The organism is Gordonia heveisoli, from assembly GCF_030315745.1.
GTDB lineage: Bacteria > Actinomycetota > Actinomycetes > Mycobacteriales > Mycobacteriaceae > Gordonia.
The window spans coordinates 1-57,455 of the sequence record NZ_JASXSH010000021.1; the positions used below are offsets into that span (position 1 = coordinate 1).

At 67.4% G+C, this 57,455-nt stretch carries 50 protein-coding genes, 2 tRNA genes and 1 riboswitch; of the genes, 23 read left to right on the top strand and 29 right to left on the bottom strand.

The genetic code is table 11. The annotated features are described in order from the left end of the window. Positions 1-295: hypothetical protein (locus QSJ18_RS16555; protein ID WP_286327702.1), on the top strand; the 295-nt coding region annotated here is incomplete at its 5' end. A 37-nt stretch (positions 296-332) separates the two neighbouring features. Here the strand turns inward: QSJ18_RS16555 and QSJ18_RS16560 are convergent. From QSJ18_RS16560 to QSJ18_RS16570, 3 genes are all read right to left on the bottom strand, one after another. Beyond that, positions 333-905: a hypothetical protein gene (locus tag QSJ18_RS16560; RefSeq protein WP_286327703.1), complete on the bottom strand. Its 573-nt coding sequence runs from the start codon at positions 903-905 to the stop codon at positions 333-335. Positions 906-1,309: 404 nt separating this feature from the next. Further along, complete coding sequence (locus QSJ18_RS16565) at positions 1,310-2,092, bottom strand: SDR family NAD(P)-dependent oxidoreductase (protein WP_286327704.1); 783 nt, start codon at positions 2,090-2,092, stop codon at positions 1,310-1,312. Between the two features lie 5 nt (positions 2,093-2,097). Beyond that, the gene (locus QSJ18_RS16570; RefSeq protein ID WP_286327706.1) at positions 2,098-2,733 is read right to left on the bottom strand and encodes a TetR/AcrR family transcriptional regulator; all 636 of its coding nucleotides are present in this window, start codon (positions 2,731-2,733) and stop codon (positions 2,098-2,100) included. A 237-nt stretch (positions 2,734-2,970) separates the two neighbouring features. Between QSJ18_RS16570 and QSJ18_RS16575 the strand changes: the two genes are divergently transcribed. The 3 genes from QSJ18_RS16575 (at position 2,971) to QSJ18_RS16585 (ending at position 6,009) form a co-directional block, all read left to right on the top strand. Next, positions 2,971-4,185, top strand: a complete 1,215-nt coding sequence (locus tag QSJ18_RS16575) for an alpha/beta hydrolase family protein (RefSeq protein WP_286327708.1) — start codon at positions 2,971-2,973, stop codon at positions 4,183-4,185. 71 nt (positions 4,186-4,256) lie between these two features. Further along, positions 4,257-4,925 carry a nitroreductase family protein gene (locus QSJ18_RS16580; protein ID WP_286327709.1) on the top strand — a complete coding sequence of 223 codons (669 nt, stop codon included), beginning with the start codon at positions 4,257-4,259 and terminating at the stop codon, positions 4,923-4,925. A 481-nt stretch (positions 4,926-5,406) separates the two neighbouring features. Beyond that, positions 5,407-6,009 carry a VOC family protein gene (locus QSJ18_RS16585; RefSeq protein WP_286327710.1) on the top strand — a complete coding sequence of 201 codons (603 nt, stop codon included), beginning with the start codon at positions 5,407-5,409 and terminating at the stop codon, positions 6,007-6,009. Positions 6,010-6,022: 13 nt separating this feature from the next. On the opposite strand, the gene QSJ18_RS16590 is transcribed toward QSJ18_RS16585, so the two are convergent. From QSJ18_RS16590 to QSJ18_RS16600, 3 genes are all read right to left on the bottom strand, one after another. Further along, positions 6,023-6,991 carry an acyl-CoA thioesterase gene (locus tag QSJ18_RS16590; protein WP_286327711.1) on the bottom strand — a complete coding sequence of 323 codons (969 nt, stop codon included), beginning with the start codon at positions 6,989-6,991 and terminating at the stop codon, positions 6,023-6,025. A 111-nt stretch (positions 6,992-7,102) separates the two neighbouring features. Next, positions 7,103-7,339, bottom strand: a complete 237-nt coding sequence (locus QSJ18_RS16595; protein WP_353507220.1) for a protein kinase domain-containing protein — start codon at positions 7,337-7,339, stop codon at positions 7,103-7,105. A gap of 15 nt (positions 7,340-7,354) precedes the next feature. Beyond that, positions 7,355-8,263: a hypothetical protein gene (locus tag QSJ18_RS16600; protein WP_286327712.1), complete on the bottom strand. Its 909-nt coding sequence runs from the start codon at positions 8,261-8,263 to the stop codon at positions 7,355-7,357. A 256-nt stretch (positions 8,264-8,519) separates the two neighbouring features. On the opposite strand from QSJ18_RS16600, the gene QSJ18_RS16605 reads away from it, so the two are divergent. The 5 genes from QSJ18_RS16605 to QSJ18_RS16625 all read left to right on the top strand — a co-directional run bounded on the left by QSJ18_RS16605 (position 8,520) and on the right by QSJ18_RS16625 (position 14,427). Further along, positions 8,520-9,776, top strand: a complete 1,257-nt coding sequence (locus QSJ18_RS16605; protein ID WP_286327713.1) for an ABC transporter substrate-binding protein — start codon at positions 8,520-8,522, stop codon at positions 9,774-9,776. Between the two features lie 164 nt (positions 9,777-9,940). Further along, the gene (locus QSJ18_RS16610; RefSeq protein ID WP_286327714.1) at positions 9,941-11,953 is read left to right on the top strand and encodes an ABC transporter permease; all 2,013 of its coding nucleotides are present in this window, start codon (positions 9,941-9,943) and stop codon (positions 11,951-11,953) included. Beyond that, on the top strand, positions 11,946-12,839 hold the full coding sequence (locus tag QSJ18_RS16615) for an ABC transporter ATP-binding protein (RefSeq protein ID WP_286327715.1): 894 nt from the start codon (positions 11,946-11,948) through the stop codon (positions 12,837-12,839). The genes QSJ18_RS16610 and QSJ18_RS16615 overlap by 8 nt, the downstream gene beginning before the upstream one ends. Then, positions 12,836-13,618, top strand: coding sequence for an ABC transporter ATP-binding protein (locus QSJ18_RS16620; protein ID WP_286327716.1), 783 nt, complete (start codon positions 12,836-12,838; stop codon positions 13,616-13,618). Before QSJ18_RS16615 ends, QSJ18_RS16620 begins: the two co-directional genes overlap by 4 nt. A 116-nt stretch (positions 13,619-13,734) precedes the next feature. Further along, the gene (locus QSJ18_RS16625; RefSeq protein ID WP_286327717.1) at positions 13,735-14,427 is read left to right on the top strand and encodes a TetR/AcrR family transcriptional regulator; all 693 of its coding nucleotides are present in this window, start codon (positions 13,735-13,737) and stop codon (positions 14,425-14,427) included. A gap of 16 nt (positions 14,428-14,443) precedes the next feature. Here QSJ18_RS16625 and QSJ18_RS16630 read toward each other — a convergent pair whose 3' ends face one another. Further along, positions 14,444-16,060: an MFS transporter gene (locus QSJ18_RS16630; protein ID WP_286327718.1), complete on the bottom strand. Its 1,617-nt coding sequence runs from the start codon at positions 16,058-16,060 to the stop codon at positions 14,444-14,446. 152 nt (positions 16,061-16,212) lie between these two features. On the opposite strand from QSJ18_RS16630, the gene QSJ18_RS16635 reads away from it, so the two are divergent. Beyond that, entirely contained in the window at positions 16,213-17,673 is a 1,461-nt protein-coding gene (locus QSJ18_RS16635) for an amidohydrolase family protein (RefSeq protein WP_286327769.1), read from the top strand. An 11-nt stretch (positions 17,674-17,684) separates the two neighbouring features. Here the strand turns inward: QSJ18_RS16635 and QSJ18_RS16640 are convergent, their stop codons facing one another. After that, positions 17,685-18,872 carry an ATP-grasp domain-containing protein gene (locus tag QSJ18_RS16640; RefSeq protein ID WP_286327719.1) on the bottom strand — a complete coding sequence of 396 codons (1,188 nt, stop codon included), beginning with the start codon at positions 18,870-18,872 and terminating at the stop codon, positions 17,685-17,687. 358 nt (positions 18,873-19,230) lie between these two features. Here QSJ18_RS16640 and QSJ18_RS16645 point away from each other — a divergent pair, with 358 nt between their 5' ends. From QSJ18_RS16645 to QSJ18_RS16660, 4 genes are all read left to right on the top strand, one after another. Then, positions 19,231-20,271, top strand: a complete 1,041-nt coding sequence (locus QSJ18_RS16645; RefSeq protein WP_286327720.1) for an EamA/RhaT family transporter — start codon at positions 19,231-19,233, stop codon at positions 20,269-20,271. A gap of 71 nt (positions 20,272-20,342) precedes the next feature. Beyond that, positions 20,343-21,215 (top strand): SCO6745 family protein, encoded by an 873-nt coding sequence (locus tag QSJ18_RS16650; RefSeq protein ID WP_286327721.1) that lies wholly within the window; start codon positions 20,343-20,345, stop codon positions 21,213-21,215. 1 nt (position 21,216) lies between these two features. Next, positions 21,217-21,681, top strand: coding sequence for a nuclear transport factor 2 family protein (locus QSJ18_RS16655; protein ID WP_286327722.1), 465 nt, complete (start codon positions 21,217-21,219; stop codon positions 21,679-21,681). 30 nt (positions 21,682-21,711) lie between these two features. Continuing rightward, complete coding sequence (locus tag QSJ18_RS16660; RefSeq protein ID WP_286327723.1) at positions 21,712-22,398, top strand: phosphoribosyltransferase; 687 nt, start codon at positions 21,712-21,714, stop codon at positions 22,396-22,398. A 26-nt stretch (positions 22,399-22,424) separates the two neighbouring features. Here QSJ18_RS16660 and QSJ18_RS16665 read toward each other — a convergent pair whose 3' ends face one another. The 6 genes from QSJ18_RS16665 to QSJ18_RS16690 all read right to left on the bottom strand — a co-directional run bounded on the left by QSJ18_RS16665 (position 22,425) and on the right by QSJ18_RS16690 (position 29,082). Next, positions 22,425-25,016 carry a LuxR C-terminal-related transcriptional regulator gene (locus QSJ18_RS16665; protein ID WP_286327724.1) on the bottom strand — a complete coding sequence of 864 codons (2,592 nt, stop codon included), beginning with the start codon at positions 25,014-25,016 and terminating at the stop codon, positions 22,425-22,427. Between the two features lie 106 nt (positions 25,017-25,122). Then, positions 25,123-25,851 carry an ABC transporter permease gene (locus QSJ18_RS16670; RefSeq protein WP_286327725.1) on the bottom strand — a complete coding sequence of 243 codons (729 nt, stop codon included), beginning with the start codon at positions 25,849-25,851 and terminating at the stop codon, positions 25,123-25,125. Further along, a complete protein-coding gene (locus tag QSJ18_RS16675) occupies positions 25,848-26,897 on the bottom strand; it encodes an ABC transporter ATP-binding protein (protein ID WP_286327726.1) in 1,050 nt (349 codons plus the stop codon). The genes QSJ18_RS16670 and QSJ18_RS16675 overlap by 4 nt, the downstream gene beginning before the upstream one ends. A gap of 52 nt (positions 26,898-26,949) precedes the next feature. Continuing rightward, the gene (thiG, locus tag QSJ18_RS16680) at positions 26,950-27,765 is read right to left on the bottom strand and encodes a thiazole synthase (protein ID WP_286327727.1); all 816 of its coding nucleotides are present in this window, start codon (positions 27,763-27,765) and stop codon (positions 26,950-26,952) included. Further along, complete coding sequence (gene thiS, locus QSJ18_RS16685) at positions 27,758-27,955, bottom strand: sulfur carrier protein ThiS (RefSeq protein WP_286327728.1); 198 nt, start codon at positions 27,953-27,955, stop codon at positions 27,758-27,760. Before thiS ends, thiG begins: the two co-directional genes overlap by 8 nt. After that, entirely contained in the window at positions 27,952-29,082 is a 1,131-nt protein-coding gene (locus tag QSJ18_RS16690) for an FAD-dependent oxidoreductase (RefSeq protein ID WP_286327729.1), read from the bottom strand. Before QSJ18_RS16690 ends, thiS begins: the two co-directional genes overlap by 4 nt. Next, positions 29,078-29,185: riboswitch (TPP riboswitch) on the bottom strand. It overlaps the preceding gene by 5 nt. 53 nt (positions 29,186-29,238) lie before the next feature. Here QSJ18_RS16690 and thiE point away from each other — a divergent pair. Continuing rightward, complete coding sequence (gene thiE, locus QSJ18_RS16695; protein WP_286327730.1) at positions 29,239-29,928, top strand: thiamine phosphate synthase; 690 nt, start codon at positions 29,239-29,241, stop codon at positions 29,926-29,928. Positions 29,929-30,231: 303 nt separating this feature from the next. Further along, positions 30,232-30,600 carry a 2-isopropylmalate synthase gene (locus QSJ18_RS16700; RefSeq protein WP_286327770.1) on the top strand — a complete coding sequence of 123 codons (369 nt, stop codon included), beginning with the start codon at positions 30,232-30,234 and terminating at the stop codon, positions 30,598-30,600. Positions 30,601-30,644: 44 nt separating this feature from the next. On the opposite strand, the gene QSJ18_RS16705 is transcribed toward QSJ18_RS16700, so the two are convergent. Further along, positions 30,645-31,127, bottom strand: a complete 483-nt coding sequence (locus tag QSJ18_RS16705; protein ID WP_286327732.1) for an NUDIX hydrolase — start codon at positions 31,125-31,127, stop codon at positions 30,645-30,647. A 254-nt stretch (positions 31,128-31,381) separates the two neighbouring features. Between QSJ18_RS16705 and QSJ18_RS16710 the strand changes: the two genes are divergently transcribed. The 3 genes from QSJ18_RS16710 to QSJ18_RS16720 are packed head-to-tail and all read left to right on the top strand — an operon-like array spanning position 31,382 to position 36,329. Further along, a complete protein-coding gene (locus QSJ18_RS16710) occupies positions 31,382-32,821 on the top strand; it encodes a hypothetical protein (RefSeq protein ID WP_286327733.1) in 1,440 nt (479 codons plus the stop codon). Next, a complete protein-coding gene (locus tag QSJ18_RS16715; RefSeq protein WP_286327734.1) occupies positions 32,818-33,828 on the top strand; it encodes a glutamate ABC transporter substrate-binding protein in 1,011 nt (336 codons plus the stop codon). Before QSJ18_RS16710 ends, QSJ18_RS16715 begins: the two co-directional genes overlap by 4 nt. A gap of 5 nt (positions 33,829-33,833) precedes the next feature. Continuing rightward, positions 33,834-36,329, top strand: a complete 2,496-nt coding sequence (locus QSJ18_RS16720) for a serine/threonine-protein kinase (RefSeq protein WP_286327735.1) — start codon at positions 33,834-33,836, stop codon at positions 36,327-36,329. Positions 36,330-36,355: 26 nt separating this feature from the next. On the opposite strand, the gene QSJ18_RS16725 is transcribed toward QSJ18_RS16720, so the two are convergent. From QSJ18_RS16725 to QSJ18_RS16750, 6 genes are all read right to left on the bottom strand, one after another. Beyond that, the gene (locus QSJ18_RS16725) at positions 36,356-37,582 is read right to left on the bottom strand and encodes an acetate kinase (RefSeq protein ID WP_286327736.1); all 1,227 of its coding nucleotides are present in this window, start codon (positions 37,580-37,582) and stop codon (positions 36,356-36,358) included. Next, a complete protein-coding gene (gene pta / locus QSJ18_RS16730) occupies positions 37,582-39,675 on the bottom strand; it encodes a phosphate acetyltransferase (protein ID WP_286327737.1) in 2,094 nt (697 codons plus the stop codon). The genes QSJ18_RS16725 and pta overlap by 1 nt, the downstream gene beginning before the upstream one ends. A 97-nt stretch (positions 39,676-39,772) precedes the next feature. Continuing rightward, the gene (locus tag QSJ18_RS16735) at positions 39,773-41,356 is read right to left on the bottom strand and encodes an FAD-binding oxidoreductase (protein WP_286327738.1); all 1,584 of its coding nucleotides are present in this window, start codon (positions 41,354-41,356) and stop codon (positions 39,773-39,775) included. Between the two features lie 5 nt (positions 41,357-41,361). Further along, positions 41,362-41,916, bottom strand: coding sequence for a TetR/AcrR family transcriptional regulator (locus tag QSJ18_RS16740; protein WP_286327739.1), 555 nt, complete (start codon positions 41,914-41,916; stop codon positions 41,362-41,364). 44 nt (positions 41,917-41,960) lie between these two features. Then, complete coding sequence (locus QSJ18_RS16745; protein WP_286327740.1) at positions 41,961-42,599, bottom strand: hypothetical protein; 639 nt, start codon at positions 42,597-42,599, stop codon at positions 41,961-41,963. A 48-nt stretch (positions 42,600-42,647) separates the two neighbouring features. Continuing rightward, on the bottom strand, positions 42,648-43,643 hold the full coding sequence (locus QSJ18_RS16750) for a DMT family transporter (RefSeq protein ID WP_286327741.1): 996 nt from the start codon (positions 43,641-43,643) through the stop codon (positions 42,648-42,650). An 81-nt stretch (positions 43,644-43,724) separates the two neighbouring features. Between QSJ18_RS16750 and QSJ18_RS16755 the strand changes: the two genes are divergently transcribed. Continuing rightward, a complete protein-coding gene (locus QSJ18_RS16755; RefSeq protein ID WP_286327742.1) occupies positions 43,725-44,633 on the top strand; it encodes a LysR family transcriptional regulator in 909 nt (302 codons plus the stop codon). A gap of 42 nt (positions 44,634-44,675) precedes the next feature. On the opposite strand, the gene fgd is transcribed toward QSJ18_RS16755, so the two are convergent. Next, positions 44,676-45,692 (bottom strand): glucose-6-phosphate dehydrogenase (coenzyme-F420), encoded by a 1,017-nt coding sequence (gene fgd / locus QSJ18_RS16760; protein WP_286327743.1) that lies wholly within the window; start codon positions 45,690-45,692, stop codon positions 44,676-44,678. 183 nt (positions 45,693-45,875) lie between these two features. Between fgd and QSJ18_RS16765 the strand changes: the two genes are divergently transcribed. Beyond that, entirely contained in the window at positions 45,876-47,804 is a 1,929-nt protein-coding gene (locus QSJ18_RS16765; RefSeq protein WP_286327744.1) for an ABC transporter ATP-binding protein, read from the top strand. Between the two features lie 70 nt (positions 47,805-47,874). Here QSJ18_RS16765 and QSJ18_RS16770 read toward each other — a convergent pair whose 3' ends face one another. The 3 genes from QSJ18_RS16770 to QSJ18_RS16780 are packed head-to-tail and all read right to left on the bottom strand — an operon-like array spanning position 47,875 to position 49,508. Next, positions 47,875-48,150 (bottom strand): hypothetical protein, encoded by a 276-nt coding sequence (locus QSJ18_RS16770; protein WP_286327745.1) that lies wholly within the window; start codon positions 48,148-48,150, stop codon positions 47,875-47,877. A gap of 19 nt (positions 48,151-48,169) precedes the next feature. Continuing rightward, entirely contained in the window at positions 48,170-48,589 is a 420-nt protein-coding gene (locus tag QSJ18_RS16775) for a YidH family protein (RefSeq protein ID WP_286327746.1), read from the bottom strand. Next, on the bottom strand, positions 48,534-49,508 hold the full coding sequence (locus QSJ18_RS16780; RefSeq protein ID WP_286327747.1) for an alpha/beta hydrolase: 975 nt from the start codon (positions 49,506-49,508) through the stop codon (positions 48,534-48,536). Before QSJ18_RS16780 ends, QSJ18_RS16775 begins: the two co-directional genes overlap by 56 nt. 253 nt (positions 49,509-49,761) lie before the next feature. Between QSJ18_RS16780 and QSJ18_RS16785 the strand changes: the two genes are divergently transcribed. Beyond that, entirely contained in the window at positions 49,762-53,628 is a 3,867-nt protein-coding gene (locus QSJ18_RS16785; RefSeq protein WP_286327748.1) for a Pls/PosA family non-ribosomal peptide synthetase, read from the top strand. A gap of 268 nt (positions 53,629-53,896) precedes the next feature. Here the strand turns inward: QSJ18_RS16785 and QSJ18_RS16790 are convergent, their stop codons facing one another. The 4 genes from QSJ18_RS16790 to QSJ18_RS16805 form a co-directional block, all read right to left on the bottom strand. Beyond that, entirely contained in the window at positions 53,897-54,571 is a 675-nt protein-coding gene (locus QSJ18_RS16790) for a L,D-transpeptidase (RefSeq protein ID WP_286327749.1), read from the bottom strand. A gap of 287 nt (positions 54,572-54,858) precedes the next feature. Then, the gene (locus QSJ18_RS16795) at positions 54,859-56,136 is read right to left on the bottom strand and encodes a lipase family protein (protein ID WP_286327750.1); all 1,278 of its coding nucleotides are present in this window, start codon (positions 56,134-56,136) and stop codon (positions 54,859-54,861) included. A gap of 222 nt (positions 56,137-56,358) precedes the next feature. Continuing rightward, complete coding sequence (locus QSJ18_RS16800; RefSeq protein ID WP_286327751.1) at positions 56,359-56,547, bottom strand: hypothetical protein; 189 nt, start codon at positions 56,545-56,547, stop codon at positions 56,359-56,361. A 466-nt stretch (positions 56,548-57,013) separates the two neighbouring features. Further along, a tRNA-Gly gene (locus QSJ18_RS16805) sits at positions 57,014-57,087 on the bottom strand. Positions 57,088-57,307: 220 nt separating this feature from the next. Here QSJ18_RS16805 and QSJ18_RS16810 point away from each other — a divergent pair. Beyond that, positions 57,308-57,381: transfer RNA gene (locus tag QSJ18_RS16810), tRNA-Pro, on the top strand. Positions 57,382-57,455 lie beyond the last annotated feature (74 nt).

The following is a 57,455-nucleotide window of genomic DNA, read 5'->3' on the forward strand; positions in this document are numbered from 1 at the left end:
GATGAACGTTGCCGAAGTCGCCGCCATGCTGGGCACCACACCCCGCGCTGTACGCCGCCGTCTTCGGCACGCCGGAATCAAACCCGACGACGGGGGCGGGTACGTCCTGGCTCAGTGCGACGTGGACGCCATAACCGGGTCCGTCGCGGTCGCTGACCCCTGCCGGTTGCCGGACGACCCAGGATTACCGCTGAGTGCCCTGGGCGACCCCGCCATGCGCGAAGCGTTCACCATGCTTCGGTTCCAGCGCGAACACCGACTGATGGACCTGGTTGCGTCAACAGTCAATGGTTAGGACGACTTCACCGGATTGATGTCTCGGCCAACGCCGTTCATGCCCATCGCCCCCACAGCGTCGCGTCAAATATGTCAGGGTATCGGTGCCTCCTTATCGCCGCATACGCCGATATCGCCCCTCCAGCAGATTCGGATATTCGTTTTGCGAGGATGTCGATATCGGAGATGGAAAATGTATGTGGACCATCATACTTTCGAAACCTACTGCGAAAGCAGTACCACTCTTCCGACTGATCCCAGACGCCCCAAGGCCGTGGCTTTATATTGCCTTCGTGAAGTCTGCGGAGATCTTCGGTGACCGGCTCCCATGTGCCGTGAATAACGGTATTCCTTCGATCACGCAGCGCCTTAAGTTCCCGCAAGGACGCAATCAATCTAGCGTTCAGCTCGTCTGGCCAAGCATTAAAATACGGGTTGATTTCTCGAACCATCATTTCAATGGTCGAGATAAGCCATTCCGTCGGCTGTCCTTCATAGAGAAGCCAGACACCGTCAGACAAGCTAGAAAGATCATTCAGGATGGTCCGCAGGCGATCGTCACACTCGGCACTTTCAATTGCAACCCGTCCAATTGCTGGTGCGAGCGATGTGCGATCCCCGTGCTTCATCTATTATCTCCGATTCTCGGACAGGCATACTCGCCCTGCTGATCGAGCCCCATCTAGCCTCTATCGTAGTTCGACGCATGTCGCCACCGATGCAGCGATGAGGACCCCGAGTCGCAGAACGTGCCAACGTGTCACAGGATGTCACAACTGGCCCCGCTCCGGGCGTATACGGCGGTAAACGATTCGACCCCAAATATGCCCACTGACCAGCGCATAACCGCTCCGGTTGGAGACGTGGGGAAACAGGTCTGGCCATGTTCCCAAGCTGAATACGCGGGTTCGATTCCCGTCATCGGCTCCACGGTTCACGCAGGCGTAGCAGCATTCCGGCCTCGGCGAACTTGCCACCACCACCATGCGCGTCGAACGATTCACCGGACCGCAATCGGGTTTCGGATCGCGGTTCAGCGCTTGGGTCGGACCATGCGTTCGGCGATCGAGACGACCATCCTGCGGGGCGCGAACCGCGACGACGCGGCGCTGATCTTGTTCTGCAGGCCGTCGACGACGCTCGGCTTGCCCGAATCGACGGCTCGCAACGCGGTTTCGACAACCTGTTTGGTGGAGCGGCGCGCTCCGACCGAGGCGTCGTCGGAGCCGACCACGTTGAAGAAGGCGGTATCGGTGGCGCCGGGGCACAGCGCGAGCACGGCCACGCCGTGCTGCTTGCCCTCCCACCACAGCGCCTCCGACAGTGACAAGACGTAGGCCTTGGTCGCGGCGTATACGGCCATATGCGGGACCGGCTGAAAGCCCGCGGTGCTGGCGACGTTGATGATGGCCCCACTGCGGCGGGCCGTCATCGACGGCAGGTAGGCGGTCGTGAGGTCGGTCAGCGCGCCCACGTTGAGGGCCACCTCCTCACGGATGCGGGTGGGGTCGGCGTCGGCCAGGTCTCCGTGCGTCCCGAAACCGGCGTTGTTGACCAGGATGTCCACCTCGACGCCGAGTTCGCCGACCCGCTCGGCGACGTCGTTGCTCGCGGCCGGGATCGACAAATCGGCGGCAATGACATCGGCGCGCACGCCATGAAGCCGGCCGAGTTCGTCGGCGAGTTTCACAAGCTTGTCCTCGCTGCGGGCCACCAGGATGAGGTTGGCGCCACGCGACGCGAGCACCCTGGCGAACTCTTCACCGATGCCGCCGCTCGCGCCGGTGATCAGGGCCGTCCGATTTCGATACTCCATGATTCTCAATCCCCTTCGTTTGTGACGACAAGTCCGTCGAAGGCCATGTCGCCGAGTGTGTGTGCGTAACGCCTGAGTAGAGCGGTCCGGTCCGCACGAGCGGTAGCCGTGGCATCGACGAAAGTCTTGATCCCGTCGAACGATCCGACCAGGACGGCGGCCAGTTCGTCGGCATCGAGATCCTCACGCAGCTGACCTGACTGCTGGCCATCGCGAATTATGTCCGCCAGCAAGGTGATCCATGCGGCCACCGGTTTGACGACGTCGACGTCGACGCTCGGGTCGTCACGCAGTTCACGGGCGAGGCGGACAACCGACCACGCCCCGGGGTCGTATTCGATGAGATCGAGCATCGCAGGCAGCACGTCCCCGAGTCGCAGCAACGGGTCGGCATGTTTGAGCACCCGGGCCTGGACATTCGAGATCCAGCGAGTCTCCTGGTCTGCGATCACCGCGATGGCGAGATCCGACTTCGATCGGAAATAGAAGTAGAACGCCCCCTTGGTGAGACCTGATGCGGTGATGAGCTCACTGAACCTGGTTGCCGCGTAGCCCTTGTCGGCGAAGAGGTCCGCGGCGACCTGCAGCAGGTGGGCTCGGGTGGCGGCACCCTTGGGCGTCGGCGGATCCGATGGTCGCATAACCAGAGAATAAACCACTCGGTATGTTTTAACAAACCAACTGGTATGTTTCTATCGCGCCGACATCCGCTACTCGACCTCTCAGCGCACCGATTCGGTCGATATGGCAATCTCCACTCTCATCGAGATACCCACATACACAACAGATTTCGCGAACCACGGCAAGCCCCCGGACCGAACCGGCCCAACCACGTCAAACCACAGCACTACGACCAAAATGTGGCCTACGCTGTCGAAATGAGGACCCGGACCTCGACCCTCGCCACCGCGCTTGCCACCGTCGCCGCAGGCGCGCTTGCCACCGTCGCCGTGGCGCTGGGTCCGGCCAGCGCCGCGCCCCTCCCTTTCAGCGAGCCGCCGCGCCTGTCCGGCATGGACGTCGCACACTACGCCGGCCCGATCGGCACGCCCGGAACCATGCTCTCGACCACGACCCTCGACCCGGCGGTCAGCCTCCCGGCTGCGAGTCGGGCCTATCGAATTCACTACTCCACCACCGATGTCCACGGTCGGCCGGCCACCAGTACCGGGCAGATCCTGCTACCCAGACGACCCGCACCCCGAGGCGGCTACCCGGTGATCGCCTGGGCACACGGCACGGTCGGATCCGCCGATCAGTGCGCACCGTCGACACATCCAGAACTCGACGACGCCGTGATCTATCTCAGCCACTGGCTGGACCAGGGGTATGCGATCGTCGCCACCGACTACGCCGGCCTGGGCACCCCCGGCAACCTCAGCTATCTGAGTACGCGTGCCGCCGCGCACTCGGTGATCGACTCGGTAGTCGCCGCCCACCGCACCGATCTGCCGCTGGCGGCACAGTGGGCGATCGTCGGGCATTCGCAGGGCGCCGCAGCCGCGATGTCCGCAGCGCGTCGGGCCACCGAGTACACCCGCGGAACCGGACTCGACTACCGCGGGGTGGTCGCGACCGGCACGCCGGCGAACGTCGAACACGTGGTCTGGCAGATCGGCCCCGGGGTGCCGCCGGTGGCCCTGCCGGCCGGACTCACCGCATACTCGGCGGCGATCCTCGCCGGATTCGCCGATGCCCGCAGGGATTTCGATCAGCGTCGCTATCTCACCGCGGCCGGTCGGCGGGCGATGAGGATCGCCCAAACCCAGTGCACCCCGCAAACCGGGATGGCGTTGCGGCACGACAACGTCGCCGACTGGTTCACCCGGCCGATCTCCTCCATACCCGGCGTCAAAGCGGCACTCATCGACTACATGGCGGTGCCCTACACCGGCTACGACCGGCCCATCCTGATGGTTTCGGGCCTCCCGGACCGGGCGGTACCCATCCCCTTCTCGATGAGCCTGGCCGCGCAACTCGTCGCCAACCGCCAGCCGGTGCACCTCGTCACCTACCCCGACACCGGCCACTCGGCCACCATGCTGCGGTCGATGAGCGTGTCGACGCCCTTCCTGGCCCGCATCCTGCGGTGACGCGAACCCGGTTGGTCCGTCGACGTCATGAGCCGGGAGCCACGCGAGCATTGACGGGGCATAGTTAAGTCATGGAACTCGACGAGGTCATGCGCACGACGTTCGCGGCGCGAGAGTTCACCGACGATCCGGTGCCCGACGATGTGCTGGCGCGGATCTTCGACGTCGCGCGGTTCGCGCCCAGCGGCGGAAACCGCCAAGGTGCACATGTCGTGGTGGTCCGGGACCCCGACACCAAGGAGCGGATCGCCGAACTCAGCAAGCCCGCGGCCCGTCGTTACCTCGCCCAACGTGGCGCCGGCGAGAGTCCGTGGAATCCGGTGCACCCGCCCGGGGTGAGCCGCAGGCAGATCGACGAGGTGGACGGCGTCGACGACTTCGTCGCACCAGTCGCGAAAGCTCCCGTGCTGCTCGTGATCACGGTGGACCTGTCGGTGGTGGCCGCGGTCGATCAGGACCTCGATCGTGTGGGAGTGGTCAGCGGGGCGTCGGTCTATCCGCTGATCTGGAACATCCTGTTGGCCGCGCGCGCCGAAGGCTATGGCGGCACCTTCACCACGATGGCCGTTCTGGAGGAGAACGGTATTCGAGAGTTGTTGGCAATTCCCGATACTCACGCACTCGCGGCCGTCGTTCCGCTGGGCAGGCCGGTGAAACAGCTGACCAGGTTGCGCCGACGACCGGTGTCGGAGTTCGTCACCATCGAACGCTTCGACGGCCCCTCGCTCGGCAACCTCTGACGGCGGCTCAGCGCGGGAACGCGGCAACCATGGATTCCACCGCGGCCTTGCCCGCTTCGTCGACGGTGAGACTCATGATCGACGACATGGCCAGCAGCACGGTGAACTGCCGGGGGGGTGCGCGGCTTACCGAACAGGGAGGTGTTCTCCTTGACCTGGAGCTCCCGAAACGTCGAGACCGGATTGCGTGCGGCCTCGTCCTTGCCGTGATGCCGGAACTTCGTCACCGTAGTCCCATCGAAGACGATCGACTCACCGTTCGCGCCATGCACCTCGGTCGCCGGTATCTCATTCGCGGTCACCGCCACCTCCTCCGGCGACATCGTAACCACCCGACGTCGGGGTCGCTGCGTGCTTCGCAGGGTAAACGACCTGACCACACCTGGGCCGCGTGGCAGATACGTGGCCGCGCCGACAGTAGAACAGCGATCGATCAGGAATCGAGAAGTGTTCTGCCACCATCGCTGCCTACGCTCAGATCATGACGAAAATCAACGCACTCACCCTCGAAGTTCCCGACGTAGCTGCCGCAGAGTCTTTCTACGACACAGCATTCGGCCTCGACGGCCGTCTCCGATTCCAGCAGGGCACCGCACCGACCACCGGTTTCCGTGGATTCACGGTCTCACTGGTCGTCGCCGATCCCACCGTCGTCGACTCGTTCATCGATCCGGCTGTCGCGGCCGGCGCCACCGTGCTCAAACCCGCCAAGAAGTCACTCTGGGGATACGGCGGCGCGATCGCCGCCCCCGACGGAACGGTCTGGACGGTGGCCACGTCGTCGAAGAAGCCGACCGGCGCCCCCGCCCGCACCGTCGATGACATCGTGCTGCTCCTCGGTGTCGACGACGTCGCCGCGACGAAGCAGTTCTACGTGGAGCACGGATTGACCGTCGCGAAGAGCTATGGCGGCAAATATGTCGAGTTCGACGGCGCATCGGGTGGTGTCACGCTCGCCGTGCAGGGTCGCAAGGCGGCAGCCAAGAACGCCGGTACCGATGCCCAGGGATCCGGATCACATCGCATCGTCATCGACAGCGATGCCGACGCGTTCACCGATCCGGACGGGTTCGTCTGGCGGTGAGCACGCCAGTCCGCTACCCCACCAACTGCGGTCGTCGCGGAAGTGCCGAACGAATCGAGATCAGTTCGCGCGCATGCTCATCCAAGGAGATGTCCTCGGCCGACACCGGCGCCCACCGCCGCACCGCGGTGGCGTCGCCCTGGTCATCGACGGCGGCGACGATCGTCAGGCTGTGCGCACAGTCGCGCATCACACCGGTATGCGGATCACCGGCCCGAACGTGCACGGAGACATGCATCGTCTGCTTCCCGGTGTGGATCAATCGGGCGTCGAGTTCGACCACATCGCCGATGTGGATCGGCGCGTAGAACCGGATGCCACCCACATAGGCCGACACGCATCGACCCCCGCACCAGCGGGCCGCGTTCAGATACGCCGATTCGTCCATCCACTCCATGACGCGGCCACCATGCGCGTTGCCTCCCCAGTTGACGTCCGTCGGCGCAGCGAGGAAACGGGTTTGCGAGCGTGGCGCGGTCCCGGCGTCGGAGTAGGTGACCGAGGCCATCGCCTCCTCGATCCGTTTGCGGACCGGGATTCGCGTGGTCGCGTACTCCTGCGCGGCGCGATCGGCGTCGGTGACCGGCACCCACTGCGGCACCGGTCGCGGGCGTCGACCCGCACCGGTGTCCTCGCCCATCGCCACGAAGATCACCAGACATTCGCTGGCCACGGTGAAGACACCGGTGTGCGGTGCGGCCGACCGCACGGTGCACTGAATGTGCATACTCGACGTGCCGGTGTGGATGAGGGTTGCGGTGACCTCGACGATGTCCCCCGGTTCGATACCCCGGGTGAAGGTGATGTTGCCGAAGTAGGCGGTCACCGAGTATCCGCCGGACCATGCGGCCGCGCAGGCGTAGGCCGCCTTGTCGATCCAGGACAGCAGTCGGCCGCCGCGGACGTCACCACCGAGGGTGGTGGCGTCGGTGGGCGCGGCGAGGAAGCGGAGAGTGATCTCGCGTGCGGGTGTCGGCGACATGAGCATTCCTAACGGGCTACGAACTTGATCGGCACATCATGCCCACACGAAAGTTCTGACAGCACGCCGGAGTGCGGTTGTGAGTAGGACGCCATACCGCGTTTACACGGTTTACGTCACCGACCCACGCCCCAACGCATACACGTCAACGGCCGGCCCCACCGGAGCGACGCCGAAGCGTTCCGGCGCCATGTACGCGAACGGTCCGACCGCCGATCCCGTTGAGGTGAGCCGGGTGCCGTCGGCGGTCTGGGCCAGCCCGAAGTCGACCAAGTACGCGAAATCCCCAGTGTCCACCAGAATGTTGTCGGGTTTGATGTACTGGGCGCCGGAAGCAGATCGGCGCACGCCGATCGACCTATCTCAATCGGCGTCGCGAATACTGTTGCGCAACTTGGCCAACTCACCGGTTCGCCAGGCGGTGAACGCCCATGTCACACCGACGAACGGCAGGATCGCGCCTGCCGCCCAGGCCCGCGCCGAACGCGGCAGGGCATCGGCGATGATCTCGGCGCGAGGCACGCCGTCGACATCGGCGGGCAACCAGTCGGTGAGCAGATTCCTCGTCAGCGCAATGGGTTCGAAGGGACCGGCGGTAGCGGCCAGATAGTAGGCGATCGTGGTGATCACCAATGCGCCCAACCAGGCGATGGCCTGCACTTGCGAACCCAGGATCTCCGCGGCCGTCCGGATGGCCTCGGCGGTGAAACCGAAGACCAGCGCAAGCAGGAGACACGCCACCTGCGCGGAGAGGAGTTCCTCGAGAACCGAGGTCTCCTGATCCGATGAACTGAGGCCCGGTAGTCCGATCGCGAGCGAGACGAGCCCGGAGATGAGGGCGACGAGCGTGATCGTCGAGGTCATGTCCGAGATGCGATGAAACGACGCGCGTACCGCCTGCTCGGTCGTCGCACTGGCCACCCGGGGGCTGACCCGGTACACGATCAGCACGATCATCCCGCAGATCACGATCGTGAGCAGCCAGGCGATGGCCGTCGTACACACCGCCGCCAGCGCGAAGGATCCGATCAGCGGACCGAAGATGGCGTCGTCGCCGTGATCGGTGATGCGGGTACCGATCAGCGGCAGCAGTCCGACGGTCAGCACGATGAGGCCGGCAGCCAACAGCGGCCCGGAGAACTCGGTGATATCCGATGCGTCCAGATCGGGGTCACGACCCCGGATGATGTGCCACTCTCGCACGATCAGCTGCCGCAGGCCCGCCCACCATCCAGCGCGCCGGGGTCGGGGATCGGGGCTTGCGTCTGCCACCGGTCAACCGTAGGCCCACCAGCGGCCTGACCGCGTCGGACCGCGCCGATCACGGCATCGGCCAATTCCGGCAAACAGCTTGACACCAGCGTAAGGCCGGGTTAATTTTCGAGTGGTCCAGATCACATCCGCTCTGGATGCGTCGCTCGCCACCTGGGCGGACGGCGTCACTCACCCTTCTTCCGACAGCCCTTTCCGGGGGCGTATCTGTCATGCCCGGAGAACGGCTCGGAACGTCAGTGGGAAGGCATCATTCATGCGTTGGAGAGCTGGCCGGATCGCCGCCGTGGCCGTAGCCGCGGCCTGCGTCATGTCGGTTGCGGCATGTAGCAGCAACGACGACAACTCATCGGGCGGGTCCGCCGCCGAGAACGGCACCCAAGCATCGGGTGAGCCGATCAAGCTCGGCCTGTTCAACCCGTCGCAGGGCCCGGGCCCGCAGCCGGGTGTGACCACCGGCAAGAACGCGGCCCTCGACTACGTCAACAACCAGCTCGGCGGCATCAACGGCCGTCCGATCGAAATCGTCGACTGCGGCATCGATCAGACCGTGCCCGAGTCGACCATCTCCTGCGCGCAGAAGTTCGTCCAGGAAGGCGTCATCGCCGCCATCGACGGATTCAACGCCGAATCGGCGTCGGCCGTCAAGATCCTCGGCGACGCGGGTATTCCACTCGTCGGCGAGATCCCCTACAACCTGCAAACCGGTGCCAGCCCGGCCAATCGCGTGTACTTCGCGCCGGCCCCCGCCGCCTTCCTGATCGGCTTCATGCAGCAGCTCAAGGCGAACGGCAAGACCTCACTGACCCTGGCGAACGCCGATCTGCCTGCCGCACATCAGGTCTTCGACATGCTGCTCAAGCCCCTCGGCGCGCAGCTGGGCATCAAGGTCAAAGAGGTCTACTACCCGCCGGCCGGCCCCAACTTCGCACAGCTCGCCTCCACACTCGCCGACGGCAATCCCGACGCGGCCGGTCTGATGACCTCCCCCAACGATGCCACCTGTACCAAACTCGCCCAGTCGATGCGGTCGGTCGGGTACAAGGGCACCATCTTCCTGGCCGCCTGCACCGAGTTCATCGACACACTGGGCCAGCAAGCCGTCGGCGCTCAGACGTATTCGCCGTTCTGGCAGCCCCCTGCCATCGATTCGGTTCCGGCCGAGACCAAGGCGAACGTCGAGACCGCACAACGCTTCATCGACAACCAGGACGGCACCGCGGGCTTCTACGCCTACGGCACCTTCTCGATCCTCGCCGACTTCACCCACATCCTGAACAACGCGAAGGTGACCGAGATCAACAGCAAGAATGTGCTCACCACACTCAAGGCGGTCAAGGACTACCAGAGCTTCCTCGGCCCCAAGCTCAACTGCGGCAGCGCGACCTCACCCAACTGCACCTCGCAGATGCTGCTGTTCGATGTCGTCGCAGACAAGAAGACACAACCGCAGACCGGCACCTTCATCACGCCGTCCCCGGCCGTGCTGAAGCTGATCCCCGGCGCTCTCTGATCCGGGGGCTATGCGGACCCGATAGTTGTTGATCCGCACAGCCTTCCGGACAAACACCTGGGCAACATCACGTGGCCGGGCGGGCCGTCACCGACGCCGCCCGGCCACGTTCATCTTTCACCCGCCGCCGTCTTGGTCACGGCGATATCGATTGAGTGGGATTCATGGGTCAATTCCTCCAGTTCGCGTTCCTCGGCCTATCCGGTGGCGCGGTCTACGCGGTCCTCGCCTCGTCACTGGTCGGCATCTACGCCGCGACGGGCATCATCAACTTCGCACAGGGCGCCATCGGCCTGTACTCGGTTTACGTCGTCGCCGCGCTACAGGACGACGGCACCCTGGTGCTACCCATCGGCTCACTGTCCCTGGGAGATTCACACAACCCGACCCCACTGACCCTGGCCATCCTGATCGGGGTGGCGAGCGCCGTCGTCTGGGCGCTGCTTGCTCACTATCTCGTCTTCCGGCCGCTGCGGCAGGCTCCCGTTCTTGCCCAGGTGGTCGCCTCGGTCGGCCTGATGCTCTTCATCCAGGCCCTCGTCCAGCTGCGCTTCGACACCGAGAACCTCGTCGCCCAGCCGATCCTGCCCGACGACACCGTCGAATTCGCCGGCGCGGTGATCAACGTGTCAGACCTGATCCTGGCCGCAGTAGCCATCGGCATCGCCGTCCTGCTCTGGGCGTATTTCCGGCTGACCACCCTCGGCGTCGCCACCCGCGCGGGCTCCGAAGACGAACTCGCCGCACGGCTGTCGGGCTATTCCCCCGACCGACTGGCGGCCATCGTGTGGGCGCTGACCGCAGCCGCCACCGGCTTGATCGTCATCCTGGCCACCTTCACGATCGGCCTCACGGTCACCACGTACACCTTCTACGTGATCCCGGCGCTCGCCGTCGCGCTGGTCGGTCGCCTAAGCTCCTTCGGCATCGCCTGTGCCGCAGGCCTCGTCCTCGGTGCATTCCAGTCGGTGATCGTCTGGTTGTCGGCGAAGGATTGGTGGCCGGAATGGGCTCAGACCGGCCTCGGTGATGCCGTGCCGTTCGTGATCGTCATCCTTGCGCTGTTCCTGCTCGGCGGCAAGATCCCCTCCCGGGGCTCACTGGGCGACGTGCGGATGCCCGCTGTCCGCATCCCCCGTATCCGCCTGATCCCCACCGCCCTCATCATCGCGGCGGCGGTCGCGGCCATCCTGTTGACCAGCGGCACCTGGCGATTCGGCGTGGTCACCTCGATCATTCTGTCGCTCATCGCGCTGTCACTGGTCCTCCTCACCGGGTACCTCGGCCAGATCTCGCTGGCGAGTATGGCCTTCGCCGGGACCGCCGGATTCGCGCTGTCCAAACTGTCGGTGAACTGGGGTGTACCGTTCCCCGTCAACATGATCCTGGCCGCCCTCATCGCGACCGCCGTCGGCATCGTGGTCGGCATCCCGGCACTCCGTATCCGCGGCGCCCAGCTGGCCGTCGTGACCCTGGCGGCCGCGCTGGCCATCCAGAGCTTCGTCTTCAACAACCCCGAGATCACGCCCTACGAGGGCAATCTCATCGAAGAACCCAGCCTCTTCGGACTCGACCTCGGTGTCAGCGACGGCACCACCCTGGTAACCCTGCGCTTCTCGTTCATGGTGCTCATCGTGGTCGCGATCGCCACCCTGCTGGTGCTGCGGCTGATGGGCGGCTCCACCGGTCGGGCCTTCCTCGCCGTGCGGTCCAACGAACGGGCCGCAGCTTCGGTGGGTATCAACGTCGCGGCGACCAAGCTGCTGGGCTTCGCGTTGTCGGCGTTCCTCGCCGGCATCGGCGGATGTCTGATCGGCTTCTCCCGCGGTCAGCTGTCGGCCGGCTCCTTCACGGTGATGATCGGACTGACGCTGCTGGCCATGACCTACATCGGCGGTATCACCTCCTTCGCCGGCGCCTTCATCGCCGGCGCGCTCGGACAGCTCGGTATCGGCTACGTATTCCTCAAGGACACCCTGGAACTCGGCGAGTACTACGAACTGTTCGCCGCCGGCGCCCTCCTGCTGATGGCTGTCCTCAATCCGATCGGCATCGCCGGGGCGTTCGCCGAACTCGGCGACCGGCTCCGCGCGGCGCTACGACGAACACCCGATCCCGACGACCCGCCGCAACCGGCCCGTCCGGCTTCGACCAAGGAGGCCGACGCACATGTCTGATACGACGACTCCACTGTTGGAGACCACCGACCTGACCGTCCGCTACGGCGGGGTCACCGCCAACTCCGACGTGTCCATCACTGTCGGCGCAGGCGAGATCGTCGGACTCATCGGCCCCAACGGGGCAGGTAAGACCACCTTCGTCGACGCCGTGACCGGATTCACCCGGGCACACGGATCGGTCAGCGTCGGCGGGGTCGGCCTGTCGAAGGCTTCCCCGCACCGCCGCCGCCGGGCCGGTATGGCCCGCACCTGGCAGGCCGGTGAACTCTTCACCGACCTCACCGTCGAACAGAATCTGGCCGTCGCCGTTCAACCCGTCGGCCTGCGGGCCATGTTCCGTGACATCGTCAACGGTTCCCGACCACCGGCCGAAACCATCAACGCCGCACTGCAACTCGTCGGTCTGGCCGAGGTCGCCGACCAGCGTCCAGGGGCCCTTACCCTCGGCCAGCAGAAGCTTGTCGGGGTCGCCCGCGCCCTCGTCGGCGGCACCCGGCTACTCCTGCTCGACGAGCCTGCCGCCGGTCTCGACACGCACGAGAGCCGTGAGTTCGGGGCCGAGTTGCGCCGGATCGCGAACAGCGGCATCGGCATCCTGCTGATCGACCACGACATGTCGCTGGTGCTCGACGTCTGCGACCGCGTCTACGTGCTCGACTTCGGCCGCATCATCGCCGCGGGCACCCCGGCACAGATACAGGACGACCCCGCGGTCGTCGCCGCCTACCTCGGCAGCCCCGAAGTGGACAGCACCGAATTGAACAGCGCCGGGTTGAACAGCGCCGGGTTGAACAGCGCCGGGTTGAACAGCGCCACCGTGGAGAAGACGACCGAGAACATCACGCGGCCAGCACAAACCGAAGGTGAAGAGGAAACCGCATGAGCACCTCCGACGATTTCGCGCCGGCAACCACGACAAGCGAATCGACAACGGCCACCGACCCAGCCGAGATCCTGCGGGTCGACGACGTCACCGTCGGCTACGGCGGGGTTGCCGCCGTTCGCGGACTGAACGCGTCGGTGCGGGCAGGCGAGATCCTGACCCTGCTGGGCCCCAACGGTTCCGGCAAGACGACCAGCCTGCTCGCCATGGTCGGCGCACTCGACCTGATGGCGGGTTCGATCACCGCGCTCGGCGAACCGATCGACAAACGTATCGAACGCAACGCACGTCGCGGCATCACCCTGGTCCCCGACACCCGTGGTGTGTTCCACCGCCTGTCGGTCGCCGACAATCTGCGCCTCGCCAAGCGACGCGGTGGTCGCGACATCGACTCGGTGTACGACTATTTCCCCAAGCTGAAGACGATGCGAACCCGTCGGTGCGGCAACCTGTCCGGCGGCGAGCAGCAGATGCTCGCGCTGGCGAAGGCGCTCTTGGCGAGCCCTCGCGTCCTGCTGATCGACGAACTCAGCCTGGGATTGTCGCCGATCGCCGTGCAGGATCTGCTGCCCCGTCTGCGGTCCATCGCCGACGATACGCAGATGGCGGTGATCCTCGTCGAACAGCACATCGACCTGGCGCTGGGCATCGCCGACAAGGCGATCGTGCTGCACCACGGCCGGGTGGCCGTCTCCGCCCCGGCGAGCGCCCTGCGGGAGAACCGCGATACGGTCGAAGCCGCCTATTTCGGCCGCACCGTGGAATCCGGCGTCGCCTGACCCGGCACGGGTCAACGGATCAACAGCCCCGGCGGCCGCGCGGCACCATCGCGGAACGTCACACACGGTGGCCCACGACGCGGCCGCACCAGTACACGACCAGAGGGAGGGCACAGGTGGCACAGGCGGACAGCCCGAATCCGCACCGCCCCGGACGGGTCCGAAAACCCCGCAACCGCAGCACTCGTCACCGGCCCACCGATGACGAACTCCTCGACGCCGCCTGCGCGGTGATCGCCGACGTCGGCTCCGACCGGTCAACGATGGATATGATCGCCGACCGCGCCGGCACGTCACGGGTCACGCTGTACGCCCACTTCGGTTCACGGGAGTCCCTGGTCTCACGGCTCATCGGACGCGAACTCGACAACTTCACGACCTGGATGTCGTCGGTCTACGAGCACACCGACGACATGCCCTATGGCGCGCGGGCGCGCCGTATCGTGGAGGCGCTCTTCGACTACGCGCGACGACACCCCGACGGATTACGAGTCATACTCGGTCACCGCGACAACACCGACCGTCGGCTCTACGCCGCTCTCGAACCCAAGATCGCCGCCCGACTGCGGACCAACTACGCACAACAGGGCGTCGAGATCGGCGCGGGCGCAGACACGTTGGCATCGCTACTGCTGGTGATGAGCCTCGACGTCGCCCACCGCGCCCTGTTCGTCGACGGCGCCGACATCGACGCCGCATGCGACCTGACGGTCACCGCCACGCAGGCCGTCCTGCGGGAGGTGCGCCCAGCGCAACTCACCGCGATCGATCGGTCGGTACCCGGATCCGGCCCGGCTTCGGACATCTGACTCCGTCGTGCGGCGCTTACGCTTCCGGCGTCGGCTGCGACTGCGGCGCCGGTGCGCCGTCGGCGTAGGACGTGGATTCGGTTGCGTAGAGTGCCATCCGTTCACGCTCCTCGGCATGACGCGGATAGCCGAAGAAGACCACCGCGGCACCGACCGCCACGATGACGACCGCGGCGGCATACGCATAGTTGTCGCCCTTGACGAAGGCATCCCGGGCCGCGGAGATGATCTGCTCGGAGTATTGCGGATAGCGTTCGGCCAGCACCGCGGCGCTGGAGAAGGATTTCGTCAGCGCATCCTCGGTCTGCGCACTGACCTGCGCGGAGTCCGGCGAGGATGAGATCGTCTTGGCGAAGGCGGTCGCATAGCCTGCGGTGAGGATCGCACCCAGGATCGACTGCATGATCGCACCGCCGAGGTCGCGCTGCAGATCAGACATACTCGATGCCATCCCGGCCCGATTCACCGGCACCGACCCGGTCAACGATCGCGACGCCGGCGTACCGGCCAGCCCGACGCCGATCCCGATGAGCGCGTACACCAGTCCGACATGCCAGAACTTCGCATTGTCGTCCCAGGTCGCCATCGCCAAGGCCAGACCCGCGATGACGGGCACATAGCCACACAACAGGGTGAAGCGAGATCCCTTGGACTCGACCAACTTCGCCGACTGTGGTGCGGCCAGGATCATCGTCGCCGCACCTGCCAGCACCGTGGCGCCGGATGCCACCGTCGAATATCCCAGCACATTTTGCATGTACTGCTGCCCGATGAACATCGCACCCATCAGTGTGCCGAAGACGATCAGACCGCCGACCGCCGCCACCCAGAAGGTCCGGCGCGCCGCCACGCGCAGGTCGAACAGCGGAACACGAACGCGCAGTTGGCGAATTACGAAGCCGACGGCCGTCACGAGGAAGACCACGGCCAGGGACAGCACCAGGGTGGTGGAGTCGTTGGTCGGCGCGAAGTTGAGGGCCAAGATCAGCGCACCCACCATCACAATGGACAGCAGCCCACCGAGGTTGTCGACCCGCGCCGACGTGTCTCCGTAATCGTCGGGTAGAAGCCGCCAGGCCAGCACCACGGCCAGCAGCGCCAGCGGCAGTGTCACCAAGAAGACCGAACCCCACTCGAAAACCTCCATCAACGCACCGGCAGTCAGCGGACCGAGGGCCGAGATGGCGCCCCCGATCGCCGACCAGGCGGCAATCGCCTTGGTGCGCTGGGCACCCGACCACAGTGCGGTGATGACCGCCAGGGTGGTCGGGAACGCCAGCCCGGCCGCGATCCCGCCGACCAGCCGCGCCCCGAACAACACGTCGATGTTCGGGGCGAATCCGGCGGTGAGGGAGGCCGGGATCGTCAGCCCCATACCCATGAGCACCATGCGTTTTCGGCCGTGGCGGTCCCCCAGCGCCCCGAAGTAGAGCACCGAAGCCGCCAGACCCAGCGAATAGCCGACAGCCACGAGATTGAGTTGCGTCGAACTCGCGTCGAGGTCCCGGCCGATGTCGGGGAGCGCCACGTTGGCGACGGCGAGATTGAGGTTGGCGACACCGGCGACCAGGATCAGGGTGGCCAGCACCACACCGGCGCGCGGCGGTGAGATTCCTGGGTCAGGCGGGGTCATTCGCCTGAGGATACGCGCGCAACCAGGGCAGACGCAGGGTTTCGCTGGGCATCGCCGCCGGGCCGAGCCGGCGCCGGTGGTTATCCGCCGCCGCGCCGAACCGACCGTACTGTGTTTGGCTGTTGGTGATGACGACCGAAGACCCCGGACCGATGCCGCCCGCCACCGACTCACCCGCTGACGTGCGTCTCGATCCTGCAACTCGGACCACGACCCACCTCGGCCACATCTTTCACATCGCCGGCACGCCGACGGTTCAGGAGGCGGCGGCCGCACTCGTCGAGATCCCGGATGGTGCACTGACCGTCGACGACCGTGGCCGGATCGTCTACTGCGGACCGCGCCGGACCCGGCCGGCCGGCCCCGCCCGTACCGAACGCGTCGTCGACCACGGCGATGCCTTCCTGCTGCCCGGCTTCGTCGACACCCACATCCACTACCCGCAGACCTACTCCACCGACGCCTACGGAGGCGGACAGCTCCTGGAGTGGCTGACGGCGTGCATCTTTCCCGCCGAGGCACGGCTCGCCGATCCCGCCTTCGCGCGGCAGATCGCCCGTGACTTCACCGCGCGCCGGATCGCGGCGGGTACCACCGCGGCCCTCGTCTTCGGGTCGGCGTTCGCCGTCGCCCAGCACGCACTGTTCACCGAGACCCGTGCTGCCGGACTCCGAATCGTCAGTGGGCGAGGCATCCAGACCGTCGGCCCCGACAGTGCGGCGCCGCTGCTGACCTCCGACGCCGACGCGATCGCCATGGCCACCGACGAGATCGACGAATGGCACTGTGCCGACTCGGGCGATCCCACGACCGCGCGGCTGCAGACCGCCATCATTCCGCGCTTCGCACTGTCGGTGACCGCCGACACCCTTGCGCGGCTTGGCGACCTGTACGCCGAGGTCCGCCCGCGCGGAGTGTATGTGCACACCCACCTGAACGAGAACAATCGACCAGGCGACGGTGAAATCGATTCGGTCCGAAAGCTATTCGGCGTAGCCGACTATCTGGACACCTACGACGGAAAATTCCTGCCCGGCTCGGCGATCGGCGGTGAAAGCCTGCTGGGCCGACGCACCGTGATGGCTCACGCCGTGCACTGCTCGGACACCGAACTGACCCGGATGGCGGCGACCGGCACCTCGATCGCGCACTGCCCTGTCTCCCAGCTCTTCCTCGGGTCGGGCACCATGCCGTGGCGTCGCACCGTCGACGCGGGGGTCACGATCGCCGCCGGTACCGACGTCGGCGCGGGCGACGAATGGCTCATCCCGCGGGTGCTGTCGGACGCGTTCAAGGTCCATCTGTCCGAACCCGGATTCGCGAGTGTCGCACTACATCCTGGCGAACTGCTGTTCACCGGCACGCTGGCCGGCGCCCGCGCCCTCGACATGGAGGAACGCTTCGGCAACTTCGACGCAGGCAAAGACGCCGACTTCCTCGTCGTGGAACCCGATCGCTGGCCGGCGTTGGCCGCCGCACTACGTTATGGAATCCGCGCCGACGACCCGACCGCCGCCCGCGATCAGACGCTGTTCACCCTGTTGCTCGGTTTGCGGGAACCGGCGATCACCGAGGTGTACGTGGCCGGCAGGCGAGTGCAACCCCCCGACTGACCACCGGTTCCTCAGATCCGGTGACCGTCCCACTCGTGGTCGTGCATGAATCCCTCGGCCAGGCCGACCTTGTAGCGCAAGCAACTGCGCAGGATGCCGCCATAGGCCACCGGCAGCAGCACCAGCGGCAACTGGTCGCCGCGGCAGCCGATGACGTCGTCCGAGCGCCGGAAGTCCCGGATGAACTGTCGCATCGACCGCCCGCGACGCGATTTGCGCCGCCATCCATACAGCAGCATGCCCAGCCCGATCATGCGATGCACGTCGGCGCCGGGTTCGATGATCCCGGCCGGTTCCGGGGCGTCGAAGAAGGCCCGGTCGATACCGTCGTCGGCGCCGAAGAGCATGATGCCGCTGGTGGCCCGGGGGTTGGCCTCGATGCAGAACAGCCCGTGCTCGTCCTCGATGAAGTCGAACCCGATCTGCCCGGTGAAGTTGATGTCGGCGACGAAGTCACGGATCCACTCGAAGATGCGCTCATGCTGTACCGGCGTGAAGTTCAGGCAGGAACTCCCGTCGATCGCGTAGTCGACCGGGTAGGCGGTATGCGCCCGGATGCGGCCCTCGTGCACCACCGAGTAGGTGCAGTAGTTGGTCCCGGTCGCCCACTCCTGGGCGATCCACGGATTGTCCGGCTCGAAGTCCAGCCAGCTCAACGAATCACCGGGGCGCACCTTGTGCACCTTCTGCGAGCCCCGCGAATAGCACTTCTTGAGCGCGAAGGTGCCGGTGAAGTCCAGCGCGGCAACCTCCTCCGGGCCGGTGACCTGCGCGTACTTACGCGTTGGGATGCCTCGCTCGGTGAGCAGCCGCTGGAACTCGTACTTGTGGTGCAACCGATTCTCCAACTCGAAATCCGAGAGGAACAGTGCACAGTCCGGCGGAAAGTGGTCGGCCATCATCGCGATGATGTCGGTTTCCTCGTGGATCGGGATGACCAGATCGACCTTCTCCGCCGCCACGATCCGCGCGAGTTCCTCGCAGTAGGCGCGCGGCTCGAACTTCGGGGGTGGCACCAGGTGGAAAGCCGAACTCGACCGGGAGATCCGGCCGACGCCGATCGGGATGCTGTCGACGAGGGTGACGCGATGACCGGCCGCAGCCATCAGCCGGGAGAGTTCCAGCGTCAGAAAGGACCGTCCGAAAGTGATCAGCACATGCTTGGGGTCGGCGGAACGCCCGGGTTCGAAGAAGTGCACGGGCAGAGTCTACGGAGGATCAGACGAGGCCGACGTCGTGACATCCCGGCAGATGCGCGACACCAGTGGCGAAGACCCGTCGAGGCATCCGCTATCACTCCGGCCACCTCGGGGAGCGCACGGGAATACCAGGTGCGTTCCGATTTGTTCCCTTGCTAACTTAATTCACAGGGTTGTCCGATTCGCGTGAGCAGATCCGACGGACCTCACACCGAGAAGATCAGAGACGATCTTGTCGGTGGACTACCGCATGCTGGATCACGACATGCGCGATAACGGCACGCCGAACACCGGCGTGATGCCGATGCGGCCCAGCCGGGTACGGCGGCAGGCCACTAGGGAATGGGAGGACGGGTAGATGTTCCTGGTCGGCGTCATCTCGGCATCCCTGGCGGCTCTCGCCTACGGCATGTCGACGGTGCTGCGCGCGCTGGGTGCCCGTCGCACGGCCACCACCGCCCGTGACGAGGGGCAGGACATCACCTCCTCCTCCGGCGGGCCGTCGTTGCAGTCGACGCTGTCGACCTTCGTCGACCCAGCCTTCATCCTCGGCACCATGATGGTCGTCATCGGTTTCGCCGGTGGTGCGGTCGCGGCCCGTTTCCTGCCGCTATTCCTGTCACAGACGATCGTGTCGGCCAACCTGGTGGTCACCGCCCTACTGGGCACGATCATGCTCGGCATCGCACTGCACACCCGGGAATGGGTGGCCATCTGGATGGTCGTCTTCTCGCTGTGCCTGCTGGGCGTGTCGTCGTCGCATCACACCGGCGCGGGCGAGGGCCGCACATTCCATTGGGGCCTGTTCTTCGCGACCCTCGGGGTCTGCGCGCTCGCCCTGATCGGCGTCTACCGCCTCGGGCGGCACGGCGCCATCGTCGGCGGTGCCGCCGCGGGCTTCCTGTTCGGCATCATCGCCATCGCGGTACGCATCCTCGATGGTGTACATCCGTTCGACGCCGTCACACTGCTGACCGATCCGGCGGCATGGACGATCGCCGTCGCCGGTGCAACCGGGTTCTTCGTGCAGACCGTCGCCCTCCAACTGGGCGCGGTCAACGGCGTGACGGCGGTGCTCGTCGTCGGGGAGACCGCGGGTCCGAGCCTGGTCGGCGTACTGTTCCTCGGCGACACCGCCGAGCCGGGGTTGGGCTGGCTGGCCATCGTCGGCTTCATCGGCGCGGTGATCGGCGCGGTGCTCGTCGCCTGGTACGGATCCGGCGACCCCGACCACTTCGGTGAGGCTCCGCCGATGAAGGGCGGTTGGCGACGCGGGCGGGAAGATCCCGAATGCGATGCCGGCGTGTGCGCCGATGTCGATGTCGCTGCCGATGTCGAGGTCGAGCCTGCCGCCGGAACTCGTGCCGACGAATCCGATACCCATGCCGACCGCAGCTGAGACCTCCCGCGCCACCGACACCAGCAGCGAAAGTTGTTGACACCCATCGCAGTGGACGTAACGGTGAAGAGATGACCTCAACGTCGGCGGCACGCACCGCATACGAGACGCTCGAACCATTCCACATCCTCGCCTACTTCAACCCGGGTTTGCGGTCCGCCCAGGCCGACCTCGGTCTCGACCCCTACGCGCTGTACTTCGGGGGCCGCGCCGCACCGCTCGGCGCCTGTAGCCACCCCGTGGTGACGTCGACCTTCTACAACTTCGAGCCGGGGCTGGTCGCCCGGTCCTGGGATGCCGTATTGGCCGCAGGGCTGGATCGGGTTGCTGCCCGCCGCGACGCCATGCTCGACGAGCAGTTGCGCACCATCCTCGGCGCCGGTATCGCCGACGATCCGCAGATCGCCGACCTGGCCGACGCCTACACCGAACTCGCCGGTCGAGTACCGCTGTCGGGCCGTCCGCTGGCCGCGGCGTGGGCCGGTGTGACGCTCCCCGACACGCCGCATCTCCGGCTCTGGTACGCGATCGCGATCCTGCGGGAATGGCGCGGCGACAACCACATTGCCACCCTGGTGGGTAGCGGCCTGAACGGTATCGACGCCATCGTCTTCCACGAGGCGACGCTGCCCGACCCGACGGTCACCCGGCGCATCATGGGGCGCCCGATGGCACAGCTGACCCGCGGATGGGACGACGACGCGTGGGAGGCCGCCGTCGACCGCCTCGTCGCAGCGGGCCTCGCCGAACGCGAGGGAGACCGACACCGGCTGACCCCCGACGGTGCCGCGCTGTACGACGACATCGAGGCAGCGACCGACGCCCTCGGCGAATCCCTGTGGAGTACAGCCGGTATCGACGAAGTACTGACCCGGACACGCCCGCTGGTGAAAGCTGTGCTGGATGCCGGTGTACTGCCCGGCACCACACGAAAGGAACCCTGAGGTGGATGTGGCGTATGCCGACGATGTGTCCGCGATCAAGAATCTCAAGTACCGGTACCTGCGTGCGCTGGACACCAAGGACTGGGATGCGTTCGCGCAGACGCTGACGCCGGATGTGACCGGCAACTACGGCGCCGACCTCGACTTCGGTAACCGTGACGACCTCGTCGGATATATGCGCGCGAATGTCGGTGCTGCGGTGATCACCGAACATCGGGTCGCCCACCCCGAGATCGAGGTCACCGGCGACACGGCGACCGGACGCTGGTATCTGCAGGACCGGGTGATCGTCGCGGAGTTCTCGTTCATGCTCGTCGGCGCGGCCTTCTACTCCGACGGCTACCGACGTACCGACGACGGCTGGCGGATCAGCGCCACCGGCTACGACCGCACCTACGAGGCGTCGATATCGCTGGCCGACCTGCCGAGTTTCGCACTCAAGGTGGGGCCGGCGATCAACCTCTGACCGGCCGTCGACTTCGGAATTGGAGGCGCCATGAGCAGGTTCGGACGTTCGGAACCGTTCGCCGATCGGCGTGAGGCCGGACAGCGTCTGGGTGCGGTGCTGGCGGGGACTGTCGCGGCCGACGGTTCCGCCTTCCCGTCCGGCCCCGATGTGCTGGTCCTGGGTCTGGCCCGCGGCGGTGTGCCGGTGGCCCGCGAGGTCGCCGACACCCTCGACGCCGACCTCGACGTGCTGGTGGTCCGCAAGATAGGTGCGCCCGGCCAGCCGGAGTTCGCGATGGGAGCCATCGCCACCGGCGGGCACGTCGTCGTCAATGACGACGTGCCCCGCCGGCTCGGGGTCAGCGCTGCACAGTTCGACGCCGCGCTGGCCCGTGAGCGCCGCATCCTCGCCGACCGCGAACACCGCTATCGCGCGGGCCGCGGTCCCCTACAGATCGCGGGTCGGACGGTGGTGCTCGTCGATGACGGACTAGCGACCGGGGCGTCGATGTCGGTGGCGCTCGTCGCGATGCGTTCCGCAGGGGCAGGCACACTCGTCGTCGCGGTGCCCACCGCACCGGCCGATGTCTTCGACCGGCTCCGGGTCGCGGGTGCCGACATGATCGTCGCCGTCACGACTCCCGACCCGTTTCATGCCGTCGGCCAGTCCTACCGGGACTTCAGCCAGGTCGGCGACGACGCGGTCCTCGCCGCACTGACTCGCGGGCGATCCTGACGATCACGTCGCGGTGATCGGACGGCCTAGGTGTTGAGCAGCAGGGCGGCGATCTCAGATCGGTCGGTCACATCCAGCTTGGTGCAGGCCCGATAGATGTGGCCTTCGACGGTGCGCACCGACACGGTGAGTCGCTGGGCGATCTCCTTGTTGGACAGACCGGCTGCGACGAGGTTCGCGATCTCACGTTCGCGCGAGGTGAGCGGGAGCGGGCGAGCGGCCTGGACCAGCGCGGGGGTGCGCAGTCCGCCGCATTCGGCGGCCAGCCGGTTGGCCACCGCCGACGACGCCACCGTCGCCGCTCGACCGCCCGCCGCATCGTGGATCACCCCGGCCTGTGCCGCGGCATCGGCCGCCGACAGCCGCAGTCCCAGCGCCTCGAAATCGGCCGCACACACATCGAGTTCGACGGCATCCGACTCGGCCAGGGTTGTGGCGTGCCGGACGTAGATCCGCACGGCCGGACTGTCGAGTTCGTCGGCCAGCTCGTCGAGCCGGGCGGCCGCGGTGGTGTCGCCGAACCGAACCGCGGTGTGCAGTGCCTCCGCCTCGATGGCGAATTGCCCTGACGCACGCGCCTCGTCGGCCGCCGACCGCGCCAGTTCCACCGCGCTGCTGACCGTGCCCGCCGACGCCGCCTGCCAGGATTCGGCGATCTTCAACATCGGACCGAAGACCGCCACATGGGTGCCGTAGTTCGCGCGGGCCTTGGCCAGTGCCGCCTGCGCCGCGTCGGACTGACCGAGCGCGCTGAGGCCCTGCACCAGATAGATGCGGGCCGGGAAGTTCCACGACTCAGAGAATTCGCCGCTGTCGATGGTGGCGAGCGTCTGCTCCATCCGACGGGTCACCGACGCGCACGAGCCACGCGACAATTCCACCGACGCCACCAGGATGCCGGACAGTGCCCAGCCCAGATACTGTGCGGCACTGGCGAAGTTGACGTAGCGGGCGCTGGCCTTCTCGGCGTCGTCGAGGCGGCCGGTGAGGGTCAGCGCGAGGATCTCACCGAGCGCGGTCGGGAACCGGAGCAGGCCGTCGACATCGGTTTCGCGGGTGAGTACCGCCAGTGCGTCGACGTCGCGGCCGCGGCCGCTGAGCGCGCGGGCCAGACCGCCGCCGAAGACGGCCCACTCGATCGCCCACGGGTTGGGGTTCTCACTGGCGAGGGCTTCGTCGGAGAGCGCGATCGCCTCACCGATACGGCCGGTGAACAGGGCACACGCCGAGGCGACCGCGGTGACGATCGGGGCGAGCGCCGGGTGGGTGACCCGCTCGCGCACCATGTGCAGTAGTTCCTCGGCCCGTTCGGCTTCTCCCAACGCCCAGAAGATCGTGCTGATCCGCAACAGCCCCCACCGCAGCAGCGCGACTTCGTCGAGGTCGGCAGGGTCGAAGCGGCTGAGGATCTCTTCGGCCTCATCGGGATGTCCCTGCCACATCAGCGCGCGGGCCAGCAGTTCGGCCTCGTCGAGACCGCCGCCTTCGGCGAGAGCGGTACGTGCGAACCGTTCCCCGAGCGGGGTCTGCGCCAGGTTCAGCGCATCCCGCGCAGCGGCACCGAGCAGCCCGACGTCGATGCCGACGTCGGATTCGATCGATAGGTCCGCCAACCGGATCCGTTCCGCCGGGGTGTTCAGGTCGCGAGCCTGCAAGACGCGCACCAGGTTGCCCCGAAGGCGACGGGAGGACACCAGACCCAGCCGCCGACGGATGACCTCACCGAACAGTGGGTGATGGAAGGCGACGTCGAGGCGCCGACCGCTGCGCGAGATACGCACGAGCCCGGCCATCTCGGCCTCTTCGACGGCTTCTTCCCCGGCGAGTTCGGCGAGCACGTCGATGTCGAGGGGTTCGCAGAGGCTCAGGTATTTGAGGGCGGTCAGCACCGAGTCGTCGAGTTGTTCGATGCGGCCTTCGAGGAGTGAGGCCAGTTCCGAGGTGATCGCGGTGCGTCCGCGTAACTGCCAGACGCCCTTGACCTGCCGAAGCGTGTCGGCCTGGCGCGCACCTTCGACGAGGTGGCGCAGGAACAGGGCATTGCCGCCGGACGCCTCCCACATCACATTCGCCGAATGCTCTTCGAGCTGCCCGCCGAGGACCGATTCGATCAGCTCGACGCTCTGATCCTTGGTGAACGGGGACAAGGTGATCCGGGTGAGGTGGTTGTCCTTCCACAGCGAGGTCACCGCATCCGGCACCGCCTCCCCACTGCGGACGGTCGCGACGATGTGTACGGCCCGGTCGATGGCCAGCTGATGCAGCAGGGTCGCCGACAGTTCGTCGAGCAGATGCGCGTCGTCGACGCCGATGACGACATCGCCTTCGCCGAGCAGGGATTCGCGTGCGGCCGCCAGGTAGGTGACCGGATCACTGGAGGTCGCGGGGCCGACGAGATGCGCGAACACACCGAGCGGGATCGATCGTGCCGATTCGGTGCCTGCCACCCAGCGCACCCCAGAACTCAGACCGGCCGTCACATGCCGGGCCAGAGTCGTCTTACCGACGCCCGAATCCCCGGTCAGCACAACACCACACGCCGCTGTCTCGCCAGTGAGTGCGGCCTGGATGGTGCGGAATTCGCGTTCCCTCTCCACCAAAGGCCATTCCCAGGACATATCTGCAGATAGTAGTCCTGGGGCGCCCTGCCCCGCATCGCCGAATCCCACCACGTACTTGGTCTTTTGTCCCAGTTTCCCTAATCCCCGGTGTCCGTGGCCGAGTTCAGGCGTCGCGTTTGTCGACCACGGCCACGGCGATACCGAAAAGGATTGCGGTGAAGCCTGCGAAGTAGGCCAGCGACCCGTAGGCGCCCCAGTGGAAGTCGTCGTTGCCACCGGACAGGAACGCAGTCGCGTTGAGAAAGGGCAGGAAGGGGCCCACATGTTCACCGACGGTCGGCAAGGCGGCGATGATGTTCTCGGCAACCCACGGCCAGATCAGCGCGAGCGCCACGGCACCCGCGGTGTGCCGCAGTAGGGCTCCGAGCGCGATCGCGATCACCATGTAGAGCGATGCGACGACCGGGGTGCCCCACATCGCCCGGATCGTGTCCGAGTCACCGAAATCGAGATCGGCTCCGGCTGCCGAAAATGCCAGGACCAGGCTCACCACGAAGAGCACCAGCACCACCACGAACGCCAGTACCGCGTAGACCACGGCCTTCGCGGTCAGCACCGTCCACCGCTTCGGAACGGCGAGGAAGGTCGGCTTGATCGTGCCGAATCGGTACTCGGAGGTGATCCCGAGGATCGCCATGATCGTCAAGACCGCGATGCCGAGCGTGTTGAGGCCCACCAGATACACGTAGACGTCCAGCGGATCGCCGTTCGAGCTGCCGATGCCGGTCAAGAACGCGAGACCGAGCGCCAGCACTGCGACTGTGCCCAGGCACCAGTACGGCGCCCGGGTGGTCGTCAGTTTGATGCGCTCGGCATTGATGGTCGCGATCATCGATTCATCCCCTGTCCCCCGTTGAAACCCTGTCCCCCGTTGAAGCCCTGTCCCCCGTTGAAACCCTGTCCCCCGTCGAAGCCCAATCCCCCGTTGAAGCCGGGGCCGGCCACGCCCGGCGGTGCCGTGGCCTGCCCGCCGTGATACTCGACGGCATTCGCGGTCACGGACATGAAGACCTCTTCCAGCGAGGCCGATTCGGCGGCCAGCTCATGCAGGACGACGCCCGCCGCGGCCGCGATCTCCCCGACCCGGTCGGTCGTGACATCGGGGACCATCATCGTCGGACGTCCCTTGCCGTCCACCGGTCCGGGCGTCGGCGACAGCCCCTCCGCCGCCAGCGCGACGTGCAGTTTCTGCAACTCGGGACTGCGCACCCGCGCCGACGTCCGAGCCTGGCTGAGGAATTCGGCGACCGAGCAGTCCGCGATCAGGCGCCCGCGGCCGATGACGATGAGATGGTCTGCGGTCAGCGACATCTCGGTGAGCAGATGGCTGGAGACGAAGACCGTCCGACCCTGTGTGGCAAGGTCTTTCATGAAGTTTCGGATCCAGACGATACCTTCGGGATCGAGTCCGTTGACCGGCTCGTCGAAGAGCAGGGTATGCGGATCGCCGAGCAGCGCACCCGCCAGTCCCAGCCGTTGCGACATACCCAGCGAGAATCCGCCCGCGCGTTTGGTGGCGACGGACTCCAGACCCACCATGCCGATGACCTCATCGACCCGAGAGACCGGAATGCGATTGGACGCGGCCAGCCAGCGCAGATGCGAACGCGCGGATCGGTTCGGATGGACCCATTTGGCGTCGAGTAGTGCACCGACCTGCCGTACCGGGTCGGCGAGGTCGGCGTAGTGCTGTCCGTTCACCGTCGCGGTTCCCGACGTCGGGCGGTCGAGCCCCAGCATCATCCGCATCGTGGTGGACTTACCGGCACCGTTCGGCCCGAGGAAGCCGGTGACGCGACCGGACGGGACCTCGAAGGTGAGGTTGTCGACGGCGCGGGTGTTACCGAACTCCTTGGTGAGACGATCGACTCTCAGCATGACCTGACCCTATCCGCGAAACGACCGCCGGCAGGGTCACCCGGCCGCGGCGCTACGACGTGGCGCGCTCGCCGTCGGGTGCCGGTGAGGACGCCCGCGCCCAGAAACGTCGAGGTATTCGGCCCGCTCCGGCGGCCAGGCGCCCCGCTACCACGGCATACGCCATCGCGGCGGCCATCCGCTCGGGGTCATCCGCTCGAGTGACCGCCGAGGCCAGCAGCACACCATCGCAGCCGAGTTCCATCGCCAGCGCTGCGTCGCTGGCCGTCCCGATCCCGGCGTCGAGAATCACCGGCACCTGTGTGTCGGCGACGATCATCTCGATGTTGTGCGGGTTGAGGATGCCCAGTCCGGTACCGATCGGCGACCCCAGCGGCATCACCGCGGCCACCCCGAGATCGGCCAGCCGTGCAGCCAGCACCGGATCGTCGTTGGTGTAGGCGAGGACGACGAAACCATCCGCGACGAGTTGTGCGGCGGCGTCGACCAGCTCGATCGGATCGGGCATCAGGGTCCGGTCGTCGGCGACGACTTCGAGTTTCACCCAATCGGTCTCGACCGCCTCCCGCGCGAGCTGCGCGGTCAGGACGGCCTCGGCGGTGGTGTGACAGCCCGCGGTGTTCGGCAGGACCGCGATGCCCAGTCTGCGCAACATCTCGATCATGCCGGTTCCCGACGCGGCCACCCGCCGGATCGCGACCGTCGTCAGCTCGGTTCCCGAGGCCACCAGTGCCCGCTCGAGGACAGCCAGGTTGGTCGCGCCGCCGGTGCCGGTGATCAGCCGCGAACCGAACTCACGGTCGGCGATCCGCAGCACATCGTCGACGCTCGGGGCGGGACCGCTACTCGCACCGGCCGTCTCAACCACCCTGCACCGCCGTCACGATCTCGACCGACGATCCGTCGGGAATGGATTGCGCCCAACTACCTTTCGGTACCACCGCACCGTCGACGGCGACTGCCAGCCCGCGGTCGGGAAGGTCGAGGCTGCGCAGCAGACCCGCGACTGTGACGCCGGCGGACACCTCGGTCGGCTCGCCGTTGACCGTGATCGTCATCGATTTCCTCCTACTGAATCACGTTCCGCCGAGTGACCATCCGGGTCGGCCAAGAGTTCGCCGACCGTATGCGCGGTCCACGGCGCCAGGACGATTCCGTTGCGCCCGTGGCCGATGGCCGCGACGGTCCGCTCATCGAGGCGACGGACAATGGGCAAACCATCGGCGGTACACGGCCGCAGCCCGGCACCGGCCTCGGCGAGCTCATAGGTCCGCAGACCCGGCATGACCTCGATGGCATCGGCCAGCAGATCGGCGACACCACCGGCCTCCGGTACCGTGGGCTCGGTCCACGAGGCATCCTGCGGTTCGTATTGCGTCGCACCGACGACGACCCCGTCGGACCGCGGAACAAGGTAGACGATCCGTCCGTCGACCCGCGCACGCACCACATGCTGCGGCGGCGGCACCGACCATCGGGTGCGTCGTAGCCGCAGGATCTCCCCTTTTGCCGGATGCAGCGTGTCGGCGACGGCCGGGAGGAGCCGTGTCGCCCCCAGCCCGGCGGCCACCACGATCTGATCGTCGGAAAGTTCGGCGAGATCGTCGATGCGCGCGTCGACGAGCTGCGCTCCGGCCGCGACGAGGGCGGTGCGCAACGCCGCGAGCAGCCGTCGGTTGTCCACCGCCCATTCCCCCCGCGCGCGGTAGCCGCCGATCAGCCGCGAGCTCAGGGATGGCTCCAGGACACGAATCTCGTTGCGCGACACCATATTAAGTCCAGTTGGCGGGGAGCCGTCCGCGCCCGGATCGTCGGCGGGCGCCGGGCGATGCGCCCACACAAAATCGGCCAGCCCGCGGAGATACTCGGCATCGGCCGCGCTCGAAGCGACGAACAGCGAATCGCACGCCACCCGCACCGTCGGGTCGCCGAGTCGATCCAGCAGTGCGGGCCATCGACGTACCGACGTCGCCGACAAGGCGAGGGCCCGCTCTTCGCCCGGATGCCCTTCACCGAGCGAACCCAGCATCCCGCCCGCGACCTGCGACGCCCGCACCTCGGCACCGGCGTCGAACACCCGCACCCGCCAGCCGGCGTCGGCTGCGGCGAGTGCGCAGGACAAACCGATGACACCACCGCCGACGACGGCGACGGTCCGCCTTTGCGCCGATGACGGCACACCCATGTGAACTCCACCTTCCTTCGCCGGCATTACCCGGATCAGGTCTGACGGTCTGCGGCATCCCGCACTCTCAGCCCGGCCGTCCCGGGCTCCCGTGTTGTGTCCTCCACCCTAACGCTCTCCACATCCCCCGATCCGGCGGCCGGTAGCGTGACCGCCGTGACCACCACCCGCGAGCTCCTCGACGCAAGCACCCTCTATCTGTGCACCGACGCCCGACGCGAACACGGTGACCTCGTCGAATTCGTCTCGGCGGCCCTCTCCGGCGGTGTCGGCATCGTGCAACTCCGAGACAAGGGATCAGTGGGTGAACAGCGCTTCGGTGTCCTCGAGGCGCGCGCCGAGATCGACACGCTGCACCGTTTGCGTGAGGTCACCGCAGCCCACGGCGCCCTGCTCGCGGTCAACGACCGCGCCGACATCGCCGCCATCGCGGGAGCCGACGTACTGCATGTCGGCCAGGGCGATCTCACCCCCGCCCAGGCCCGGCGCATCGTCGGCGACGGCGTGATCATCGGGGCGTCGACACATGACACCGACCAGGCGCGCGCCGCCATCGCCGACGACGACGTCGACTATTTCTGTGTCGGCCCGTGCTGGAGCACACCCACCAAACCGGGGCGGGCGGCGGCCGGTCTCGACCTGGTCCGCGCCGCAGCACAGGCCATCGAGGCAGATCCGGCGGCCGCCAAACCGTGGTTCGCGATCGGCGGCATCGACGCCGCGCGGGTACCCGAGGTGACCGCGGCCGGTGCCCGGCGCATCGTCGTGGTGCGGGCGATCACGGCGTCGGCCGACCCCGCGGCGGCCGCACGCGAGCTGGTCGGACTCGTCTCCGCCAGACGCTGACCGGCATGCAGGACCGTCATCCGGTCGGCGAAACCCGTTTGCCCACGCCCCGCACCGGGGTCTACCCTGGACGCCATCATGTTGCGCATGCAGAACCTTCTCGTAACCCGCCGCAGCGGGGTCTGATCTGACCGACCCCCCGCTGCGGGGTCGTTGCGCTCTCATCACGCATCTGCTCGTCGGTCATCTCCTCCACGACCGGAATCGATTCAGACGATGCAACCCTTCTCCGTCACCGAAGACCAGCCGACCGATACCTTCACCGCGGGCCTGCCGCGCGGAATCCGCGAAGAGGCGGCCGGGCTGTCCCCCGAGACCTTCACCGCACGATATGCGCCCGCCGGACGTATCCGCCTCGGCTCCTTCTCCGCACAGACCTGCCATGGTGATCTCGTCGAATGCCGGGCGACCGTCGCCACCGGCGACCGCATCCGCTCCCTGCGTGCTGTCGCCAGCGGCCGGATCGGCGCCATGACGTCGATGCTGCATGACATCGGTGCCACCATCTCGATCGTCTCCTCACACCAGCGTCCGACCGAGAGTGGGATGGCCGCCTTCCTGCTGTGTGAACGGGACGGGCGACAGATGTGGGCCTACGGCGATGGGGCCGACTGCGACGAGGCGAACGTCAACGCCCTGATCGCGGGCGCGAACCGGCTGCTCGCGGCCTGAGCACCTGCCTGCCGTTCAGGTCTGGCCCGTTCAAGTCTGGCCGTTCACGTCTGGGGATCCAGGGCGGTCATCCGTTCCCGCAGCGCGGGCCATGCCTGCCCGAAGGCCGGATGCAGCGGCAGCCCGTCGACCTCGGCCTCCGCGACCCAGCGCAACTCGGCGGATTCCCCGTTCGCAACGGTCCGTACCGGCTCACCGACATCGGCGATGACCGTCGTGTAGGTCCAGCCACTGGGCGCCTCATGGGTGACCACCGCGGCGACGACGCGCAGGTCGGCGTCGCCGATACCGGCTTCTTCGCCTGCCTCGCGGACCGCGGTGTCGACCGCCGACTCATGTGAGTCACGGGCACCGCCGGGCAGCCCCCAGGTACCGCCCTGATGCGACCAGATGGCGCGATGCTGCAGCAGGATGCCGACCTGACCGTCGGCCAGCGGCGCACGCAGCAGGAGTCCGGCCGCACCATGCACGCCCCAATAGCGCGCACCGTCGGGGTCGATCACCCATCCGTCGCCGTCTCCGCGCACATCGCCTCCTCACGGACCGCTGGTGGCGGTGCGACACGGTGCCGACCATGACGCACTCATCGGACTCCACCGTAGGTGAGTCGACTCACGACCGCCACGTCCGTCTCACTCTGGGTCGAAACCTGTTCGCAGGTCTACCGCACAGCGCCTCCGGCAGGGGTGCGAATACCGGCCGGCACGGCTGCGATGGCATAGGCTGAAGTCGTTGACCACCCCATTCGGGGTCGATCCGCGATCGATGAAGGGATCTGCTGGTGACCGGCGACGCGTCCTCGATGCGCACCGCACTCACCCGCGCCGGACGGACGTTCCGGGCCAATCCCACCGCACCCCCGATCCGACAGGTTCTGGCCGACCGCCGCGAGCTGATGACCACCGCGCGGGAACGCGCCCAATCCCCCTTCGCCACCGTGCGCCACTACGCGGTGACCACACCGGGCAAACTCGTCCTGCTGTGCCTGGTGCTGGCCGTCGGCGCGACCATCACCGGCTGGTACGCGTCGACCGTGCTGGAGAATCGCACCCGGACGCTGCAGCAGATGATCGACCGCACCGAACCGCTGGCCGAGGCCGCCCAGATGCTCTACAGCTCGCTGTCCATCGCCGACGCCTCGGCGAATGCCGCCTTCATCTCCGGTGGACTCGAGTCGCCGGAACTGCGCGCCCGCTATTCCGACGCCCTCGCGACGGCCTCGTCGTCGCTGATCCTGGCGACCGGCACCTCAGGGGAACCCGATGCCGCCGACCCGACCCAGCAGGCCGTCGCCGCCGACCTCAACGTGCTCGCCACCACCATTCCGGTGTACAGCGGCCTGATCGAGACCGCGCGCACCAACAACCGGCTCGGCCATCCCGTCGGGTCCTCCTACCTCGGGCAGGCCTCGGCCCTGATGCAGAGCGACATCCTGCCCGCGGCGCAACGACTCTACGAACATCGGTCGATGGCCATCGCCGACCCGCAGCAGACGCTCACCCAGCCACCATGGGGGGTGTATGCCGCACTGTTCGCCCTGCTCGCCGTACTCATCCTGACCTCGCGATATCTGGCCCGCCGCACCCGGCGGCGATTCAACATCGGGCTCGTCGCGGCAATCATGGCAGTCACTCTCGGCACCCTCTGGCTACTGACCTCCGGTCTGACGTCGGTGGCCGCCACCACCGATGCCCGGACCGCGGGCGCCGACCCACTCCGCCAGCTGACCGCCGCCCGGATCCTCACCCAGCAAGCCCGCTCCGCGGAGACACTCGCACTGGTGCGGCGCGGTGATCAGGGAAATCTGGAACAGTCCTTCCGCCAGTCCACCGACTCGATCGCCTCGATCATCGCCGAGGTCCGCACGGCCGAAGATGCACGCACCACCGTGGGCGTGGACAAACTGGACCAGATATCGGCGGCGCTGGGCGAGTGGAAGACGACCGCAGCCAAAGTCCAGGGATATATCGAGGCCGGCGACTTCCGCACCGCACGCGTCACCACCGTCGGTGACCAGCCCAGTAGTTCAGCCGCCAGCTACGGGGCGGTCGATGCCGCCCTCATCGAGGCGATCACCACCGCCCGCGATTCCTTCCGCGACGACATCAACACCGCACAGCGCCTGCTCGGATTCACCGGGACGGGAATCCTGCTGCTCACCGTGTTCGCCGCCGTCGCGAGCGTCGGCGGGATGATCCCGCGCATCCGGGAGTACCGATGACCACACACGCACCCACCACCTCCGCGAGCCGCCGCCGCGCCGTCATGCTGTTCGTCCTGGTGGCGACCGTGCTGGTGGCCGCCGGATGCGTCCGCTTCCCCGCCCCCGAGAACAACCCGCCGACCGCGGCCGCCGTCGTCCCGACGCCGCCGGGGGTGGCCACCGACGTGCCGGTGGAAACGCCACCGAACGCGGAGACCTGCGATGCCACCGAGAGTCTGCGCCCACCCGCACAGATGCCGGTGCCCGGGCGGATGCCGCCACGATCGTCGATGGCCGACATCGTCGCCCACGGACGTCTCATCGTCGGACTCGACATCGGCTCCAACCTGTTCAGCTTCCGCGACCCGATCACCGGCGACATCCAGGGCTTCGACGTCGACCTGGCCCGGGAGATCACCCGCGCCATCTTCGGCGACCCCAATCGCGTCGAATTCCGGGTGCTGTCCTCGGCCGAGCGCATCGACGCACTGCGCGCCGCCGAGGTGGACGTCGTCGTCAAGACGATGAGCATCACCTGCGAGCGACGCCGACAGATCGCCTTCTCGGCGCCCTATTACATTGCTTCCCAACGTATTCTCGCGCTCCGCAACTCACCCATCCAGGGGCCGTCGCAGTTGGCGGGCCGAAACGTCTGCGCAGCCCGCGGCACCACCTCGATCGGACGTATCCAGTCGATCGAACCCCGCGCGCAGGTCGTCACGACCACCACCTGGGCCGACTGCCTGGTACTGCTGCAGCAGGGGCAGGTGGACGCGGTGACCACCGATGACGCGATCCTCGCCGGTCTGGCCGCGCAGGATCCGTGGGCGCAGGTCGTCGGCCCCAGCCTGGGCGAGGAGTACTACGGTGTGGGTATCCCGCCCGGAAAGGACGACATGGTCCGTTTCGTGAACGGCGTACTCGAACGGATTCGCAACGACGGCACCTGGTGGCGGATGTACGACCGATGGCTGTCGATCCTCGATTCCGGCTACGGCCCGCCACAAGTGATCTACCGGGACTGACCCAGATGACCAAACCCGAGCACACCGATCCCGCCGACCAGGCGAACGCCGCCGAGGACGCCGACCCGGACAGTCATATCGGTACGCAGCGCGTCTCCCTCGACGATCTGATGGGTCCCGACGGGGATGAGGCTGACGGGGAAAATGCCGATGGGGAAAATGCCGATGGGGACGTGGAGGTAGGCACCCAGGCGGCCGTGCCGTTCGTCGACGACGAACCCGACGACCCGAGCGCGGGCGACGGGAGCACCGACCGCGTACAGCGGTCGGGGTCCGCCGACAGCGACGGTGTCAGTTCCGGCAGGCAGATGCGCAGCAGGCTGGTCCCGCGTCGGCCGGCGGTCCACGAGCGCCGTCTCGGCAGCGGGCTGGTCGAGATGCCCAAGGTCGTCGACATCGAGCCCTATGACGCGGTCCTCGACGAACCGGTCATCGTCGAGCGCAAACGCGACTGCTGGAAATGCGGAAAACCGGTGGGCCGCAGCTCGGGTCCGGGTGCCGGCGATCTCACCGGGACGTGCCCACATTGCGGCGCCCGCTACTCCTTCGTCCCCGGGCTGGCCCCCGGCACACTCGTCGCCGGGCAGTACGAGATCGTGGGTGCGATCGCGCACGGCGGTCTGGGGTGGATCTATCTCGCCATCGATCGCAATGTGTCCGACCGCCCAGTCGTTCTCAAAGGTCTTCTGAATTCGTCTGATTCGGAGGCCCAGCAGGTCGCGGTGGCCGAGCGTCAGTTCCTCGCCTCGGTCAACCACCCGGGCATCGTCAAGATCTACAACTTCGTCGAGCACGTCAACGACGACGGCGCACGCTACGGGTACATCGTCATGGAGTACATCGGCGGACAGACCCTCAAGCAGATCACCTCCGACGGTGACCACGACGACCTGCTCTCGGTCGAGCAGGCGATGGCCTACATCCTCGAAGTCCTTCTCGCCGTGGGCTATCTGCACTCGGTGAATCTGATCTACAACGACGTCAAACCAGAGAACATCATGGTCGGCAGCGACGAGGTCAAACTCATCGACCTCGGCGCGGTGTCCCAGGTCAACGGCTTCGGCCACCTCTACGGAACGCCGGGCTTCCAGGCTCCGGAGATCGTGGAGACCGGCCCGCAGGTGGCCACCGACATCTACAGCATCGGCCGCACCCTCGCGGTACTGACGGTGCCTATGCCGATGCGCAAGGGCCGCTACGTCGACGGACTCCCGTCGGTCCGCGACACCCCCGTCTTCCGGGACAACCCGTCGTATCATCTTCTGCTGCAACGTGCCACGGCCACCGACCCGAAGGATCGGTTCTCCTCCGCCGAGGAGATGAGCGCCCAGGTTCTCAACGTGCTCCGAGAGACCGTGGCGGTGCACACCGGCGTCCCCCGGCCGTCGATGTCCACGGTGTTCACCCCACCCCGGTCGACCTTCGGCACCGAACTGATCCTCGCCCCCGTCGACGGCTTCTTCGATCCCGACCAGGCCGCTTTCTACGATCCGGCCGACATCGCCCACGCATTGCCAGTACCCCTGGTCAATCCGCGCGATCCCGCTGCGCGACTGCTGAACTCGGCAGCATTGTCCGATCCCCGACAAACCCTTGACTCGATCAACGCCGCCCGCGCCGAGGGTTTCATCTCCATCTTCGGCAGGCAGGTATCCGGTGGTCACCCCTCCCTGGAGATCGATCTGGCCGAGGCCCGCGCGCACCTCGAACTCGATGACGTCGACACCGCGATGGCGTTGCTGCGCGACATCTCGGTACACCACGGTGACTCGTGGCGCGTGCAGTGGTACATGGGTATCTGCGCACTCATGAACGGTGAACCCGAGCTGGGCTTCGAGCGGTTCGACGAGGTTCTCGGTGCGATGCCCGGGGAGGTCGGCCCCAAACTCGCGGTCGCCGGCACCGCCGAACTCATCGGCCGGTGGATCGCCACCGAACGAGGCGGCACACCCGCGTCGGAGTCGCGGATCGGCGAACTCTATGACATCGCCCAGCACCACTACCACGATCTGTGGCTCACCGACCATGCCATCGTCACCGCCGCCTTCGGGCTCGCCCGCCTCGCCGTGGCGTGCGGCCGATATGACGAAGCCGTTCTCCCGCTGGACGAGGTACCGGCCACCAGTAGGCATTTCAATACTGCGCGGGCCACCGCGATCATCGTGCTGGTGCACGGTCGGCCACCCGCGCAGGTGACCCGCGAACAGCTCGTCAAAGCGGCCAGGCGGTTGGAGCAGATCCCCGACAATGAGCCGCGTAAGGCGCGCATGCTGCTGATCGTGCTGGGCACCGCCCTCGGTTGGCTGCAGGACAATCCGGACGGCGGATCGGCTGCGGGCGAATCCGCCACGCTCCTCGGATTCCCGTTCACCGAGCAGGGCATCCGGACCGGCACGGAACGTTCACTGCGCCACCTCGCGCGCGCCACCCGCGTCAACCGGGATCACCGGTTCATGTTGGTCGACCTCGCGAATCTCGTACGCCCGCATACCTTGTTCTGAAATCCTCGGTTGACGCTACTGGCACCTCAGGGAGCCGTTTCGCCGGAGACGTCGGGCCTGGCGACCACCGCCACCGCCTGTCTCGCGATCGCCAGTTCCTCATTGGTCGGGACCACCAGCACAGCGACCGCGCTGTCGTCGGTAGAGATGCGGCGGGCCTGTTTGCTGCGCATGAGGTTACGGTCGTCGTCCACGTCGATCCCGTACCTCTGCAGGTCGCGCAGCGCGTCGGCACGCAGCTTCGCGGAATTCTCACCTATTCCCGCGGTGAAGGTGATGGCGTCGACCCGACCCAGGGTGATCAGGTAGGCGCCGATATAGCGGCGGAGGCGGTGAACATAGACGTCATAGGCCAGCGCGGCATGTTCGTCGCCGGCGGCGATGAGGTCGGCGACGGCCCGAAAGTCGTTCTCCCCGCACAGTCCTCGTAAACCTGATCGCTTGTTGAGTAGGGTGTCGATCTCGTCGACCCCCAGACCGGCGACCCGGTTGAGGTGCAGGACCAGCCCGGGATCGACGTCGCCGGTGCGGGTGCCCATGACCAGGCCCTCCAGAGGCGTCATCCCCATCGACGTATCCACCGGCCGGCCACCGGAGATCGCCGACGCCGACGCCCCGTTCCCCAGATGCAGCACGATCTGGTTGACGTCGTCATAGCCGCGACCGAGGAAGTCCGCGGCCCGCTGCGAGACGTACTCGTGACTCGTGCCGTGAAATCCGTAGCGGCGGATCGCATGTTCGGCGGCCAACTCGCGGTCGATCGCATAGGTGGCGGCCGCCTCGGGCAGTCCGTGGAAGAAGGCGGTGTCGAAGACCGCGACCGACGGCACCTCCGGCAACAGTTCGGCGGCTGCGCGGATACCGACGAGATTCGCCGGATTATGCAGTGGCGCAAGGGTGGAGATGCGGTCGATCTCGCTGATGACGAATGGGGCGATGAGGGTCGGCGCATAGAAGCTGCGCCCACCGTGCACCACCCGGTGCCCGACCGCGGCCAGCCCCGCCGACGCCAGGTCGATGCCGCCATCGGCGACGTAGCCCAGCGCGCATTCGATGGCCGCCTGATGGTCGGGCAGTGCGAGTTCGGCAGTGGTCTCCGCGCCGCCCTGCTCGTGGGTGATCGTCGAGAGTTCCTCGCCGATCCGTTCCACCAGCCCTTCCGCCCATACCTCGCCGCCCGCAGGCTGCACCAGCTGATACTTCAGCGACGACGACCCGGCGTTGATGACCAGGACCGACCCGGCGACACCCATCACTGCACCCCGCCGTCGGTCTGCGCCTGAATCGCGGTGATCGCCACCGTGTTCACGATGTCGGAGACCAGGGCACCCCGACTGAGATCGTTGATCGGTTTGTTCAGCCCCTGCAGCACCGGGCCGATCGCCACCGCACCGGCGCTGCGCTGCACCGCCTTGTAGGTGTTGTTGCCGGTATTGAGGTCGGGGAAGATCAGCACCGTCGCCCGGCCGGCCACCGCCGAGTCGGGCATCTTGGTCGCCGCGACGCTGGGTTCGACGGCAGCGTCGTACTGGATCGGCCCCTCCACCAGCACGTCCGGCTCGCGGCTGCGGACGAGTTCGGTTGCGACCCTGACCTTGTCGACGTCGGCACCCGAACCCGATGCGCCGGTCGAATAGGACAGCATCGCCACCCTCGGGTCGATGCCGAACTGGGCGGCGGTCTGTGCGGACGAGATCGCGATGTCGGCGAGTTGTTCGGCCGTCGGGTCGGGAACCACGGCGCAGTCGCCGTAGGCGAGTACCCGGTCGGCGAGACACATGAAGAACACACTCGAGACGGTGGACACCCCGGGCTTGGTCTTGATGATCTCGAAGGCGGGCCGGATGGTGTGTGCGGTGGTGTGCACCGCGCCCGAGACCATGCCGTCGGCGAGGCCGGTGTGCACCATCAGCGTGCCGAAATAGGAGACGTCGCGCACGATCTCGGCCGCCCGATCGATCGTCATCCCCCGGTGTTTACGCAATTCGGTGTACTGCTCGGCGAACTGTTCCAGATGCTCCGACGTCGTCGGGTCGATGATCGCGGCCCCATCGAGATCCAGGTCGAGTTCGGCGGCACGCGTGGTCACGGCAGCCGGGTCACCGAGCAGTGTCAGCTCGGCGACGTTGCGACGCAACAATCGTGCGGCGGCACGAAGGATCCGGTCGTCGTTGCCCTCGGGCAGCACGATGTGTTTGCGATCGGACCGCGCCCGGGCGCTGAGTCCGTATTCGAACATCTGTGGGGTGAGGACCGACGGGGTCCCGACATCGAGGACGCGGAGCACGGCGTCATGGTCGATGTACTCCTCGACCAGCGCCATCGCGGCGTCGATCTTGCGGGCCGAACCGGCCCCGAGCCGGCCGCGGGTGTGTGCCGCGGTCCGGGCGGTGTCGTAGGTTCCGTAGTCGCAGGTGATGATCGGCAGGGTCGGCTTGAGACCGCGAACCAACGCCTCGATCATCGGATGCGGCCGCAGACCACCGTTCAGAATGATCCCGGACAACCGCGGAAAGCCCTGCGCGGTATTGGCATTGACCAGAGCTAGCAGCACGTCGGAACGATCGGCGGGGGTGATCACCACCATCCCGTCGGTGAGCCGTTCCAGAATGTGTTCGGCGGTCATCCCGCCGACCATCACCGTCAACGCCTCACGGTCGAGCAGATCGGTGTCGCCGCTGTACATCTGGGCGCCGAGGGCCGACATCAGCTCGTCCATCGTCGGAGCCACCAGCAACGGCTGTTCGGGCAGACACCAGGTCGGCAACCCGATCTTCTCCAGTTCCTTACCGATGACGACCAGTTGATCGGGGTCGCAGCGGTTGGCCACCAGCGCCACCGTGCTCGCATGCGCGAGCGCGATCTCGGTCAGCAGGTTCTCGGCGAGCGCGTGGATCTCGACCGGACTCCGGTCAGCTGCCTTGAGCGCCAAGACGATCGGTGCGGACAGATTGGCGGCGATACGCGCGTTGTAGCTGAGCTCGCTGGGATTGCCGACGTCGGTGTAATCCGAGCCGATGATCACCACCCGGTCGCAGTGCTGTTCCACGGCGTGGAAGCGGTCGACGATCTCGGCGATCGCACCGTCGGGATCGTCGTGCACCTGCTCGTAGGTCACGCCGATACATTCCTCGTACGGGATGTCCACCGAGTCGTGTTCGATGAGGAGGTCGAGGATGTAGTCGCGTTCGCCGGTTGCCGCACGCGAGATCGGCCGGAACACCCCCACCCGCCCCCCGGTCGCCGACAACAGGGACAGCAGCCCCAGGGCGACGGTGGATTTGCCGGTGTCACCTTCGGCGGAGGCGATGTAGATCCCCTTCGACGCCGCGCTGTCTGCACCCATGATTGCCAGCCTAACGTCACTTGGGCGCCGAGTTCGGCGTCATCGCTATGAGGTGCACGACTCGCCGGCCCTCGGCCCGACGGTGCCGGCGGTGAGCCTAGAGCAGGATGCCCGGGTTGCAGATCCCGTCGGGATCGAGCGCCGTCTTGATGGCGGTCAGGATCTCGACGCCCAACGGCCCGATCTCGCCGTGGAAGGCGGTCCGATGGTCACGGCCCACGCCATGATGGTGGGTGATGGTCGCCCCGGTCGCCCGAATCGCGTCGGTAGCCGCTGATTTCGCCTGCGCCCAGGTGATCAGCGGATCGTCGCCGAGCGGGGCGACGACGGTGAAGTACAGCGACGCCCCCGAGTGGTACACGTGGCTGATGTGGCAGAGCACCGCAGGCGGCGCGCCCGCCGCGGTGAGCGTCTCGGTGAGTGCGGCGGTGACGGCCTGCTTCACCTGATGGAGCCGCGACCAGAAACACGCCGTTTCGAGCGTCTCCACCAAGACCCCGGAGGCGAGCATCGGATCACGCAGGTATGGGCCGCGGAACCGGCCCGTCCGCCAGGCCTCCCCGGGTTCGGCGCCCAGGGACTGCGCACCGGCGTCGCTGAAGACTGTGGCCGCCGCCGACTGGCGCCACCGGACATCAGCGGCCGCCCCCTCGAAACCCGCGACGACCAGACATCCGCCGGGATCGGCACCCAGCCGGGCGGGATCGGCGAGATTGAGCGCGGTCTCCACCTCGTCGGACAGCCGCAGCACGGTGGGCATCGGTCCGTCCTGCGCCAATCGGCGCAAGGCGTCGGCCCCGGCGTCGAAGTCGGGGAAGCGCCACCCCTCGAACACCCGCACCTGCGGCTGCCGGTGGATGCGCACCCGGACCTCGGTGATGATCCCGAACGCGCCCTCCGAACCCAGGACGACCTGCCGGAGGTCCGGTCCGGCCGCCGACTTCGGGGCCGTGCCGAGGGTCAGCAATCCGTCGCCGGTGGCAAGCGTCAGACCCTCGACCATGTCGTCGAATCGGCCGTATCCGGCCGAGGACTGCCCCGCGGAGCGGGTCGCCGCATAGCCGCCCAGCCCGGCACCGGCGTAGGACTGCGGGAAGTGCCCGAGCGTGTATCCGGCCGTACGCAGCAATTCCTCGGCCCGGGTGCCGCGGATGCCGGCCTGGAAGGTCGCGATCCGGGAGATCTCATCGATCTCGACCAGCGCGTCCATCCGGCGCAGATCGACGCTGACGACACCGACGAAACCGGCGCGGTCGGGGGTCAGACCACCGACCACCGAGGTGCCGCCGGTGAACGGCACGACAGCCAGTCGATGCCGAGCACAGGTGCGCAGCACGCCGACCACAGCGTCGGCGTCGGCCGGGTACACCACCGCATCCGGGGCGTCGGAGGCGTCGCCGGCTAGCAGCCGCAGCAGGTCGGGGGTGGAATAGCCACGGGTGTGGTCGACCCGCCCGTCGTCCTCGACATCGATGCCATCGGGACCGACGACGGCGACCAGCGCCGCCCGTGCGGCCTCGGTGAGCGCGGCTGCCGGCAGCACCGCTGCGCGCGGCGATGCCCCTTCTGTCACGAATTGCGAGGCCGCGGAGGGCATTTCGATTCCAGCGTCGGGATCGCCCCAGCGTGGCCGGTGCATCTGCACGGTCGCCAGTGCGGTCTCGTCCACGGATTCGGTCATCGCCGCTACGGCTGTTTCACGATGGCACGGACCACCAGGTCGGCAATCTGTTCGTCGGTGAGCGAACTGTCGGGGATCAGCATCAGCGAATAGATGGTGCGCACCAGGAACTCCGCTGCGCCACGCGGATTCGGGATCAGGTCGGCACCGATCTGCGGCTCGATGTCGGGCAGGGTCTGGTTGACGATCTGGTGGATCAGCGTCGTCCCCGCCGCATCCTCGGTCGCGACGAGGGCGCTGACCACCTCCTCGGGCTCCTTGCGGAGTACGTACTGCAATGCCTCGTGTTCTCGGATGTAGGGCAGCACGTTGACCACCTGGGCGCGCACCTTGCCGGCCGCATCGGTCTCGGTATCCGACCATTCGCGCAGCTTGACGCGGAGAACCGAGACCTCGCGTTCGACGATCGCGGCGACCAGCGCGTCCCGCCCGCCGAACATGCGGTAGGCCGTCGCGCGCGCCACGCCGGCGTGCCGGGCCACCGATGTGAGACTCAGGGCCTTGGCCCCAAAGCGGGACACCATCCCGACGCCGACATCCACCAACCGGTCACGATCCATGGTCAAACGGTATCCAACCGCTGCTCACCGAAATGATGGCGCCGTCACGAGGACGGGGTGGTCGTCGTGCTACCGGCCGTCGCCCTGGCCCGTGTTGTGGTGGTCGTGGTTGTCGGATTCATCGTGCTCGTCTCGGTGAGTTGGGTTTCGGTGGGCTGGGTTTCGGTCCGGGTGCTGGGCTGGGTCGTCGGCGAGGGGCCCGACCGCTTCGTGGTCGATGTTGTCGGCACGGTCCGCCAGCTGGTTCGCGTCACGGTGGCCGTCGGCCCCTCCGCACGCACGGTCAGGCTCGTCTGCCGGGACACCTCGGGGTTCCCGGATGTCTGACTGCGACAGTTCAGCAGGAACGTCGTTGGCACGCGGGTGATCCCGGCAGAGACCGTCCCGCTGCCACCCGACGCCAGCGTCGTCGAGTCGACCGGATCGTCGGCACCGGCACGGATGAGGTCGCAACGCACCGGTGTGCTGCGAATACCATTGTTGCGCAGACGAATCGTGACCCGATAGCCGTCGATGGCATAACCGCAGCTGGGCGTCGGGCCGGTCCCACGGAAGTTCCCACAGGCCTGCGATCGCGTTGATGGTGCGGCGTCGGTGGACGAGATCCCCACCGCGCCGATGGTCGCCGCCCCACCGGCGACGAGCGCCGTGGCCACGACGATCGCTCGGACGGCGGTACGCATGGGGCTCCATTCGGCGGGTAGTGCATTCGGCGGTGCTGCGATGCGCGGTCAGCCCCCGGGCCGCACATGGACGCGTTCGACAATACGCGCGGCGGCGGGACGCCGCACCGGCATCGGCAGCAACCCGCGCGCCACGACGACCCCGCCCAGACACAGCACACCGCCGATCACCCCGGCGATCGTCGGCAGCTCACCGAGCAGCAGCCAGGACAGCAGGACGACGATGGCCGGTACGACCAGCGTGGTCGCCGCCATCGCGCTCGCCCGGGTCCGGGCGAGGGCATACGCCCAGGTGGTGAAGGCGATGGCGGTCGGCCCGATACCGAGATAGAAGACCGCGACCAGTGCGCCACCATCGGCGTCGGCGAGTTCGGCGATCGCCTGCGGCGCGAACGGCAACGTCGCAACGAGGCCGGCGAGGGCGCCGAGCCAGGTCGCCGTGAGGGCATCGACGCCGGTCAGGGCGAACTTCTGCAACAACACCCCGGTCGCGTACAGCACCGCGGCGGCCAGCCCCAGTCCGACGCCCAGCCAGTCCGCATCCAGCCCGCCGCCCCCATCTCCACCGCCACCGGCGACGGCGATCACCGCGACACCCGCGAAACCGATCGCCATACCGACGACCAGCGGCCGCGGGAAGCCGTCGCCGAGGAACAGTCCGGCGAAGATCGCCACCAGCAAGGGCGCGACGTTGACGAGCAGCGCCGACGTCCCCGCATCGAGATGCCGCTCGGCCCAGTTCAGCAACACCGTGTACCCGGCGAACCACGCCACCCCGTACCCGGCGACGAGACCGATGGTCCCGCCGCGGGGCAAGCGGTCGACGATCGGCCGATGGTCGCGCAACCGCACCGCCACGACGATCACCGTCAACACGATCACCGCGGCGAACAGTCGAAGGAAGGCCATCGCACCCGGCGAGAACACATCCGCCAGCGCCCGGATCGCGACGAAGGCCGACGCCCACAGCACGACGGTGACCGTGGCGGCGATCGCGGGCAGGCGCGGTGCGAGACCGGTCGAAGCCGGCACGGAAAGGGTCATGCGGCCATCGTGCCGGAGGAATCAATGAAACACAATTGAATATTACTGCGCTATTCATAAGTTCAGCTGTACATTTGGGTCATGGTGGACGTACATCGGCTCCGGATTCTGCGGGCGGTGATCGGCGAGGGTTCGGTCGGCGGTGCCGCCGCAGCACTCGGTTACACGCCCTCGGCGGTCAGCCAGCAGATCGCGGCGTTGCAGCGGGAGACCAGACTGACCCTGATCGAGCGGGACGGCCGGGGCATCGTACCCACCGAGGCGGGGAGCACACTGGCGGCCGAGGCCGCCGCGGTTTTCGACCAGATCGCCCACCTCGACGGACTGATCGCCGAACTACGCGACGGCCGGGTCGGGCAGCTCCGGATCGCCTACTTCGCGTCGGCCGGCGCGACGTGGATCCCGCCGATCGTCGCCGCGATCCACCGCGAGTTCCCCGCCGTCCGCCTCGACCTGCGGCTCATCGAATTGATGGGCGCCGACGCCGGACGGTCCGCCGACATCGAGATCTACGTCGACCAGCACGGCGACGGGCGAGCGAGCGCGCCCGACCCCGATGGCTTCACCGGCCACCCACTCACGGTCGAGCCGTATCTGGCTGTGGTGCCCCGTGATTCGCACTGGGCGGATCATTCCGCGATCGGACTCCGTGAGCTGGGCGAGGTTCCGTGGGTAGACAACGACGTCGCTCGCGGTCCCTGCCGGCAGGCCCTCCTCGAGGCATGTACCGCCACCGGCTTCACCCCGGATTTCCGGGTCGAGACCCAGGATTACCCGACCGCGATCCGATTCGTTGCAGCCGGCGTCGGCCTCACCGTGATCCCCCGACTCGGAACCCTCGACCTACCCCCCGGCGTGGTCGCGATACCCATCGTCGACCCGACGCCGACCCGCGCGATCCGGGTCCGGGTGCGCAACAGTTCGGCGGACTACCCCGCCGTCGCGCGCGTACTGGAGATGCTGACCGACGCGGTCGAGGCCGAAACGTAGTACGCACCCACGGAATTCGCGGGTGCGCACGACCGATTCCGCTCAGACGGTCAGCTTGCGCAACCGGGGTGCGAGATCTCGCGCGAAGTTGTCCAGGAATCGGCGCTGATCGTGACCGGGGGCATGGAAGACCAGGTGATTGAGCCCGGCGTCGGTGTAGAACTTCACCCGCTCGACGGCCTCGTCCGGGTCGGACGCCACGATCCAGCGTTTGGCCACCTGCTCGATCGGCAGTTCGTCGGCCAGTCGTTCCATCTCGGTGGACGAGTTGACGCTGTGCTTCTGCTCCGGCGTCAGCGACAGCGGCGCCCAGAACCGCGTATTCTCCAGCGCCAGTTCAGGATCGGGATCATAGGAGATCTTGATCTCGATCATCCGGTCGATCGCGTCGAAGTCACGGCCCGCCTTGTCCGCCCCCTCCTTGACCGCCGGGATCAGCTTCTCCTGGTAGAGCTCGGCACCCTTGCCGGAGGTGCAGATGAAGCCGTCGCCCGCACGGCCCGCATAGCGCGCGACGACCGGACCACCGGCGGCGACGTAGACCGGCACAGGCTGCTCGGGGATGTCATACATGTAGGCGCCCTGGGTCTGGTAGTACTCGCCCTGGAAATCGACCTGCTCGCCGGTCCACAGTTCCCGCATCAGCGCGATCGCCTCACGCAGCCGCGCGAATCGCTCCTTGAACTCCGGCCATTCGCCGGTGAAGCCGGTGGCGTACTCGTTGAGCGCCTCACCCGTCCCGACGCCGAGCATGATGCGCCCGGGGTACAGGCAGGCCATCGACGCGAAGGCCTGCGCGATGACTGCGGGGTTGTAGCGGAAGGTCGGGGTCATCACCGAGGTGCCGATCTGCACGCGTTCGGTGCGTTCACCGACGGCCGCCATCCACGCCAGCGAAAAGGGTGCGTGGCCGCCGTTGTGTCGCCACGGCTGGAAGTGATCGCTGACCGCGACCGAATCCAGCCCGGCCGCCTCGGCGGCGACCGCGATCTCCACGAGCTCGCGCGGATCGAACTGTTCGGCCGACGCCTTGAAACCGAGTTTGAGTTGCTGTGCCACCCTGCCACCTCACTTCTGTGCTGTGTTCGCCTGTGGCCCGTGGTCGGACACCTCGTCGTGTGCACCGTCGGACCGCTGGATTCAACTTAACCAGGCGGGCATCGACCGCCCGTGATGGGGACCACAGACCGCCAGCCGCCCACGACTGGACCTCAAGTTAACTTGAAGTTCTATCGTGGCGTCATGAGCATGGAATCGGTCGCGTGGGACGCGATGTACAAGTCGATGAACGCGCCGTCGAGCCGTCGACTGCGCGGTGACCGGCGCACCACCCTGCGGCGCATCGGGACATTCGCCCGACCACACCGGCGCCAGATCGCGATCTTCCTGCTGCTGTCGGTGTTCACCGCCCTGCTGACCGTCGTCACACCACTGCTCGCCGGGCGGGTCGTCAACCTGATCACCGCAGGCGACGACGGCGGCCTCATCGTCGGGCTGGCCGTCCTCATCGCGGTCATCGCGGTCATCGAAGCGGTGGTCGGGATCGGAATCCGCTGGTTGTCGGCGAATATCGGCGAGGGGCTGATCCTCGACCTGCGACGCGCCGTCTTCGACCACGTCCAGCAGATGCCGGTCGCCTTCTTCACCCGCACCCGCACCGGGGCACTGGTCAGCCGGCTCAACAACGACGTGATCGGTGCACAACGGGCCTTCAGCGACACCCTGTCCGGCGTGGTCGCCAACGTCGTCACCCTCGCCCTGACCCTCGGCGTGATGATCGCGATCAGCTGGCAGATCACCCTGCTGGCCCTGATCCTGCTACCCATCTTCGTGGTCCCGGCCCGCCGCATGGGCCGTCGAATGGCCGCGCTGTCCCGGGAGGCCGCCGAACACAACGCCCGCATGTCGACCCAGATGACCGAACGGTTCTCCGCACCCGGCGCCACCCTGGTCAAACTGTTCGGTCGCCCCGACCTCGAATCCGCCGAGTTCGCCGGCCGCGCCGATCGCGTCCGCGACATCGGGGTGCGACGCGCGATGCTGCAGTCGATGTTCATGACCGCACTGACCCTGGTGTCCGCCTTGGCGCTCGCACTCGTCTACGGACTCGGCGGCTGGCTCGCCGTCCACCAGCATCTGTCCGCCGGCGCCGTCGTCTCGCTCGCCCTGCTACTGACCCGCATGTACGCACCCCTGACCGCACTGGCCAACGCACGCGTCGAGGTCATGAGCGCGCTGGTCAGCTTCGAGCGCGTCTTCGAGGTGCTCGACCTGGAACCCCTGGTCGCGCAGGCCCCCGACGCGATCGCCGTACCCGGCACCGAGATGACCGCGATCGCCCCGGTGTCGGTACGCCTGCACGACGTCTCCTTCGCCTACCCACCGGCCGACAAGGTCTCCCTCGCCTCGCTGGAAGAGGTTGCACAACTGGACAACCGGGGCGGCGACCCGGTGCTGCACCACATCGACCTCGACGTGGCACCCGGACGGATGCTGGCGCTGGTCGGCTCATCGGGGGCGGGTAAGTCGACGATCGCGAGCCTGGTCACCCGGCTCTACGACGTCGATTCGGGTGCCGTCCTCCTCAACGGGATCGACGTCCGTGATCTGCGCCTGGACTCACTGCACCGCACGGTCAGCCTGGTCACCCAGGACGGACATCTCTTCCACGACACCATCCGCGCCAACCTCACCCTGGCCCGACCCGAGGCAGGCGAGGACGAACTCTGGGAGGCACTGCGACGAGCCCGCCTCGACGCACTCGTCGCAGGCCTACCCGCGGGACTGGACACCGTGGTCGGCGAACGCGGCTATCGGCTCTCCGGCGGTGAACGCCAGCGCATGACGATCGCCCGGCTGCTCCTGGCCAAACCGTCGGTGGTCATCCTCGACGAGGCGACCGCGCACCTGGACTCGACGTCGGAGGCGGCCGTGCAGGAGGCCCTCGGCGAAGCTCTCGCCGGTCGCACCTCGATCGTCATCGCGCACCGGCTGTCGACGATCCGGGCGGCCGACGAGATCGCCGTCCTCGAAGGCGGCCGGGTCGTCGAACGCGGGAACCATCCGACCCTGCTGGCCCGCGGCGGGCGATACGCCGAGCTCTACCGGACGCAGTTCGCCGACGAGCCAGGTGTCGGGGATGCGACCGACGGGGATGAGCTCACGGCCTAGTCGCGTCGGCCCGTACGTGCCGCTGCGGCAGCCGACCCCGCGAGCGGGAAGATCCGCGGGCAGCGGAGCGTCAGTCGTCGTCGAGGTCGTCGAGGGGATCGATCAAGCCGCGCCGCTTGGCACCCGGTTCCGGGAGCGGTGTCAGCTTCCGACGGCGGAACTGCAGGTAGATCATGCCGATGTTGACGGCGATGATGGCCAGGCCGATCGCCACCCACACCCACTTGCCGTCCTGCCACCAGGTGAAGGTCAGCGCACCGACACAGACCATCAGGATGATGGCCCCGACGATGGTCATACCGCTCGCGTAGCCCTGGGCGTTCCGCTGATATTGGTGGTACGTCATCGCCCACACTTCCTCTCGTTCACACCTGCACGACGATCGCCACCGCAACCGCGACCGCCACCACCACTATCGCAGCGACGAGGTACATCACCTGCGACGGCCCCGGGATGGGTCCGCCGCGTTCGAGTGCGGCCAGCGTCCGGCGCCAGCGCACCGCCCCGGTGATCGCGACCGCGCAGCCGAGCGCCACCATCACCAGCCCCAGCGACGTCTCGATCAGTGAGCTGGTGACGTCCGGGGCGATGTAGACGATGGCGACGCCACCGGCCAGGAAGCCCAGCGACGTCCGGATCCAGGCCAGCATCGTGCGTTCGGCGGCGAGGGTGAAACGTGCGTCGACCGCCCCGGGTATCGGCTCGGGGGTGTCATTCGTGCGGGGGCGATCAGCCTGCCCGCTGGTCCGGTCGGTCGTCAGCAGTCTTGCCCTCTCGGATCGCATCGGCGACGAAGGTGGCCGTCACCTCGATCGCATGCAGCGTCTCCGGATGATGCGCGACCAGCATGGGGAACGCGTGCACCTGCCAAGCGTAGCTGTGTGCCTCGGCCCGCACGCCGTCCTCGTCAAGGCTTTCCACCAGTTCGATCACATCGGGTTCGAGCATCTCGTTCTCGGCGGTGATCATCACGGTCGGCGGGAAGGCCGTGGCCGCGACGTCGCGGATCGCGCGGGCACCCACGAGCGGGATCGGACCCGAATCCAGGTGGGGTGCGAGGCGGCGCATCGTCGACTTCGGCAGGTAAGCGTCCGAGCGGCTCGACCGATCCGGGTGTGCGGCGAGATCGATGTCCAGCAGCGGGGAGAATCCGACGAGGGCCGCGGGCCGGGGCAGCCCCAGCGCCGCCGCCTGTTCGACGACCTTGGCGGCCAGGAACCCGCCCGCCGAATCGCCGGCGACGACGACCCGGCGGAAACCGCGTGCGGTCACCAGTTCCACATAGGCGGCGACGGCGTCGGCGACCGAGGTCCCCACCCCGGCGGCCGGCAACTGCCGGTACTCCAGGGAGAACACCGGCAACGCGACGGCACGGGCGAAGCGGGCCGCCACCGAACGATGAGTACCGAGACCGCAGACCACGAAGGCGCCGCCGTGCAGATAGAGCACCGCGGTGTCGGCATCCCGACCGGACGGTCCCGACGGGGTGATCAGCTCGGCCCGTCGGCCACCGAGGGTGAGCGACTCACGGACCACGCCGCGGGGTTTGGGACCGACCGCCGCGGCCCGATCCACCAGATACAGCCCGGACATACCGGTCTTCGTCATCGGCCACAGGGTCAGCACCGGCTTGAGTAGGACCCGGCTCGCAGCCCACAGTGCGTAGGACCGGCGACTCGGTCGGCGATGATTCACGATCGGCATGAACATTCCCTCCCACGAATATGTCCGCAGCGCGAACGTACACGGCCGGCCCTGGGCCGGGACCGACCGACACCCACCGCCATCGGGATGGTTCGATCGCGGTACGACCCACCACGAGAGACCTGTGCCACTGCCGCACCGCGAGCGGGCCGTCTCACCAGCGGCTTCACCTGCTGTTCACCCGTGTCAGGAGGTTCTGGTCGCCCGGTGGCGCTATATTCTCGGATTCGTGTCGAGACGATGGCGGTGAGAGTTGCAGATACCCCCGCAGTATTTGCTGTCCGCGCAGGCCAGTGCGCCGCGCTCCCTGTGCGATGTGCTCGCGGCGACAGCCGCGAGGCACCCCGATGCCCCCGCCGTCGACGACGGTGACCGGGCGCTCACCTATGCCGAACTGCTGGCCGTCGTCCGGCGGTACGCCGACCGGCTGACCGCGGCCGGCGTCGGGCGTGGCGATCGGGTCGGTATTCGCATGCCATCGGGTACCTGCGACCTCTACATCGCGATCCTGGCCACCCTCTACGCCGGTGCGGCCTATGTCCCCGTCGACGCCGACGACCCGGAGGAACGCGCAACGCTGGTCTTCGGCGAGGCAGCCGTCGACGCGATCATCGATGACGACGGGATCCACCCGCGGGGCGGATCGTCGGAGCCCGGCACGCGGGGCGAGGCCGGCCCGGGTCCCGACGACGACGCCTGGATCATCTTCACCTCCGGTTCCACCGGCACCCCCAAAGGTGTTGCGGTCAGCCACCGTAGTGCGGCCGCCTTCGTCGACGCCGAAGCGCAGTTGTTCTTGCAGGACAGTCCGATCGGGCCGGGTGATCGCGTTCTCGCCGGGCTGTCGGTGGCCTTCGACGCCTCCTGCGAGGAGATGTGGCTGGCCTGGCGACACGGCGCATGCCTGGTGCCCGCACCCCGATCCCTGGTGCGCAGCGGCATGGACCTCGGCCCGTGGCTGGTGCAACGCGACATCACCGTCGTGTCCACCGTCCCGACGCTGGCCTCGCTGTGGCCGCCGGAGGCACTCGAAGCCGTCCGGCTGCTCATCTTCGGCGGTGAGGCCTGCCCGCCCGAACTGGCCGAACGGCTCGCCGTCGACGGTCGCGAGGTGTGGAACACCTACGGACCGACCGAGGCGACCGTCGTCGCCTGTGCGGCCCCGCTGACCGGCACACCCCCGGTCCGCATCGGATTGCCGCTGGCCGGTTGGGATCTCGCGGTCGTCGGACCCGACGACACCCCGGTCGCCGACGGCGAGGTCGGCGAACTGGTCATCGGCGGTGTCGGCCTCGCCCGCTACCTCGACCCGGCCAAGGACGCCGAGAAGTACGCACCGATGACCAGCCTGGGCTGGGAACGCGCGTACCGCAGCGGTGACCTGGTCCGCCTCGACCCCGAAGGCCTGGTCTTCATGGGCCGCGCCGACGACCAGGTCAAGGTCGGCGGTCGACGCATCGAACTCGGCGAGATCGACAATGCGCTGCAACATCTTCCGGGGGTCAGCGGCGCCGCCGCCGCGGTCCGGAAGTCGGCGGCAGGCAACAGCCTGCTGATCGGCTATATCGTCTCCCCCGACGCCGACTTCGACATCGGCCGGGCCCGTACGAAACTTGCCGAGCTGCTGCCCGCGGCCATGGTGCCGCGACTCGCGCTGGTCGACGAACTACCGACCCGCACCTCGGGCAAGGTCGACCGCAACGCGCTGCCGTGGCCGCTCCCGGCCGCAACCGCCGACGACGACACCGACCGCGACTTCGACGACAACGAGGCGTGGCTGGCACAGTGCTGGACCGACGTCCTCGGCGTACCGATCACCGACACCGATGCCGACTTCTTCGCCGAGGGCGGCGGTTCGCTGTCCGCGGCCCAACTCGTCACGGCCATCCGATCGCGACACCCGGACATCACCGTCGCAGACCTGTACGACCACCCCCGCCTGGGTTCCATGGCAGCGATGCTCGCGGCCCGCACCCCGGCCACCGTCACCGTCGAACGACATGTGGCGCCGACGCCCCGGCGCGCCGGCCTCGCCCAGATCGCCCTGTCGGTACCGCTGACCACCCTCACCGGACTGCAGTGGGCGACCTGGCTCGGCGTCGTCAACAACCTGGCCGTCGAGATCACCGACCGCATGGACCGGTCGGTGCCGTGGCTGATCGAGGTCGACTGGTGGGTGGTAGTGATCGCCTTCCTGCTGTTCATCACCCCACCGGGACGCATGCTGATCGCGGCCGCCGGTGCCCGCCTGCTGCTGACCGGCGTGGGTCCCGGTGAGTATCCGCGCGGCGGTGGCGTCCACGTGCGGCTGTGGGTCGCCGAACGGCTGCTCGACGCCAGCGGCGCCGCAAATCTGTCCGGGGCGTCGTGGATGCCGTATCTGGCCCGCGCACTCGGCGCCCAGATCGGCAAAGATGTTGATCTGCACACCATCCCGCCCGTCACCGGACTGTTGACCATCGGCGACGGGGTGTCGGTGGAACCCGAGGTCGATCTGGCCGGGTGGTGGATCGACGGCGACATCCTGCGCATCGGCGCCATCGTCATCAAACGCGGCGCGACGGTCGGTGCCCGCTCCACGCTGCTACCCGGTGCAGTGATCGGTCGTGACGCCGAGGTCGCCCCCGCCTCGGCGGTGCTCGGCCGGGTGAAGGCCGGACAGCACTGGGCGGGTTCGCCCGCGGTCAAGGTCGGCAAGGCCACCCACCCGTGGCCCGACCACCGGCCACCCCGCGGTCGTGCCTGGGTGCCCGTCTTCGGGCTGTCCTCGTTGCTGCTGGCGGCCATCCCGCTGATCTCGCTCGGCGCCGGACTCGCCGTCATCGGCTCGTGGGCGCTGCACGCCGACCGTCTACGCGACGTCGGTATCCGCGCGCTGATCCTGCTCCCCGCGGCGACGCTGACGAGTCTGTTCACCTTCGCCGCGATCACCGCGATCCTGGTGCGCGCGGCCTCCATCGGACTGCGCAAGGGGCATCATCCGGTCCGCTCCCGCATCGGCTGGCAGGTGTGGCTGACCGAACGGCTACTCGACTCGGCACGCACCTATCTGTTCCCGCTGTACGCGAGCCTGCTGACCCCGGGCTGGTTCCGTCTGCTCGGCGCGAAAGTCGGTACCGGCACCGAGATCTCCACCGCGCTGGTGTTGCCGAAGTTCACCACCATCGGCGACGGCGCCTTCCTCGCCGACGACACCATGGTGGCGTCCTACGAACTGGGCGGCGGCTGGCTGCACATCGACGAGGCAAAAGTCGGAAAGCGGTCCTTCCTGGGCAATTCGGGAATCACCGCCCCGGGCCGCAAGGTGCCCAAGAACGGTCTCGTCGCCGTGTTGTCGGCGACGCCGGACCGCGCGAAGTCGGGGTCGAGCTGGCTGGGTAGCCCGCCGGTCCGGTTGCGCCGCACCGCGGCACGCATCGACAGTTCCCGCACCTTCGATCCGCCGCCCCGGCTGAAGGTGGCACGCGCGATCATCGAGACGCTGCGTCTAGTCCCGGTGATGGTGTCCTTCGGGCTCGGCATCTTCATGCTGCTCGGCCTGCAGTACATCGCCTCGAAGTCGAGTTACGCGATCGCCGGACTCATCAGCGGCGTGCTGCTGCTGGTCGCCGGGGCGATCGCCTGCTGTGTCGCAGCCGCCGCCAAATGGCTTGTGGTGGGCCGTATCAAGGTCGGCGAACATCCGCTGTGGAGTTCCTTCGTCTGGCGCAACGAGCTCTCGGATGCCTTCGTCGAAACCGTCGCCGCACCGTGGTTCGCCAACGCCGCCACCGGAACCCCGATCCTCAACCTGTGGTTGCGCCTGCTGGGGGCGCGGATCGGGCGCGGGGTGTGGTGTGAGACCTATTGGCTTCCCGAAGCCGACCTGGTCAGTCTCGGCGACGGCGCGACCGTGCAGCGCGGATGTGTGGTCCAGACCCATCTGTTCCACGACCGGGTGATGGCGATCGACGAGGTCGTCCTCGGCGCCGGAGCCACCCTGGGTCCGCACTGCGTCGCCCTGCCTGCCGCCGGGCTCGGCGAGTCCGCGACCGTCGGCCCGGCGTCGCTGGTGATGCGCGGCGATGTCGTTCCCGCACACACCCGTTGGCAGGGCAACCCGATCGCACCCTGGAACTGACCCGGCAGCCACTGAACTGGATTCGAGTGGGGGGGGGGGCGGGGGGGGGGGGGGGGGGCCCCGCGGGGGGGGGGGGGGGGGGGGGGGGCCCGCCGGGGCGGCGGGGGGGGGGGGGGGCGGCGGGGGGGGGGGGGGGGGGGGGGGGGGGGGGGTCCCCCCGGGGGTGGCCCCCCCCCCCCCCCCGGGGGGGGGGGGGGGCCCCCCCGGCCCCCCCCCCCCCCGCCCTTCTTGCTGTGTAGGTCAGTTCCCGGTTGTCAGTTCCCGGTTGTCAGTTCCCGTTGTAGTGGCCGCCGATGGTGCCGCGGACGACGATCGGGGTGTCACGTGGGATGTTGTTGAACACCCATGCGCCGTTCTCGGTGCTGACGTTGATGCAGCCGTGGCTCGCGTTGCTGCGGCCCTGCTGTGCGACCGACCACGGAGCGGCGTGGATGAAGATGCCGTCCCAGGACATGCGGGTCGCGTACTCGACGTAGGTGCGGTAGCCCTCGGCGGAGTCGACCGGGACGCCGTACGTGGACGAGTCCATGTACATGTCGCGGTACTTCTCCTTGGTGTGGTACACGCCGTTGGGGGTCGGGTGCTTGTCCGTACCCATCGAGATCGGCATGGTCTTGACGACCTCGCCGTTGTGCCACCAGGTGATCTTGTGCGTCGCGTCGTCGGCGAGCGCGATCCAGCCCGTCGAGGTCTTCGCCTTCGGCATCGCCGGGTCGGTGGGGGTGGGCTTCGGCGTCGACTTCGGGGTCGACGGCTTCGGCGAGGGCTTCGGGGTGGGGAGGCCCGGCACGTTGGGGATCTCCACCGGCGGCAGGCCGGGGATGACCGTCACGGGTGCGGCGTTGGCCAGACCGGGCAGGGCGAGTGCCATCGCGATGACACCGATGAGCACCGCCGTCAGTCGGCGAGCAAAGCTCCGGCGAGAAGGCTTCGTGGTGAGCACTGGTTTCGTACCTTTGGTTGGTTGACGTTCCGGGCGCGTCCACTGGAAGCGCCGAACCATCGTTACACAACTGTTGTATTCGGGCCAAAGACCAATGGGTCGATCGACCATCGACTATCGCGAATCGTGCGTAGCTGTTGTTAAAAGCGGAGGTTGCACGCCCCGCCTGACGTCAGTGTGACAGTCGTCACACTTTCTGTCGAGGTTGGGTTACTGGCGAGTCACTGTTTCGACCGCTCGTCACACCATGTCCGAAATGGGTATTTGCTGTACCGGGCGGGTGCGACTCAGCACTCGTTCGGCGCGGGGATGCCGTTGAAGCGGTCGGTCAGATATCGCAATGCGGGGAGCAATCCGATCACGGCTGCGCTGAGGTGGTCGGGTGAGGGGGTCAGGAGTACCTGAACCCGCGTGCCCGCCCGGCAATAGCGACCGAGGGTGTGGACGATCGACGACACCGGGATCAGAACGTCGGTGGGGCTGTGCCATTCGAAGATCGGGGCCTTGGGTACACCGGGATACAGCGCCAGGCTGTTGTCCTCGACCACGCGGCGCGCGGTGCGGTTCTCGAAGACCTGTCGGCCGCCGATCGCCACCTGCTTGGCGCTGTGGCCTGCGCCCAGGCGGAGGATGTCGTTGGTGCATGCGTTGCGCATCTGCATGTACATCGAACTGCCCAGCGGGGACAGGAACTTGCGCATCGGGATTTGGTCGGGGTACTCGCGCGACAGGCCGATCGCGGCGGCGAAGGCCAGCCCGAAGGCCGGGTGTGGGTTGTTGTAGCCGAGGCCTTCGGCCATCTTGATGAGGTTCATCGGGGCGCCGCCATAGGCCGCGCCGACCAGGTGGAGTTCGGGTGCGTACCGCGGCGCGAGTGCGGCGGCCCATGCCGCGGCCATCCCGCCGCCGGAGTATCCGGCCAGGGCGACCCTGCTCGCGCGAACGTCGGCAGGCGCGAAGTTCCGCGCGGCCCGGATTCCGTCGAGGGTGATCTGGCCTCCGAGTCGGGCGGCGCCGTAGGCGCTGCGCGGGCCGAGGTGGTCCGGGATGGCGATCGTCCAGCCCTGTTGCAGGACCGTATTCAGCGCGGGCGCCTCCCTGATGGTGAGGTTGGGGTCCTGTGTCCACAGGGCCTGCGACGGCGCGCACTGCAAACCGACGGCATTGACGATGTGTTCGAAGGAGAGCAGTGGGCCGTTCGGACGCTTGTGATTCGGGATCAGCACGGTGGTCACGGCCGCGATCGGCTTGCCCTGGCTGTCGGTCGATCGGAACTTGAGTTGCACTGTCCGGATGTCGAAGAACGCCGGTGGATTCGGGCGGGTGCGCGCGCGGATGATCTGGCCGTTGGTGTACTTCGCGATGTCGGCCGGTTGGCTGTAGAAGTTGTCGGGCAACGGCGTCGGCAGCGCGACGTTCTCGGCGCTGGCGTGATCGGCGTTGGCGACCAAGGCGCCGAGCGCGATAGCGACGGTCACGCCGGCCGTGACGGTGCGCCGGAATGGCTGCCGTACGGCGTGGCTATGGCCGCGTTGGGCAGGCAGGAATGACGAAAGGCCCAGCATGAAATCCCCCCAGGAACTTTGCGGATGCAAGACCCCCGACCTGAGGTATTAACGCCGGTGCCTACCTGGGCTGTCAAGGGTTTTCCGAATATCGTGACCCGGTGTCATCGGCAACGGGCACATCTACGTCGGCGGCGGCCTATGACTGCCGTATTGGGCGGCCCGGTCGACAGGGGGGATAAGCCGCCCATCTGTGCAGGTGGGCGGGGATCGGGTGTGCGCTCAGGCAGGCTGGTGATGTTCGGTGCGAAGGTGCTGGGCGGGCTGCGTGCAGCCTTCGTCCGGACAGACGAGCATCACGTCGATCCGCTCGGCACCGTCGTCGGAGGTGGCGACGACATCGCGCCGGAGGTGCAGATTGACGCCGCAGCGCGGGCATTTGCGTTGGGTTTTCGTGTGGCTCGATGACATGGGCTCAGCCTACGCTGGATGTGGTGTGCATCACAGTGGGTGTAGTACGCGGCGGACTCCCGGGGGTGCTCTCGCTGCGCTCGGCCTATCGCTGTGCCCGACATCGGCTGGCGCCTGTGGTCGTCGGCCGAAAATAGGGGACGACTGTTCTTCCCCGACGTTTGAGTTCGTCCCCCAGTTGCACCCCGACGACGAACGCGAAACTCGGGGACGAACAAGCCGGCCGGGTGTTCGCCGGCGAGGGGTTCGCGTGCGCCGTTCTTCCCCGACTTTTGGGTTCATTCCCGAGATGTACATAGGGGACGAGGCCGAACGTCGGGGAAGAACGTTCGTCCCCGACTTTCAGTCGGCGGCAGGCGCCACGATGCGAACGATCCCCGCGACCTGGCGGTGGCGGGGATCGTTGCTGACCGGACCTGATCGGTCCGCATCTCGGTATGTCGTTGGGTCCGCATCTCTGCCGACCTGGAGCGGGTGACGGGAATCGAACCCGCGTAGCTAGTTTGGAAGACTAGGGCTCTACCATTGAGCTACACCCGCGTGCTGCGATGTCGGTCGATCGGTGACCCGATCGGTGGCGCCGCATGCAGGTTGGAACTGTACCCGGTCATCGCGTCAGATCGAAAATCGCCCGCTCGGCGAGTGTGGTGGGGCACCGGTTTTCTCGGTTCGCGTAGGAGCACGTACTATCTGCTGTTGGCCCTGGAGCATGGTCGGGGGATCGCGGTAGTCCGGGATCTCGCGTGTGCGACATGGACCACGGGATGTGGCGCAGCTTGGTAGCGCATCCGCTTTGGGAGCGGAGGGTCGCAGGTTCAAATCCTGTCATCCCGACTGGCCCGCGACGGTCGTACGGCCACAACGGACGCCGCAGACTTTCACCGAACCGCAGATATAAGGAGCAGCAG

What these genes read in the sequence shown, in the direction of transcription:
- QSJ18_RS16720 (WP_286327735.1), top strand. Translation starts at nt 33,834, where the DNA reads ATGACCAAACCCGAGCACACCGATCCCGCCGACCAGGCGAACGCCGCC.
- QSJ18_RS16795 (WP_286327750.1), bottom strand. Translation starts at nt 56,136, where the DNA reads ATGCTGGGCCTTTCGTCATTCCTGCCTGCCCAACGCGGCCATAGCCAC.
- QSJ18_RS16665 (WP_286327724.1), bottom strand. Translation starts at nt 25,016, where the DNA reads ATGTCCTGGGAATGGCCTTTGGTGGAGAGGGAACGCGAATTCCGCACC.
- QSJ18_RS16715 (WP_286327734.1), top strand. Translation starts at nt 32,818, where the DNA reads ATGACCACACACGCACCCACCACCTCCGCGAGCCGCCGCCGCGCCGTC.
- QSJ18_RS16690 (WP_286327729.1), bottom strand. Translation starts at nt 29,082, where the DNA reads ATGGGTGTGCCGTCATCGGCGCAAAGGCGGACCGTCGCCGTCGTCGGC.
- pta (WP_286327737.1), bottom strand. Translation starts at nt 39,675, where the DNA reads ATGGGTGCAGACAGCGCGGCGTCGAAGGGGATCTACATCGCCTCCGCC.
- QSJ18_RS16630 (WP_286327718.1), bottom strand. Translation starts at nt 16,060, where the DNA reads ATGACCCCGCCTGACCCAGGAATCTCACCGCCGCGCGCCGGTGTGGTG.
- QSJ18_RS16645 (WP_286327720.1), top strand. Translation starts at nt 19,231, where the DNA reads ATGTTCCTGGTCGGCGTCATCTCGGCATCCCTGGCGGCTCTCGCCTAC.
- QSJ18_RS16605 (WP_286327713.1), top strand. Translation starts at nt 8,520, where the DNA reads ATGCGTTGGAGAGCTGGCCGGATCGCCGCCGTGGCCGTAGCCGCGGCC.
- QSJ18_RS16750 (WP_286327741.1), bottom strand. Translation starts at nt 43,643, where the DNA reads ATGACCCTTTCCGTGCCGGCTTCGACCGGTCTCGCACCGCGCCTGCCC.
- QSJ18_RS16775 (WP_286327746.1), bottom strand. Translation starts at nt 48,589, where the DNA reads ATGCGATCCGAGAGGGCAAGACTGCTGACGACCGACCGGACCAGCGGG.
- QSJ18_RS16590 (WP_286327711.1), bottom strand. Translation starts at nt 6,991, where the DNA reads ATGTCGCCGACACCCGCACGCGAGATCACTCTCCGCTTCCTCGCCGCG.
- QSJ18_RS16585 (WP_286327710.1), top strand. Translation starts at nt 5,407, where the DNA reads ATGACGAAAATCAACGCACTCACCCTCGAAGTTCCCGACGTAGCTGCC.
- QSJ18_RS16580 (WP_286327709.1), top strand. Translation starts at nt 4,257, where the DNA reads ATGGAACTCGACGAGGTCATGCGCACGACGTTCGCGGCGCGAGAGTTC.
- thiS (WP_286327728.1), bottom strand. Translation starts at nt 27,955, where the DNA reads ATGACGATCACGGTCAACGGCGAGCCGACCGAGGTGTCCGCCGGCGTC.
- QSJ18_RS16800 (WP_286327751.1), bottom strand. Translation starts at nt 56,547, where the DNA reads ATGTCATCGAGCCACACGAAAACCCAACGCAAATGCCCGCGCTGCGGC.
- QSJ18_RS16650 (WP_286327721.1), top strand. Translation starts at nt 20,343, where the DNA reads ATGACCTCAACGTCGGCGGCACGCACCGCATACGAGACGCTCGAACCA.
- QSJ18_RS16770 (WP_286327745.1), bottom strand. Translation starts at nt 48,150, where the DNA reads ATGACGTACCACCAATATCAGCGGAACGCCCAGGGCTACGCGAGCGGT.
- QSJ18_RS16780 (WP_286327747.1), bottom strand. Translation starts at nt 49,508, where the DNA reads ATGCCGATCGTGAATCATCGCCGACCGAGTCGCCGGTCCTACGCACTG.
- QSJ18_RS16745 (WP_286327740.1), bottom strand. Translation starts at nt 42,599, where the DNA reads ATGCGTACCGCCGTCCGAGCGATCGTCGTGGCCACGGCGCTCGTCGCC.
- QSJ18_RS16635 (WP_286327769.1), top strand. Translation starts at nt 16,213, where the DNA reads ATGCCGCCCGCCACCGACTCACCCGCTGACGTGCGTCTCGATCCTGCA.
- QSJ18_RS16725 (WP_286327736.1), bottom strand. Translation starts at nt 37,582, where the DNA reads ATGGGTGTCGCCGGGTCGGTCCTGGTCATCAACGCCGGGTCGTCGTCG.
- QSJ18_RS16670 (WP_286327725.1), bottom strand. Translation starts at nt 25,851, where the DNA reads ATGATCGCGACCATCAATGCCGAGCGCATCAAACTGACGACCACCCGG.
- QSJ18_RS16660 (WP_286327723.1), top strand. Translation starts at nt 21,712, where the DNA reads ATGAGCAGGTTCGGACGTTCGGAACCGTTCGCCGATCGGCGTGAGGCC.
- QSJ18_RS16610 (WP_286327714.1), top strand. Translation starts at nt 9,941, where the DNA reads ATGGGTCAATTCCTCCAGTTCGCGTTCCTCGGCCTATCCGGTGGCGCG.
- QSJ18_RS16675 (WP_286327726.1), bottom strand. Translation starts at nt 26,897, where the DNA reads ATGCTGAGAGTCGATCGTCTCACCAAGGAGTTCGGTAACACCCGCGCC.
- QSJ18_RS16575 (WP_286327708.1), top strand. Translation starts at nt 2,971, where the DNA reads ATGAGGACCCGGACCTCGACCCTCGCCACCGCGCTTGCCACCGTCGCC.
- QSJ18_RS16765 (WP_286327744.1), top strand. Translation starts at nt 45,876, where the DNA reads ATGAGCATGGAATCGGTCGCGTGGGACGCGATGTACAAGTCGATGAAC.
- QSJ18_RS16560 (WP_286327703.1), bottom strand. Translation starts at nt 905, where the DNA reads ATGAAGCACGGGGATCGCACATCGCTCGCACCAGCAATTGGACGGGTT.
- QSJ18_RS16620 (WP_286327716.1), top strand. Translation starts at nt 12,836, where the DNA reads ATGAGCACCTCCGACGATTTCGCGCCGGCAACCACGACAAGCGAATCG.
- QSJ18_RS16570 (WP_286327706.1), bottom strand. Translation starts at nt 2,733, where the DNA reads ATGCGACCATCGGATCCGCCGACGCCCAAGGGTGCCGCCACCCGAGCC.
- QSJ18_RS16740 (WP_286327739.1), bottom strand. Translation starts at nt 41,916, where the DNA reads ATGGATCGTGACCGGTTGGTGGATGTCGGCGTCGGGATGGTGTCCCGC.
- QSJ18_RS16615 (WP_286327715.1), top strand. Translation starts at nt 11,946, where the DNA reads ATGTCTGATACGACGACTCCACTGTTGGAGACCACCGACCTGACCGTC.
- QSJ18_RS16565 (WP_286327704.1), bottom strand. Translation starts at nt 2,092, where the DNA reads ATGGAGTATCGAAATCGGACGGCCCTGATCACCGGCGCGAGCGGCGGC.
- QSJ18_RS16735 (WP_286327738.1), bottom strand. Translation starts at nt 41,356, where the DNA reads ATGACCGAATCCGTGGACGAGACCGCACTGGCGACCGTGCAGATGCAC.
- QSJ18_RS16755 (WP_286327742.1), top strand. Translation starts at nt 43,725, where the DNA reads ATGGTGGACGTACATCGGCTCCGGATTCTGCGGGCGGTGATCGGCGAG.